42 protein-coding genes, 2 tRNA genes, 2 rRNA genes and 8 pseudogenes (1 of these 54 only partly in view) are annotated in these 52,500 nt (G+C 66.8%); 30 read left to right on the top strand and 24 right to left on the bottom strand.

Translation table 11 applies throughout. The annotated features are described in order from the left end of the window. The 3 genes from F1642_RS07135 to F1642_RS07125 form a co-directional block, all read left to right on the top strand. Positions 1-1,786: ribosomal RNA gene (locus F1642_RS07135) — 23S ribosomal RNA — on the top strand (it extends 1,047 nt beyond the left edge of the window). A gap of 96 nt (positions 1,787-1,882) precedes the next feature. Beyond that, positions 1,883-1,997 (top strand): 5S ribosomal RNA (rrf, locus tag F1642_RS07130). 61 nt (positions 1,998-2,058) lie between these two features. Further along, positions 2,059-2,135, top strand: a tRNA-Met gene (locus F1642_RS07125). 227 nt (positions 2,136-2,362) lie between these two features. Here F1642_RS07125 and F1642_RS07120 read toward each other — a convergent pair. Further along, complete coding sequence (locus F1642_RS07120; protein ID WP_046001189.1) at positions 2,363-2,839, bottom strand: Lrp/AsnC family transcriptional regulator; 477 nt, start codon at positions 2,837-2,839, stop codon at positions 2,363-2,365. Positions 2,840-2,982: 143 nt separating this feature from the next. Here F1642_RS07120 and F1642_RS07115 point away from each other — a divergent pair, with 143 nt between their 5' ends. Continuing rightward, positions 2,983-4,020 carry a zinc-dependent alcohol dehydrogenase family protein gene (locus tag F1642_RS07115; RefSeq protein ID WP_194885883.1) on the top strand — a complete coding sequence of 346 codons (1,038 nt, stop codon included), beginning with the start codon at positions 2,983-2,985 and terminating at the stop codon, positions 4,018-4,020. Between the two features lie 798 nt (positions 4,021-4,818). Here F1642_RS07115 and F1642_RS07110 read toward each other — a convergent pair. Beyond that, entirely contained in the window at positions 4,819-5,508 is a 690-nt protein-coding gene (locus F1642_RS07110; protein WP_194885882.1) for an AIM24 family protein, read from the bottom strand. Between the two features lie 9 nt (positions 5,509-5,517). Next, entirely contained in the window at positions 5,518-6,312 is a 795-nt protein-coding gene (locus F1642_RS07105; RefSeq protein WP_194885881.1) for a DUF4239 domain-containing protein, read from the bottom strand. A gap of 127 nt (positions 6,313-6,439) precedes the next feature. On the opposite strand from F1642_RS07105, the gene F1642_RS07100 reads away from it, so the two are divergent. The 5 genes from F1642_RS07100 to F1642_RS07080 all read left to right on the top strand — a co-directional run bounded on the left by F1642_RS07100 (position 6,440) and on the right by F1642_RS07080 (position 11,088). Further along, the gene (locus F1642_RS07100) at positions 6,440-7,381 is read left to right on the top strand and encodes a TAXI family TRAP transporter solute-binding subunit (RefSeq protein WP_194885880.1); all 942 of its coding nucleotides are present in this window, start codon (positions 6,440-6,442) and stop codon (positions 7,379-7,381) included. Between the two features lie 982 nt (positions 7,382-8,363). Beyond that, positions 8,364-8,987, top strand: a complete 624-nt coding sequence (locus tag F1642_RS07095; RefSeq protein ID WP_194885879.1) for a hypothetical protein — start codon at positions 8,364-8,366, stop codon at positions 8,985-8,987. Beyond that, the gene (locus tag F1642_RS07090) at positions 8,980-9,381 is read left to right on the top strand and encodes a phage holin family protein (protein ID WP_046001191.1); all 402 of its coding nucleotides are present in this window, start codon (positions 8,980-8,982) and stop codon (positions 9,379-9,381) included. The genes F1642_RS07095 and F1642_RS07090 overlap by 8 nt, the downstream gene beginning before the upstream one ends. Continuing rightward, complete coding sequence (locus F1642_RS07085; protein WP_194885878.1) at positions 9,371-10,390, top strand: DUF3618 domain-containing protein; 1,020 nt, start codon at positions 9,371-9,373, stop codon at positions 10,388-10,390. The genes F1642_RS07090 and F1642_RS07085 overlap by 11 nt, the downstream gene beginning before the upstream one ends. A gap of 335 nt (positions 10,391-10,725) precedes the next feature. Continuing rightward, the gene (locus F1642_RS07080; protein ID WP_194885877.1) at positions 10,726-11,088 is read left to right on the top strand and encodes a DUF202 domain-containing protein; all 363 of its coding nucleotides are present in this window, start codon (positions 10,726-10,728) and stop codon (positions 11,086-11,088) included. 273 nt (positions 11,089-11,361) lie between these two features. Here the strand turns inward: F1642_RS07080 and F1642_RS07075 are convergent, their stop codons facing one another. The 8 genes from F1642_RS07075 to F1642_RS07045 form a co-directional block, all read right to left on the bottom strand. After that, positions 11,362-12,513, bottom strand: coding sequence for an MBL fold metallo-hydrolase (locus tag F1642_RS07075; RefSeq protein WP_206692701.1), 1,152 nt, complete (start codon positions 12,511-12,513; stop codon positions 11,362-11,364). 10 nt (positions 12,514-12,523) lie between these two features. Beyond that, on the bottom strand, positions 12,524-13,432 hold the full coding sequence (locus tag F1642_RS07070; protein ID WP_194885876.1) for a patatin-like phospholipase family protein: 909 nt from the start codon (positions 13,430-13,432) through the stop codon (positions 12,524-12,526). A gap of 15 nt (positions 13,433-13,447) precedes the next feature. Continuing rightward, positions 13,448-13,906 (bottom strand): hypothetical protein, encoded by a 459-nt coding sequence (locus F1642_RS07065; protein ID WP_194885875.1) that lies wholly within the window; start codon positions 13,904-13,906, stop codon positions 13,448-13,450. 696 nt (positions 13,907-14,602) lie between these two features. After that, entirely contained in the window at positions 14,603-16,876 is a 2,274-nt protein-coding gene (locus tag F1642_RS07060; protein WP_194885874.1) for a glycosyltransferase family 4 protein, read from the bottom strand. Between the two features lie 20 nt (positions 16,877-16,896). Continuing rightward, positions 16,897-17,994, bottom strand: coding sequence for a zinc-binding alcohol dehydrogenase (locus tag F1642_RS14990; RefSeq protein ID WP_206692700.1), 1,098 nt, complete (start codon positions 17,992-17,994; stop codon positions 16,897-16,899). Beyond that, complete coding sequence (locus F1642_RS07055) at positions 17,984-20,086, bottom strand: glycosyltransferase (protein WP_206692699.1); 2,103 nt, start codon at positions 20,084-20,086, stop codon at positions 17,984-17,986. The genes F1642_RS14990 and F1642_RS07055 overlap by 11 nt, the downstream gene beginning before the upstream one ends. Then, positions 20,079-22,367 carry a UDP-galactopyranose mutase gene (gene glf, locus F1642_RS07050; RefSeq protein ID WP_206692698.1) on the bottom strand — a complete coding sequence of 763 codons (2,289 nt, stop codon included), beginning with the start codon at positions 22,365-22,367 and terminating at the stop codon, positions 20,079-20,081. Before glf ends, F1642_RS07055 begins: the two co-directional genes overlap by 8 nt. Beyond that, positions 22,364-23,515, bottom strand: a complete 1,152-nt coding sequence (locus tag F1642_RS07045) for a glycosyltransferase (protein ID WP_194885873.1) — start codon at positions 23,513-23,515, stop codon at positions 22,364-22,366. Before F1642_RS07045 ends, glf begins: the two co-directional genes overlap by 4 nt. 328 nt (positions 23,516-23,843) lie before the next feature. On the opposite strand from F1642_RS07045, the gene F1642_RS07040 reads away from it, so the two are divergent. Further along, entirely contained in the window at positions 23,844-24,395 is a 552-nt protein-coding gene (locus F1642_RS07040; protein ID WP_194885872.1) for a hypothetical protein, read from the top strand. A 272-nt stretch (positions 24,396-24,667) separates the two neighbouring features. Here the strand turns inward: F1642_RS07040 and F1642_RS07035 are convergent, their stop codons facing one another. Both F1642_RS07035 and F1642_RS07030 read right to left on the bottom strand, forming a co-directional pair. Next, positions 24,668-25,336, bottom strand: coding sequence for a DUF1236 domain-containing protein (locus F1642_RS07035; protein WP_194885871.1), 669 nt, complete (start codon positions 25,334-25,336; stop codon positions 24,668-24,670). A gap of 107 nt (positions 25,337-25,443) precedes the next feature. Continuing rightward, positions 25,444-25,803 carry a hypothetical protein gene (locus tag F1642_RS07030; protein WP_255522234.1) on the bottom strand — a complete coding sequence of 120 codons (360 nt, stop codon included), beginning with the start codon at positions 25,801-25,803 and terminating at the stop codon, positions 25,444-25,446. Positions 25,804-26,024: 221 nt separating this feature from the next. On the opposite strand from F1642_RS07030, the gene F1642_RS07025 reads away from it, so the two are divergent. Then, positions 26,025-26,465, top strand: a complete 441-nt coding sequence (locus F1642_RS07025; RefSeq protein ID WP_194885870.1) for a pyridoxamine 5'-phosphate oxidase family protein — start codon at positions 26,025-26,027, stop codon at positions 26,463-26,465. A 109-nt stretch (positions 26,466-26,574) separates the two neighbouring features. Beyond that, positions 26,575-27,372 (top strand): sulfotransferase, encoded by a 798-nt coding sequence (locus F1642_RS07020; RefSeq protein ID WP_194885869.1) that lies wholly within the window; start codon positions 26,575-26,577, stop codon positions 27,370-27,372. A 68-nt stretch (positions 27,373-27,440) separates the two neighbouring features. Here the strand turns inward: F1642_RS07020 and F1642_RS07015 are convergent, their stop codons facing one another. Further along, positions 27,441-27,614 (bottom strand): hypothetical protein, encoded by a 174-nt coding sequence (locus F1642_RS07015; protein WP_162198033.1) that lies wholly within the window; start codon positions 27,612-27,614, stop codon positions 27,441-27,443. Here F1642_RS07015 and F1642_RS07010 point away from each other — a divergent pair. The 5 genes from F1642_RS07010 to F1642_RS06990 all read left to right on the top strand — a co-directional run bounded on the left by F1642_RS07010 (position 27,613) and on the right by F1642_RS06990 (position 30,904). After that, positions 27,613-28,629 (top strand): glycosyltransferase family 2 protein, encoded by a 1,017-nt coding sequence (locus tag F1642_RS07010; protein ID WP_194885868.1) that lies wholly within the window; start codon positions 27,613-27,615, stop codon positions 28,627-28,629. The genes F1642_RS07015 and F1642_RS07010 overlap by 2 nt on opposite strands. Next, on the top strand, positions 28,626-29,666 hold the full coding sequence (locus tag F1642_RS07005) for an acyl-CoA dehydrogenase family protein (RefSeq protein ID WP_194885867.1): 1,041 nt from the start codon (positions 28,626-28,628) through the stop codon (positions 29,664-29,666). Before F1642_RS07010 ends, F1642_RS07005 begins: the two co-directional genes overlap by 4 nt. A gap of 69 nt (positions 29,667-29,735) precedes the next feature. Next, on the top strand, positions 29,736-29,993 hold the full coding sequence (locus F1642_RS16440) for a PIG-L family deacetylase (RefSeq protein ID WP_194886239.1): 258 nt from the start codon (positions 29,736-29,738) through the stop codon (positions 29,991-29,993). Further along, on the top strand, positions 29,902-30,354 hold the full coding sequence (locus F1642_RS06995; protein WP_194885866.1) for a PIG-L deacetylase family protein: 453 nt from the start codon (positions 29,902-29,904) through the stop codon (positions 30,352-30,354). Before F1642_RS16440 ends, F1642_RS06995 begins: the two co-directional genes overlap by 92 nt. After that, the gene (locus F1642_RS06990; protein ID WP_052715314.1) at positions 30,344-30,904 is read left to right on the top strand and encodes an SAM-dependent methyltransferase; all 561 of its coding nucleotides are present in this window, start codon (positions 30,344-30,346) and stop codon (positions 30,902-30,904) included. Before F1642_RS06995 ends, F1642_RS06990 begins: the two co-directional genes overlap by 11 nt. Positions 30,905-30,910: 6 nt before the next feature. On the opposite strand, the gene F1642_RS06985 is transcribed toward F1642_RS06990, so the two are convergent. The 4 genes and pseudogenes from F1642_RS06985 to F1642_RS06970 all read right to left on the bottom strand — a co-directional run bounded on the left by F1642_RS06985 (position 30,911) and on the right by F1642_RS06970 (position 34,437). After that, complete coding sequence (locus tag F1642_RS06985; protein ID WP_194885865.1) at positions 30,911-32,098, bottom strand: MFS transporter; 1,188 nt, start codon at positions 32,096-32,098, stop codon at positions 30,911-30,913. Positions 32,099-32,183: 85 nt separating this feature from the next. Then, entirely contained in the window at positions 32,184-33,416 is a 1,233-nt protein-coding gene (locus tag F1642_RS06980) for a GAF domain-containing sensor histidine kinase (protein WP_194885864.1), read from the bottom strand. An 89-nt stretch (positions 33,417-33,505) separates the two neighbouring features. Beyond that, positions 33,506-34,056, bottom strand: a pseudogene (locus tag F1642_RS06975) (DNA-3-methyladenine glycosylase). A gap of 171 nt (positions 34,057-34,227) precedes the next feature. Then, entirely contained in the window at positions 34,228-34,437 is a 210-nt protein-coding gene (locus F1642_RS06970) for a hypothetical protein (protein ID WP_194885863.1), read from the bottom strand. A 357-nt stretch (positions 34,438-34,794) separates the two neighbouring features. Between F1642_RS06970 and F1642_RS06965 the strand changes: the two genes are divergently transcribed. The 4 genes from F1642_RS06965 to F1642_RS06950 all read left to right on the top strand — a co-directional run bounded on the left by F1642_RS06965 (position 34,795) and on the right by F1642_RS06950 (position 38,611). After that, entirely contained in the window at positions 34,795-35,400 is a 606-nt protein-coding gene (locus F1642_RS06965; RefSeq protein ID WP_255522232.1) for an HAD family hydrolase, read from the top strand. Further along, positions 35,397-35,519 (top strand): hypothetical protein, encoded by a 123-nt coding sequence (locus tag F1642_RS15675; RefSeq protein WP_255522231.1) that lies wholly within the window; start codon positions 35,397-35,399, stop codon positions 35,517-35,519. Before F1642_RS06965 ends, F1642_RS15675 begins: the two co-directional genes overlap by 4 nt. Positions 35,520-35,861: 342 nt before the next feature. Then, positions 35,862-38,009, top strand: a complete 2,148-nt coding sequence (locus F1642_RS06955) for a bifunctional TVP38/TMEM64 family protein/FAD-dependent oxidoreductase (RefSeq protein ID WP_194885861.1) — start codon at positions 35,862-35,864, stop codon at positions 38,007-38,009. Continuing rightward, positions 38,006-38,611 carry a CDP-alcohol phosphatidyltransferase family protein gene (locus F1642_RS06950; protein ID WP_194885860.1) on the top strand — a complete coding sequence of 202 codons (606 nt, stop codon included), beginning with the start codon at positions 38,006-38,008 and terminating at the stop codon, positions 38,609-38,611. The genes F1642_RS06955 and F1642_RS06950 overlap by 4 nt, the downstream gene beginning before the upstream one ends. A 568-nt stretch (positions 38,612-39,179) precedes the next feature. Here the strand turns inward: F1642_RS06950 and F1642_RS16435 are convergent. Together F1642_RS16435 and F1642_RS06940 are read right to left on the bottom strand one after the other, a co-directional pair. After that, complete coding sequence (locus tag F1642_RS16435; protein ID WP_194885859.1) at positions 39,180-40,664, bottom strand: alpha/beta hydrolase-fold protein; 1,485 nt, start codon at positions 40,662-40,664, stop codon at positions 39,180-39,182. Between the two features lie 651 nt (positions 40,665-41,315). Further along, entirely contained in the window at positions 41,316-43,502 is a 2,187-nt protein-coding gene (locus F1642_RS06940; protein WP_194885858.1) for a glycosyltransferase family 2 protein, read from the bottom strand. Between the two features lie 274 nt (positions 43,503-43,776). On the opposite strand from F1642_RS06940, the pseudogene F1642_RS16430 reads away from it, so the two are divergent. From F1642_RS16430 to F1642_RS15645, 4 genes and pseudogenes are all read left to right on the top strand, one after another. Further along, positions 43,777-43,989 (top strand): annotated as a pseudogene (locus F1642_RS16430) (Na/Pi cotransporter family protein); the annotation flags it as partial. Between the two features lie 94 nt (positions 43,990-44,083). Further along, positions 44,084-44,626, top strand: coding sequence for a hypothetical protein (locus F1642_RS15655; protein WP_370582825.1), 543 nt, complete (start codon positions 44,084-44,086; stop codon positions 44,624-44,626). Next, positions 44,566-44,928 (top strand): annotated as a pseudogene (locus tag F1642_RS16425) (hypothetical protein); the annotation flags it as partial. The gene F1642_RS15655 and the pseudogene F1642_RS16425, both read left to right, overlap by 61 nt. A 118-nt stretch (positions 44,929-45,046) precedes the next feature. Further along, positions 45,047-45,247, top strand: a complete 201-nt coding sequence (locus F1642_RS15645; protein ID WP_255522227.1) for a hypothetical protein — start codon at positions 45,047-45,049, stop codon at positions 45,245-45,247. Positions 45,248-45,405: 158 nt separating this feature from the next. Here the strand turns inward: F1642_RS15645 and nagA are convergent. The 4 genes and pseudogenes from nagA to F1642_RS06925 all read right to left on the bottom strand — a co-directional run bounded on the left by nagA (position 45,406) and on the right by F1642_RS06925 (position 47,569). Then, a pseudogene (gene nagA, locus F1642_RS14985) lies at positions 45,406-46,532 on the bottom strand (N-acetylglucosamine-6-phosphate deacetylase). Beyond that, complete coding sequence (locus F1642_RS15640; RefSeq protein WP_255522226.1) at positions 46,529-46,777, bottom strand: hypothetical protein; 249 nt, start codon at positions 46,775-46,777, stop codon at positions 46,529-46,531. The pseudogene nagA and the gene F1642_RS15640 overlap by 4 nt, the downstream one beginning before the upstream one ends. Before the next feature lie 140 nt (positions 46,778-46,917). Next, positions 46,918-47,292, bottom strand: a pseudogene (locus tag F1642_RS15635) (BadF/BadG/BcrA/BcrD ATPase family protein); the annotation flags it as partial. Between the two features lie 192 nt (positions 47,293-47,484). Beyond that, positions 47,485-47,569 (bottom strand) — tRNA-Leu (locus tag F1642_RS06925). A gap of 197 nt (positions 47,570-47,766) precedes the next feature. Here F1642_RS06925 and F1642_RS06920 point away from each other — a divergent pair. From F1642_RS06920 to F1642_RS06900, 5 genes and pseudogenes are all read left to right on the top strand, one after another. Then, positions 47,767-48,751 (top strand): annotated as a pseudogene (locus F1642_RS06920) (complex I NDUFA9 subunit family protein). Then, positions 48,751-49,555, top strand: a pseudogene (locus tag F1642_RS06915) (undecaprenyl-diphosphate phosphatase). Before F1642_RS06920 ends, F1642_RS06915 begins: the two co-directional pseudogenes overlap by 1 nt. A 150-nt stretch (positions 49,556-49,705) precedes the next feature. Next, a complete protein-coding gene (locus tag F1642_RS06910; RefSeq protein ID WP_045982537.1) occupies positions 49,706-51,190 on the top strand; it encodes an NAD(P)-dependent oxidoreductase in 1,485 nt (494 codons plus the stop codon). A 10-nt stretch (positions 51,191-51,200) separates the two neighbouring features. Further along, the gene (locus F1642_RS06905) at positions 51,201-51,995 is read left to right on the top strand and encodes a hypothetical protein (protein ID WP_194885857.1); all 795 of its coding nucleotides are present in this window, start codon (positions 51,201-51,203) and stop codon (positions 51,993-51,995) included. Between the two features lie 2 nt (positions 51,996-51,997). Next, positions 51,998-52,500 (top strand): annotated as a pseudogene (locus F1642_RS06900) (glutamate synthase large subunit); the annotation flags it as partial.

Here is a 52,500-nt window from a genome sequence, read left to right as displayed (position 1 = left end):
GAAAGCATGTGAGACTTCCAAAACAACCAGGAGGTTGGCTTAGAAGCAGCCATCCTTTAAAGATAGCGTAACAGCTCACTGGTCTAATCAAGAGGTCTTGCGGCGAAGATGTAACGGGGCTCAAGCCACGAGCCGAAGCTTTGGATGCACTTTAGAGTGCGTGGTAGCGGAGCGTTCTGTGATATAGAACGCTGCCTCTTTTGCCCAGCAATGGGTAACGGAGGCAATGTTCTGACTGTGAAGCCGGGCCGTGAGGCAACCGGTGGAGTGATCAGAAGTGAGAATGTTGACATGAGTAGCGACAAACAGGGTGAGAGACCCTGTCGCCGAAAGTCCAAGGGTTCCTGCTTAAAGCTAATCTGAGCAGGGTAAGCCGGCCCCTAAGGCGAGGCCGAAAGGCGTAGTCGATGGGAACCAGGTTAATATTCCTGGGCCAGGAGATGGTGACGGATCCCGAGGGTAGTTCGATCTTAACGGATTGATCGGGCTGCTTAGGGGTCCCTGGAAATAGCCCTCCACAAGACCGTACCCTAAACCGACACAGGTGGACTGGTAGAGAATACCAAGGCGCTTGAGAGAACCACATTTAAGGAACTCGGCAAAATACCTCCGTAAGTTCGCGAGAAGGAGGCCCGGTTTTTGCGCAAGCAGAGGCCGGGGGCACAAACCAGGGGGTGGCGACTGTTTACTAAAAACACAGGGCTCTGCGAAGTCGTAAGACGACGTATAGGGTCTGACGCCTGCCCGGTGCCGGAAGGTTAAAAGGAGAGGTGCAAGCCTTGAATTGAAGCCCCGGTAAACGGCGGCCGTAACTATAACGGTCCTAAGGTAGCGAAATTCCTTGTCGGGTAAGTTCCGACCTGCACGAATGGCGTAACGACTTCCCCGCTGTCTCAAATGTGGACTCAGCGAAATTGAATTGTCTGTGAAGATGCAGACTTCCCGCGGTTAGACGGAAAGACCCCATGCACCTTTACTACAACTTCGCACTGGCATCAGGATTGCGATGTGCAGGATAGGCGGTAGGCTTTGAAGCGGGGACGCTAGTCCTCGTGGAGCCATCCTTGAGATACCGCCCTTCGCACTCTTGATGTCTAACCGCGGCCCGTTATCCGGGTCCGGGACCCTGCGTGGTGGGTAGTTTGACTGGGGCGGTCGCCTCCCAAACAGTAACGGAGGCGCGCGAAGGTTGGCTCAGACCGGTCGGAAATCGGTCGTTGAGTGCAATGGCAGAAGCCAGCCTGACTGCAAGACTGACAAGTCGAGCAGAGACGAAAGTCGGCCATAGTGATCCGGTGGTCCCGAGTGGAAGGGCCATCGCTCAACGGATAAAAGGTACGCTGGGGATAACAGGCTGATGATGCCCAAGAGTCCATATCGACGGCATCGTTTGGCACCTCGATGTCGGCTCATCTCATCCTGGGGCTGGAGCAGGTCCCAAGGGTACGGCTGTTCGCCGTTTAAAGAGGTACGTGAGCTGGGTTTAGAACGTCGTGAGACAGTTCGGTCCCTATCTGCCGTGGGTGTTGGAGACTTGAGAGGAGCTGCCCCTAGTACGAGAGGACCGGGGTGGACGTTCCACTGGTGGACCAGTTGTCGTGCCAACGGCAGTGCTGGGTAGCTATGAACGGACAGGATAAACGCTGAAGGCATCTAAGCGTGAAGCCCCCCTCAAAACAAGGTCTCCCTTGAGAGCCGTGGAAGACCACCACGTCGATAGGCCGGAGATGTAAGTGCAGCAATGCATTCAGTTGACCGGTACTAATGGCTCGATAGGCTTGATTTGATCCGGAAGAAGCAGGATTATCCTCCTTCCTCCAAAGCATCCTTGGACAATATCAGACCCCTCAAAAGGGTCCGACGCTGAGCGTTTCTTTCCTGGTCTGGTGGCCCTAGCGCGAGCAAAACACCCGATCCCATCCCGAACTCGGCCGTTAAGTGCCGCTGCGCCGATGGTACTGCGTCTTAAGACGTGGGAGAGTAGGTCACCGCCAGACCTGGTAAGAAACGCAATATCTCTCTGATACGATAATACAAACCCGATCAGGACAACCTTGGCGCGGGGTAGAGCAGCCCGGTAGCTCGTCAGGCTCATAACCTGAAGGTCACAGGTTCAAATCCTGTCCCCGCAACCACCGTCAAAGACTCACCACCAGCCCCGGCCAAACGCCGGGGCTTTCGCATGTCCGGGCGACTGATGCCGGCCTGGCCTTCCGCAAGGCCAAGAATCGCCGCAAGCTTACCTAAAAGTGGAAAACCGTGGGTCATAATTTCCTTTGCGGTAATGTAGCGTCTGCCCGACTTGAAGGAGCATTCGGGGCTATACGCCTTGGTGCTCGACGCATCACGCTTGGAGAAGGCGTCAGCTGTCGCTTCGCATGATTGGTAGCCGGCTTGAGGATTTCATCTCTCGCAACGACAGGTTCGACCGGATGCTGGTGACGCCGGGAAGCCGTCGAAGCGTGGTCTCGACGAAGGTGCTGTAGTCATCCAGATCTCGCGCGACGGCGATGAGCAGAAAATCGTCGGCGCCGGTCGTGTTGTGGCAGGACAGGATATTGGGCGAGGTTTCGATGATGCGCTGAAACGTAGCGGTCGCTGTCGCATCGTGTTCGGAACAGCGCAGTTGGACGAATGCCATCACGCCCAGTCCGATCTTCCGGCGGTTCAACCGGGCCTGATAGCCCTCGATGATGCCGCTTTCCTCCAGCCGCTTCAGACGCCGCCAGCATGGCGTTTCGCTCATCGACAGCGTCTCGGCCAGTTTGGCATTTGTCATGCGGCCGTCGTCTTGAAGCAACGTAAGCATTTGCATACTGACGGCGTCAATCTTGGTCATGGAGCAGAGTATCCGTGGGTTGGCACATCAAAAGGGCAGAGTCTGCCTCAATGATGGCAAATGATAAGAAGATTGGCAAAGCGCTTTCCCGCCATGTGGCTAGGATGACAGCCGATGGTTCACCACCTGAAGGAGCTGACCCCATGAAAGCCGTGATGTTTGAGACGTTCGGGGAAATGCCCACGCTCGTCACCCTTCCGGACCCGACCCCAGCCGCGCATGGCGTCGTTCTCAAGGTGGAGGCGACGGGCGTCTGCCGCAGCGATTGGCACGGCTGGAAGGGGCATGATCCCGACATCAAGCTTCCGCATGTTCCGGGCCACGAATTGGCAGGGGTGGTGGTGGCCGTCGGCAAGGACGTCACCAAGTGGGCAGTGGGGGACAAGGTCACCGTCCCGTTCATCTGCAGCTGTGGCAGCTGCTCGGAGTGCCATGCCGGACATCAGCAGGTCTGCCTGCACCAGGAGCAGCCGGGCTTCACCCATTGGGGTTCGTTTGCTGAATATATTGCCATCCACAGAGCCGACCTGAACCTGGTTGCCCTGCCGGACGGCATGGATTTCGCCACCGCTGCCAGCTTGGGTTGCCGGTTCGCCACGTCCTTTCGTGCTGTCGTCGATCAGGGGCGGGTCAGTGCGCGGCAATGGGTGGCCGTTCACGGATGTGGCGGGGTGGGTCTGTCCGCGGTGATGATCGCCGCAGCGGCCGGGGCCAACGTCATCGGCGTGGACCTTGATCCGGCAAAGCTGGATCTGGCCCGTGCGCTTGGTGCGGCTTTCGTGATCGACGGCAGGCAGGAGAATGTCCCCGAAGCGATCCGGGAGATCACTCGGGGTGGCGCGAACGTGTCGATCGATGCGCTTGGGCATACGGTGACGATGACCAATTCCATTCTCTGTCTGCGGCCGCGCGGCAAGCATATCCAAGTGGGCCTGATGCTGGGCGATCACGCGGCACCGGCCGTGCCCATGCCCAGGATCGTCGGTCAAGAGATCGAGATCCTGGGCTCGCATGGGATGCAGGCTCATCGCTACGGCGCGATGCTGGACATGGTGGCCAGTGGCAAGCTTGATCCCGCGCGGCTGGTGGGGGACCGGATCAGCCTTGCCGAAGCCCCCGCGGCCTTGGTGAACATGGACAGGTTTCAGTCCGTCGGCGCCACGATCATCACCCGGTTCTAGGGACATCAGAGAGAAAGGGATCATGGTATTTGGATCCCCATCTCCCTGCTCTCAAGGTCCGGTCAGGTCGTGAATAGAAGGTCTGGTGCGCGTGGTCTTGGCAGCGAGGTGGGTATCGTCTTATTACGGGAAACCGCCGGCTGCAGGTTCGCCACAGGAATAAGCGTTTAGTGTATGACTGCCATCACTACGGCACAAACAATAGTCGCGCGCCATTTTTTGTCCGGTCAATAGCGGGCAAATGAGGTCAGCCGTTCTTTATGGCATTGAAAGGCCCGGTTTCGTACGGCAGGCCTGCTCCGCTCTGATTTGATCAAACGGCGTCAGGGATTGGCTGGTTTAGCCCATCACGATCGTTGCAAGCCTGGCCACCGTGGTCGCGACACACCTCCGGAAACGACGGGGGCGGCTCAGTGGGTGCAATGAGATGAGATCAGGATTTAAGCCCCCAGCGCTCCACGATGAACGGGTGGGCGGCACATCATGGAACCAGGGAAACGAAATCAGGTAGAAGACATTCAGATATGCGCCACGCATGATCATCAATCTTTTGATCGACTAATCGACCCAGTCGATGACCTTCATCATGGTGGATTTCGTTTGAACAGCCGACTGCCGAAGGCCAGCGACGCCACAAAGCGATACTGGTCGCGGTTATTGCGGGGAAAAGCCGCTTAAGAATGTGCAAATCACGGAAATGACCGTGAAAGGGTTACGTATCGTTTGGTCACCGTGCATGCGGGACTGCGGCAGACTGCAGGGCACTGCATCTCGACCGATGCGCATGACGTGGGCGCATTAACGCATCATTCCAACAATGCTCCATCGATGCTTTCCCCGGTCATTCTGCGATACAGATGTTCGTTCCAGTAAGGCGTCCAGCAAACCAGAACCTTTCCGGTGCCGCTGAAAAACACGCAGGCGTTTCTGCCCGGAGATCAGGTTGCGCGGAAATGACGCCGGATTTCGTGATGAAAACCGCAGGCCCTCGGTCCTGCCAAGCACAAGTCGACCCTGAACACGCAAGTCGCTCTCCTGAACCTCGATCGTCTCGACAGGGCCGGGGGCGTTGATCGCGACCTGGCCCGCATTGTGCAGCGTCGTCTTCCAGACCAGGCCGCCATCACCCGCCCACAGGCTGGGCCAGAAGCGTTCACGGCGCATGCCCAGGGAAACACCGCCTTCGGATGCCCAATAGACGCCGGGCTCCAGAACCCATGTCTCGCCGTCCTGAACCGTCAGAAGGTGATATCCAGACAAGGACGGCTGCAGCACGATCGACCCGCTGCCCTTGTAATAAGGCCTGATCCGGGCTTCGCTGGTGAACATCGACCGAAAGACATCCGCCAGTGCCGGCAGCCGCGGTGTCAGGGCGATGTCGCCGCGCATGGTCGACAGGGCCCCGCGGCGGGCGCGGATGGTCTCTTGGTCGATCTCGATGCGAACCTGCCGCATTCCCTCGACCTCCCGGATGGAAAACTGCGCCATGTCGCCTCCTCAGGGCTCGTCCCAGATCATGACCCTTTGCCACAGGCGCTCCAGCGGGTCGGGCTGGATCGCCGCCTCGCCGCGCAGCGGATCGTCAAGGGCGACGATGACGAACAGGATGACGCCCAGAAAGAACGCCGTGATGGTGCCCAGCACGAACTGACGCACAGGGCGCATCCGCAGCAGGACGATCAGCAGGATATTGATCGCCGCGCCCACCAGGACGGCATACCACAGGACATTGGGAATTTCCGTGTAGACACCGTTCAGGCGCAGCTGCCGGGCGCGGGTGAACTCCTGGAACGCCGACAGCATCTGCGCATGCAGGATTTCCTGCCCGGCCGAGGTCGGCTCGAACCCCGACAGCTTCTGGCGCATCGCATTCACGCGATTGCCACCGCCATCCAGATAGGAGCCCTGCGCATGGGCGGGCCAGTCCTTGTACAGAGTGAACAGGACATAGTCGCGCATCATCGCCTTGGTCTCGGATCGCACGGGTTCCGGGTAACCGTTGATGTCGGAATACAGCGCGCCCAGCACCGTCGCCTCGTTCAGCACCGCCTCGTTCACGCGCTCGTTGTTCTGATAGGCCGATACGGTCAGCAGGCCCAGCAGCAGCCCATAGAACAGGTTGAAGCCGGCCGTGCCGTGGGTGATCGCCTCGTTCAGGTCGGGGCCGGAACCGATTAGCAGGCGCAGGATCGGCTTGAGGACGAGCATCCCGACAAAGATCGACAGGACGGCGGCAAGCGAGAAATAGAGGGCAAGGTCGCGCAGCGGAATGTCGTACAGGAAATCCGGCATCGCTTCCCTCGCATAGTCCCCCTTTCCATAGTGACTGCGACTTCGCGTTTCTGCGAGAAGATTTTACGCGCTTGCCGATGAATCGCCGTCATGCGCTAATGGCGACAGCAAGGTGCGGAGGTCGTCGATGTTCCGTTGGATGGCAGTGGCCTTTCTGTCCGTGTCGACAGCGGCGCAGGCACAGGATCCACGGCTGTACACCATCGGCTCCGGGGACGTTAACGGAAGCTATTACGCCGCCGCCACCGCCCTGTGTCAGGAGACAAACCGGGCTGAGGCAGCACTGCGCTGCAGCCCCGAAGCCACCCCCGGTTCGATCTACAACATGGAGGCACTGCGGAACCGCCAGCTTGATTTCGCCATCGTGCAGTCCGACGTGCAGAACATGGCCCTGACCGGCGAAGGCCCGTTCTTGGGTAAACCGGCCTTCTCTGACCTTCGCAGCGTCATGTCGCTCTATCCGGAAACGCTGACGGTCCTGTCGCGCCCCGACGCCCATATCCTCAGCCTGGGGGGGCTTGTCGGCAAGCGGGTCGATATCGGTCTGCCCGCATCGGGCAGGCAGGCGACGGCCATGCGCCTGCTGACGGCCCTGGGTCTGGATCGGACGGATTTCAGGGCGCTGCTTGAACTCTCCACCGGCACCGGGCTGGATGAATTATGCGCCGGCAGGATCGACGCGACCGTGCTGATCCTGGGTCATCCCAGTTCGGTCGTCGATCGTGCCATCAACGAGTGCGATGCGCGGCTGGTCAACATTTCCGGACCCGAAGTGCGCGCGTTCATCGAGGCGAACGACGATTATGTCTACTCGTCCATTCCGCGCAGCGTCTATGGAAAAAAGGGCAGGATCCTGTCGATCGGAGTCTTGGCGACGCTGGTGACACGCACGGACATGCCGGATGACATCGTTGCCGCAATCATCAAGAATACCATCGCAAACCTTCCCTCGATCGGGGTCTCAGCGGCCGTGCTGGAGAAGCTGTCCGTTCGCGACATGCAGGAGTCGGGCTTGGCCGCCCCCTTGCATCCGGCGGCCGCAGCAATGTTTGCGGAAATAGGCAAATAGCGTTTATCGCCTCTCAACGTATAAATAATTGATTTAATCAAGGGTTGCCGCGACTTCTTGTCCCTTTGAAATTTTCTATTGTTCTGCCTTGCTTATGAAGGCGCGAATTTCAGATTCACGGCCTTGGTTCCAAGGCCATGTTTCACGGAGGCAGTTGCTATTGCGGTTGCACTTCCAGTGTTAATTGTAGACGCTATGCTGACCGCTTTGCTGTATGATTTTCCAAGCGATTATCGGTACAAATAGCGTAGATTCTGTCGGCTATGTCATATCGGAGAAGACTAAGAGCAAATTCAACGGTGGCGTTGGCTCTGGATCAAAGGATTGGTGCCTCTCCCGCGGCCTGTTATGGCTGTGAAGTTTGCCGATGCTCGCAAGGGCGTCGTAAGCTAGGAGAGGTTTCCGATGACGTTTAAAGGTGATGCCGCCTGTTCTCTATGAGGGCAAAACATTAGGACTACTGCTGACGAAGTCGCGGGGTGCAACGGTTGGTCAGCGTTCTGCGATCATAATAAATGCTGATGAAAACATGGCGTACTATATGCGCGGCAGTCGAAATCTGTGCACTGCCATATCTGATACGGATATGATCACGTGTGCTGCGGGGTGTTTCGATATCACTGAATGGACGGCCTGCCTCTTTTTTGCAATCTTCGGTTGATTTGTATAGAGGTCTATCCCTCCTTAATAGATAATCCGAGTCATTATTCCCACGGTCAAGAGACCGAAACCATATAATCGTAGAACGGTCCGTTTCGACATGGCGCTTTCAGCGAAATAAAAAATCAGCCTAATAACTTAAAAAATTCAAGACAATGTAGTAAAAAGATAATTTCCCTATTTTGGCATTGTTGCCGCGTGAAAAATCTTCAAGTTGATTAACGTTACTGGAACATCATCTCCGTCGCTTGGTTGGGGCCCCGATAAACCTGTCGGCGGGTCGCTGTGATGCTCGTCTTCAGCCAGACAAGGGAGATCTCAGATGACCATCAACGATCCGAACCTCAGGGAGACTGATACGTCCGAACAGGGCAGCATCAGGGCCGAGGCCTCCGAACAAGCGTCGCGGTTGGCCGAAACGGTCAAGGACGAGGTCGCGCGCCGCGAGCAAAACCTGCGTTCCGGCGTTGCGCACCGTGCCGAGAGCGTGGCCGAAGGTCTGCGCAAGGCCAGATCCGAGATCGATCCGGATTCGACTGTCGCACAGATGTTCGACCGTGCCGCCGACAGCGTCAGCGGACTGGCGGAGAGCCTGAATTCGACGGACCCCGGACAGATGCTGGGTGATGTGCGTCGCTTTGCGCGTCGCCAGCCGGGCGCCTTTCTGGGTCTGTCGGCGTTGGCAGGCTTTGCCGCGGTCCGCTTTCTGCGGGCAGGGTCCGCCAGTTCGTCGGACATGACCAGGTCCGGTAGGTATGGCATGACCGGCACGACCCGGCCGACCAGCTCCGGTGATCGCGCAGCGGTCGCCCAAACGGGTGCTGCAAGCCCAGATCATCACACGGGCATGGGGGCCAAGCCTGTGTCTGGCACCGGCACCGGCGCAGCGTCATCCGGCAACCCTGGCCTCTCGGGCAGCCGCACGATCGGAGGTTCGTATGACTGATCCTGTCCGCTCCCAGAACCCTGCCACGCTTGCCACCGATGCACTGCGGCTGTCGGGGGATCTTGTCCGCAAGGAAATCGCCCTTGCCAAGGCAGAGATGCGCCGGAATCTCAGCCATGCCGGTGCCGGGCTGGGGATGATCGTGGCTGCCGCCGTCATCGGCATCGTCACGCTGAACGTGCTGACGGCGGCCTTGGTGGCCGCCTTGGCGGAAACCGATCTTGGCCCGATCTGGAGCGCGGTCATCGTCGGGGTTGTGCTTGCGATCCTGGCCTATGGCCTTTTGCGCAAGGGCATGGCCGACCTGAAACCCGAGAACCTGATGCCGACGCGCACGGTCGAGAACGTCCAGCGCGACGCGAACACGGTCAAGGAGTCCTATCATGACGCATGATGCAGACAACCCGGATCATATCGAACGCGAGATCGAGAAGGACCGTGACGCGCTGCGCCGCACGCTGAACGACCTGCAGGACGAACTGTCCCTGGACGGCCTGTCGCGCCGCCTGACAGGCTCCGTTCGTCGGAACGGCGCGGAATGGGCGGAATCGGCCAGCGCAGCCGCCCGTGCCAACCCTGTTGCCTTGGGCCTGACCGGTATCGGGCTGGCATGGATGATCTTCGGTCGCGGGCATGACCCGGTCCATGGCCTTGGCCAATCTTCCGGACGGCGCGACGACCAGACGGCATCGACGCGGGCTTACGGCACCCCGCCCCCGCGCGGCGTGGCATCGACCACGGATTGGAGTTCGGACCGTCGCCCGATGACGACCGGATCGTCATTCGACCAAAGCACCGGATCCGACAAGGAGCATAGCATGATGGACAGAACCAGAGAGACCGCCGGCCACCTGCGGGACCGCGTCAGTGACGGCTCGACGGCATTGCGCAATCGCGCGCGCCATTTTCGCGACCGTCTTGGAGAGGGCACCGAGGGGATGAGCGAAGAGGCCCGTCGCCGGATCGAGACGGCACGCCGCAAGGCACTGGATGCCAGCGACGCGGCCAGCCGCCAGATGGCGCGGGCGAACAGGCAGGTCGCCCGCAGCCATGACAACGAGCCCTTGCTGTTCGGTGCGCTGGCACTGATCGGCGGCGCGGCCTTGGGTGCCCTGTTGCCCGGCACGCGACAGGAGGGCGAGCTGATGGGCGACTATCGTGATCAGCTGTTCGACGAGGCGGAGGCGATCTATGCGGAGGAGAAGAGCCGCATTGGAAACGCCGTATCAGCGGGCTTGGACGAGGCGAAATCAGCCGCCTCCAGCGTCGTGGCCGCCGCACAGGACGAGTTGACGGACGCGGAAGAAGGCAAGGCATCCTCCGGATCCGGCCATTCCCAATCCTCCACGGCCCCCCGGACAGCCAGCTCTCCGACAGGTATGCCGGGGTCGGCAAAAGTCTAAGCGTCTAAAGCATCTTTGGCAGCCTCGCATCAGCGGGGCTGTCGTTTTCGCGAAGCTCTGTTCCGACCCGAGCTTGTCGTGATCGTCGGCGTTGTCTTTGCCGAAGAAGAAGTGCGGCACCGGATACCAGGTTGCAGTGTTCCAAAGGCGCCATCTGGCGGACGTGATGGCGACACGTGCTTTCAAGACACGCTCTCTTCTGAGCAGGGCAGGCGCTGGCCAGTCAGCCCACTGCAAAGGCATCGCCCAGAAGGACGGGAAGGCCATGGCTCCCTCCTCAAGTGCAAACGGCCTCAACGGCTCTTCGACAGCATCGAAAACGACAGCAGCATATCATGGCAAGCAAGGACCAGCCCGCCGAAGACCGCACGGATCTTGCCGAAGATCGCACCATTCTGGCGGTGGAACGCACGTTCTCTGGCTGGATCAGGACTGGTTTGGCGACTGCTGCGGTCGCGATCGGGATGCAGGTTGTCTTCGGCCCGTTTCAGCCCACCTGGGTTCCGAAAGCCGTGGCGACGGTGTTTCTTCTCGCGGCACAGATGATGCTTCTGTTCGCTTGGTGGGCCAACCGCACATCCCGGCGCAGACTGTCCGTGCATGCGGCTCGGGCCCAACCCGCAATCCGGATCGCATTCCTCATTCTGCTGCTGTCGATCGGCATTTGGGGATCGGGTGCCGTGCTGTGGTTGCTGTGACGGAGGGCGGCTTGAGCTACAGGGGTACCCTGCTTGGGCAACAGCGAATTTCGGGGGCTTTCACTTAAGCTTCGGTCGCGCTGGCATTGGGAGGGATCTTCGGACATGTGATCCCTACCGGTCAAGGGTGCGACACGGACGTGCCGTCGTCGTGCCGCCAAGAGTACCGCTCCGCGTCGACATCTGTTGTGGATCAAAAACTCGCGCCTGCCCGTACATTCGGCCAGAATCCAATCAGCGATCATTGCTATCAACAAACGGCACTCCACCATCTTACGATGGTTGGCGAAGATAGCGGCTGTCGTTCGGCAGTGCACGCTGACGGAATGTCGTCGCCAGCGCATGCAGCCGTTCTGACAGCGCATCTCCCTGCAGTGCCGGGCCATGACCTGTCACCATGATCCGGGGCTCCAGGTCCGCCAGCCGCCGGACCGACAGATCGGCCGCCGCCCAATCTGGTGTGAAATAGGCAGGGGGGCCCTGCAGGTGGGCCTGCGGCATCAGGGCACCCCGGAGAGACTCCTGGCGCGTGGTGATGACGGCATCGCCCGCCAGCAAGGCCCGCGTGCCGGCGTTCCAGAACGAGACATGACCCGGCGTGTGGCCGGGCGTATGGATCCACCGCCAATCCTCCAGACCCGGAATGCGGCCATCCTCCGGCAGGGCCCGAAGATGGTGCGACACGTCGATCGGATGCCGGGAGAACAGCCAGGACAGTTCCACCATCATACCGCCGCCGACCTCGGGGGCTGCAGGGGAATAGGCTTGGCGGCCGGTCAGAAAGGGATGCTCGGCCGGGTGGGCATAGATGGGCGCGTCCCATGTCTCTGCCAGATGATGCAAGGCGCCCACATGATCGAAATGCCCATGCGTCAGCAGGATCGCGGCGGGGCGGGATGCGCCATAGCGCCGTCGTGCCGCCTGCAGGATGGCCGCGGCCGAACCCGGCACGCCCGCATCGACCAGATACCAGTCCCGGTCGCCGGCACCGGCAGCACCGATGAACGCGACATTGACGATGCCGCAGCGCAAACAGGCCAGATCGTCGCCAAGATCAATCGTCCAAGCCTCCGCAGGGACGGCAATGCCGGTCGGTCCGGGGGGCGAGGACGCCGCCGCCACCGCCAGCGAGAACGCCCCATAGCCGCGCAGCATCGTGCGCACCGTCTGGTCGTCCACGTCGCGTGCCAAGGCAAGGCAGGCCGCACCCTGCGCGGCATCCAATAACCGGTGCTGGTCCATGCGGATCGGCCGCCCGGGCGAGCGACCGCGATAGGATGTCGCTAGCGAATACGCGGCCACCCCCAATCCGATGGCGGTCAACGGCGCCCGAAGGCCGGCGTTTCGTTTCATGGCCGCTGGCCCCAGGACCAGCAGGGCCGCGGACACGGCATCAAGCGCGGCGTGCAGTCGGGGTGGGATCATGATGGGCCTCTCATGTCGGGGGTTCAGCGATGATGCTCTCAAGCGCCTGGGCCATCAGCGTATGTCCCAGCTTGGATCGGCGGCGCAGCGACGCCTGGCTGTAATCGAAGGACTTTCCGGAAAAGTCGTCCTCGGGGTCCGACAGGATGACATGATGAAAGCGACGTCCGGTCAGGTCGCACGCCGCGATCGCGCGGCGCGACTGGCACCCGAAGGCAAGCTCCTGTGCCCGGTCGGCGATGCCGTCCATCGTCTGGCGCAGCGGCCCCGCTGCGCTGTACAGATCGCAGGCCAGGATCAGGGCGTCGTCATCTCGATCCAGCAGCGTGCGCAGGGGCAGGTTCTCGGCCAGGCCCGCATCCATGAAATGCCGCCCGTTCAGGGTGACAGGGGGGAACAGGACCGGCAACGCGCTGCTGGCCATAAGATGATCCACCGTCAGCGGTTCCACCGTATTGCGGAACGCCGCCACGGTGCCGGTTTCGGCATCCGTCGCGGTCACGGTGACCTCGATGCCGCCCGCGTTCAGCAGATCGAAATCCACGTATTCCTCGATCAGCCGACGGGTCGCCCTGCGATGGAAGACTGCCCTGTCGGGCGGCACGCCGGGGAGGATCTCGGCCAACCCGGGGACCGATGGGCTGAACAGCGCAGGGTTTCCGAACAGCAGCGTGCCCGTGACCAACCGGCGGCGCCCGCTTCCGGACAAGGCAGACTGAGCGATGTCGTTGAGAAAGCGGTCCAGGCTTTCGACCCGCCGGTCTGGCGGATTGCCCGCGATGACCGCCGCGACGATCGCCCCGATCGAGGCGCCCGAGATGCGTGTGACGTTCAGCGCTGCGTCCTGAATGGCCTTCCATGCGCCCGCATGAAAGGCCCCCAATGCGTTTCCGCCGGACAGGCACAACCAGGTCTGCATTCCGTCATTCCCCATTTAATGTCCATTCAAAGGCGTGCCGATGGTCGGCGTGGCGCCCATGGGCACGCTCCAAAGCAGCTGTTCGGTGATGTCGGGGGCAGGGGCTCTACGCACGGTCAGGGGCGGCTCATGGTCGGAGATCTGGCTGGCCGGTAAGCTGAGATCGAACGTCGGGCTTGCCTGCCTTGCGCGCAGGGGTTTTGCGGCGGCGGCATGGTTGGCGATATCATCGACGCTTGGCACTCTGTCAGCAGTCACGGCGGCAGTGTGATGCTGGCAGAGGTACCGGATGACGCAGCTGCTTGCCGTGCCGGCTGGCATACGCCTGTTTGTCATATGAACGTTCCACCCGAGAAGGTCGCTTGCCGGCAGGATCGGCGGCGTGGCGTCAATGACAGGTGGAGCGAGCCTGAGCCTTGACGGGGTCGGGACGGCGTCGGCGGATATGACTGCAAAGACGCGTGGGTGGTTCATCGGATCCTCCTTGTCGGTGGAGGTCCGCCAACCGGCAGCCGCAGCAAATGTTCCTAGCCATGACGACGTCAACGTTTCGGGCAAAGCGCTGGTTCGAAGGCGTCGTGCCACCAGCGACGACCGATCCATTCCCGACCGTATTTGGAAACTCGGACGCAGTATGTTGCTTTCTCGAGTGCTTGTAACCTCAGGAGTGGCGCCTGGCTTATCGGTGAGGAGACCTGACAGGACGTGCAAGCTTGGGAACCGCCTGACGCGCTGACATGTTCAATGAAACGATACAGGAGAGCGGAACATGACCGGTTTCGACCCCACCAATTGACCTTCCCGACGACCTTCGCCGTGGCTTGGAGACCGCGGCAGCCGAAGCGGGAGATTCGCCCACGAACATCATCGTCAAAGCATTGGAAGCTTTTGGCATCGAACGGCTGACTGATGATCAGCAGCTGAAACGCATGACCGGATCGCAATAAACGTAGTCAACAAGGTGTCAGAGGCTGCGATCCAGTCAGCCCCTTACCTGCAAACAGATGCGTGAAATATCGGTTCTACCGGTAAACCTTGCCGAACCAATTCAGACTGGTTGATAGGTCAACGCCACTTCTAGCGATGATTCACTTGGGATACCAAGCTAACGCATTTCGCTGAAACTGGATAACCAGCGCTGCGGCGGGTCTGTGCTCATATCCCTCGACATTACCAATGTGACACGCCTCGCAACATGCGTGCCAAGGGGACGTGGACGTCGCGTGTGCCGCTGCTGGGGTCTGCGCCCAGCAGGCCGTTCGGGCACATGCGGTCGTCGTCCCATCCGGGGTGGTCGGCAATGGGGTAGAGGCATACCCCCTCCACCCGGACACCGCGATGGCGGGCGTGATGGGTCTGGGTCATGACATGATCGAACCACGCGGCGCGGCGCGCGCCTTCGGTCCCGGTCTCGGCCAGCATCACGGGGCGGTCATAGCGCGCCGCGACCTCGACGAGCAGATCTGACAGGGGGCTGTGCAGCGCATGGTCGACGTCGATGGGCGGGCCGCCATGGATCCATTGGTTGTTCCAGTAATAGTTGACGCCGACCACGTCCAGCGCGGCCTCGGACCCGCCGATCTGCGGCCAGATGCGGCCCGCGATCAGATCGAAGGCCTGGAACTGGGCGTCGTGCCAGCCATGCGCCTCGAACAGCGGGCGGCCGGTCCAATCGGCATGCTGGACCGCGATCAGCGGCTCGGCGGTGACGAAGCGCGCCCGCGGGTCGATGGCCAGCAGCTCCGCACGGGCGGCCAGATAGCAGCGGGCCAGCTGGACCTTCAGCTCGAACCCGCGGCCCCCGGCGAACGGGTTCAGATAGCCCGCATCCCCGCCGGCCCAGGACAGGAAGCTGATCTCGTTCACCGGGCACCAGAAGGGGACGGCATCCGTCACCTGGCGATGGTGCCGACCGGCGGCGCGGGCCAGCCGGGCAAAGCGGTCGACGAAGGCCGGGGACCAAACGTCCAGATCGTCCGGCCAGCCGTAATGCATCATGTCCCAGATCACCTGCGTGCCGGTGTCGCGCGCCGCTTGAAGCATCGGGGTCCAGGATCCCAGGTCCAGCGCGCCGCCCGCGTCGATCGACGGCCAGCGCAGGGCGTCGCGGCAGGTGCGGATGCACAGGCCTTGCAGCTGCAGGTAATCCTGGGCGGCATGGGTGTCGTGACCGATGGCCGCGATGACATCCAGCCGCCGCCCGTCGCGCCGCCGATGGGTCGAGGATTCCCATCCCCCCTGGATCACGCTGGCGAACAGCGTGGGCGCCTTCGCCGGGGCCTGTTCGGCCAGAACGGTGTCGATCAGCGCCTGCCATTGCGGCACCACGACCGCGGCGGAATAGGTTGCGCGCACATGGGCCTGCAGCACCGATCCCAAGCCGTGCCGCAGGGCCGGATCGTCGATCAGCCGACGCATGGCGGCGGCCACCGCCCCGGGATCCTCGTGCGGCACGAACAGGCCGCTGACACCGTCGCGGATCTGCTGCAGGGCGCCGTTGTCGGGGGTGGCGATGACGGGCAGGCCCGCGGCCCCGGCCTCGGCGATGACATGGGGCATGCCCTCGCCCCGGCTGAGCCAGCAGAAGACATCCATCGCCGCCAGCAGGTCGGGGACGTCCGCCCGGTCGCCGGTAAAGATCACGCGGTCGCCAAGGGGTGCCGCCAGCGCCTGCAGCTGCAGCGCGTATTCCGGCATGAAGGCGTCCGGCCCGCCGATGACGACGAACCGCGCCTGCGGATGGCTGGCGGCGACGCGCATCGCGGCGGCCAGGAAATCCTCGACCCGCTTCTTGCGGTCCAGGCGGCCGACCCATCCGATCAGCACCTGGTCGTCGGCGATGCCAAGCGCCGCGCGGATGGGTGCCCGGCGCGCCGGATCGAACTCGGTCAGATCGACCATCGACGGGATCTCGACCGCATGGTCGGGCCGGTCGGGCATGCGTCCCGCCGCCGCCGCGCGGATGCTGTCGCAGACGCCCACATAGCGCGTGGTAAGGTGCTTGGGCCCGGCCAGCGCCTCGCTGACCAGCCCGCCATGTTCGATCAGCGGCGGGCGCAGGGCCAGACGCTCCATCGCGGGATAGATGTCGGCGACGTTCTGACAGCTGACCACCACGTCGGCCCCGCAGATCTTGCGGCGCAGATAGTCGATGGTGTCGTCGAACCCAAGCGCATAGGGCGTCGTGTCGACATGGATGCCAAGCGCGCGCAGCTGGTCGGTCGTCTGGTCGGGCATCCCCTCCTTGCGAAAGCAGGGGATGACGTCGATCCGGTACCGGTCGCGCGGCAGCGTGCGGGCCAGCAGGCGCAGTTCCGTCTCCTCTCCGCCGACGACCAGCCAGGCCAGGACGAACAGGATGCGGATCTTGCCGGCGTCAGGGTGCGGGACGGGCAGGCCCTGGGGCGGCTGAACGCCCCAGGGCTGGTTCAGATCGTCGTTCATCGGATCGCTCCTTGGCGGGATCAGGTCGCAAAGACGACCTGGAGGAAATCGAACCGCTCGGCCACCAGGCGTTCCAGGAACCGCGGCGCCTCGTCGAAGGGCACGACATGGGTGATCAGGTGCTGGCGGACGGCGGGGCCCATGCGCTCCAGCAGGCGGACGGTTTCCGCGGCCAGCCGCCGCTGGTTCCAGTCGGCGGCCAGACGGCGCGGCATGCGGTTGATCTGGGCGCAGATCAGGCGCAGGCCGTTGTGGTGGAACTCCTCGCCCAGGCGCAGGTCCGGCAGGCCGCCCTGATAGAAGGCCAGGTCGATCACCGTGCCCTGCGGGCGCAGGGCGGCCAGCGCGCGGTGCAGGCTGTCGGAATGGGCCCGGGTCTGGAACACCACCTCGGCGCCGCGGCCGCCGTGACGGTCGTGCCACGCGGACTTGGCATGGGCCACGGCCGCGTCCTCGTCCATCGGTGTCATGCCCAGCTTGCGGATGATGTCTTGGCGGAAGGGGGAGGGATCGACGACCACCACCTCGGATGCGCCGGCGGCCTGCGCGAACAGCGCGCAGAACAGGCCCACCGTGCCGCCACCCCAGATCAGCGCGGGACGCCCGTCCAGGCTGGCGCCCAGATGCGGGACGGCGGCGCCGAAGGCCTCGGCATCGGCATGCAGGATGCCGTTTGCGGCGATCGGTCCCATCTGGCCCACGAAGATGCCCAGCATCGGGTCCATCCCGTCGGGCAGCGCCGTCAGCAGGTCGTGGGACGGATCGGCGGTATGTCCGGTCTTGTGACCGAAGGCGGTGCCGACCACCTGACCGTTCCGCCAGCCCGGCGCGCGCGCGTCGATTACGCGGGCGCTTTCCATATAGCCCAGGAAGTTGACCGGGAACCGGGCCGACGGCTCGCCGGGCACGAAGCGGCCCGCGACATCGTCCCACCGGCTGTGCAGATAGGGGTTGGTCCCCTTCAGGAAGGTCAGCTCGGTCCCCGCCGACAGCCCGGTATAAAGCAGGTCCAGCCGAACCTGCCCGTCCCCCGCCGGCCCTTCGTCATAGCCGAAGAAGCCCGGACGGCCCTGGTCCAGGATGGCCAGCGACCGGATGTGGCGATGTTCATGCGGCATCGTCGGCGCCCGCCGCAGCGGCAGGACAAAAGGTGGGCTGCGGGTCGGCCCGCAGCCCCTCCATCCGCACAAGGGTTCCGGTTTCGGCCGACCGGCCCACGGCCAGCGCGACCTGATGGGTCAGCAGCGCCTCGGCATAGTCGCAGCGGATGCGGTTCTCGCGGCCCATGACGGCCTCGACGAAATCGCGGTCCTCGCGCCAGACCGGATCGCCGCTGGCCCGCCGGACGGGTCGGCCCTGGCCCACGTCGACCATCAGGTCGTGATCGGTGATCTCGATCGCCATGGCGTCGCTGAAGACATGCAGGCCAACGCGGTGGTTCCACCGCATCAGGCAGGTCGACGACAGGTTGGCCACCGCCCCCGACGCAAAGCGCAGCGTGGCCGCGGTGGCGGTGGGCACGGTCAGGCCGGGAAAGTCGTCGCGGTCGCGCCGCGCGGACAGGCCGAACACCTCGGTCACGTCGCCGGCCAGGAAACGCGCCGCGTCGATGATGTGGGTCGCCTGTTCGACGACCTGGCCCCCCGATCCGTCGGCCCGCCACCACCATTCCGGCGGCGGCGTCTGGTCGATCCAGAATCCCTGCATCAGATGCGCGGGATTGGTCGCCAGATGGGCGCGCGCCTCGTCCATCGTGTCCAGATAGCGCCAGTGATAGCCGACGGCGGTGATCAGCCCGGCCTGCTCGACCTCTGCCGCGATCCGCTGGGCCAGATCGACGTCCAGGGTGATCGGCTTTTCGACGAAGAACGGCAGTCCCCGCGCGATGCAGGCCCGTTCGGGCGCCCCATGCGCAAAGGGCGGCACGCAGATGTAGACGGCGTCCAGATCATGCGCGGCCAGCATCGCATCGTGATCGTGATGGGCCGTGGCCCCCATGCGGTCTGCGGCCTCCTGCGCGCGGGCGGGGTCGGTGTCGCAGATGGCCACGACCTGGACGTCGGGCATGGTCTGCAGCACGCCGAAATGGCGATGCGCGATGCCGCCCGCCCCGATGAAGCCCAGTCTGATACGGTCCATAGGCGGTTTTTCCTTCTTTGCGCGGGCGGCGCGATAGGCGGCCAGGGTGTCGCCGGCCATGCGGGCGGCGGTGAAATGCGCGGTGAAACGGTCCTGCTGTGCCCGGGCCACGCGTGCGCGCGCCTGCGGATCGCGCAGCGCCGCGGCCAGGTGGTCGGCAAGGGCGCGGCTGTTGCCCGGCGGGTGCAGCCAGGGGTGGTCGGGGCCAAGCGCCTCGACGGTGCCGCCGATCCGGCTGGCCGCGACGGGCAGGCCCACGGCCATCGCCTCCAGCGCGACCAGCGGCAGCCCCTCGAACCGCGAGGGCAGGGCCAGGATGCCGGCCTGCGCCATCAGCGCGGGCACGTCGTCGCGTTGCCCGGCCAAGGTCACGTGGTCCTGCAGGCCCAATCGGCGGATCGCGCGGTCCAGCAGCAGATGGCCCGGACCGTCGCCGACGATCACGACCCGCGCATCGCCGCCGCCCCGCCGCAGCCGGGCCAGCGCCCCCAACAGGACGCGCTGCGCCTTTTGCGGGGTCAGGCGACCGACGCAGAGGATCATCCGGTCGTCGCGGTCCGCCTGTGGCGCAGGGCGGTGGTGGATGCCGTTGGGCACCGCGCGGACGGATGTTCCCGAGCCAAGCGCCCTGCGCCACCCGTCCGCGGCCTGGCGCGACACGGCGATCACGCCATGCACCCCGGCCAGCGCGGCGCGGTATTCGGCGATCTGATCGGGGTCCGTCAGCAGCCAGGGCAGATGTTCGGTCCGCAGCACGGTCGCGCCGGCGGCATGGGCCGCGCGGGTCAGGGCGTGCCCCTCCCACCCGATGCCGGCGTGCACATGGACCGTTCCGCGGCCTTGCCCCGCCCAGTCCGCAACCGCCCGGGCCATCACCCCGGTGTCCGTCACCGCGGCCATGCCGCCCGCCGCTGTGACCTGCGCAGCCAGGGCGCGGCCCGCCGGATGGTCGGGCCACAGCGTCTCCGGGCGCAGCCCCCGCTCCGCCAGCGCGGCGGCCAAGGCGACCATATGCGCGCCCACGCCCGACGGTTCGGCGCTGTCGGTGACCAGCAGCAACCGGTCAGGCATGCACGGGGACCGCCATCATGCGCCGGTGCAGCGCCAGGGCCTGGGCCACCACCTGGTCCATGTTGTAGTAGCGGTAGCTGCCAAGACGCCCGGCAAAGATCACGTTCGGTTCCGCATCGGCCAGCGCCCGATAGCGGCGGAACAGCGCCTGGTTCTCCGGGCAGGGGATGGGATAATAGGGATCGCCCCTGTCCGACGGATATTCGCGGGTGATCGCCGTCATCGGGTGGTCCTGCCCGGTCAGGTGCTTGTATTCGGTGATCCGCGTGAAGGGCACGTCCGGGTCGGGATAGTTCACGACACCCACCGGCTGGAACTGGCGCTGGGGCAGGGTCTCGTGCGCGAAGGTCAGGCTGCGATAGGGCAGTGCGCCGAAGCGGTGGCCGAAATAGGCGTCGATCGGCCCGGTATAGACGGTCAGCGCGCCGCGATCGGCCGGGTCGATGTCATGGAAATCGGTGCCCGTGCGCACGTCGATCCCCGGATGGTCCAGCATGCGCGCGAACATCGCGGTATAGCCGTCGCGCGGCATCGCCTGGAACCGGTCGGTGAAATAGCGGTCGTCGGTATCGGTGCGCGTCGGCACCCGCGCCGTGACCGAGGGGTCCAGCTGGGACGGATCCAGCCCCCATTGCTTGCGGGTGTAACCCTCGAAGAACAGCCGGTACAGATCGTCCCCCACGGCCGAGACGACGACATCACGCGCGGTGCGGATCGGGTCCACGGGCCGGGCGCGCGCCGCCAGGAAGGCGGCGGTGTCCGCGTCGCCGGTCAGCCCGGCATCATAGAGCATGTTCAGCGTCGTGCGGTTGATCGGCATCGGCACCCGGCGATCGCCCAGATCGGCCAGCACGCGGTGCGCATAGGGCCGCCATTCGGTGAAGCGCGACAGGAAATCGACGACCTCGGTGGCGTTGGTGTGAAAGATGTGCGGGCCATAGCGGTGGATCAGCAGGCCGTCGGCATTCTGTTCGTCAAAGGCGTTGCCGCCGATATGGTCGCGCCGGTCGACGACCAGCACCCGCTTGCCCGACTGTTCGGCCAGCTGGCGCGCCATGACCGCGCCGGCAAACCCCGCGCCGCAGACGGTCACGTCGGGACGGGGCCGCGCGCGGCGGGGGCGGGGCACGGCAGGCCGCCGGCGTCGGTCGACCGCCCGGTCCAGCAGCGCCGCCATGCGGGCCTGCGTCAGGTCCCAGCTTTGGCGGGCCAGCACCGCGTCGGCCTCGGTGCAGATGTCGGCCGTGGCATCCGCCAGCGCATCGGCGCAGGCCGCGACAAAGGCCGCCGGGCCGTCGGCGATGCGGACCGCGTGCAGATGGCCGTACTGGCGCACCACGTCGCGCACCGGGGTGGACACGACCGGGCATCCGGCGGCCAGATATTCCGGCGTCTTGGTCGGAGAGATGTAGCGCGTCGCCTCGTTCATCGCGAAGGGCATCAGCGCCACGTCCCACCCCGCCAGATAGGCGGGCAGCTGGTCATAGCTCTTCTGGCCCAGCCAATGCAGGTTGGGCGCCTGGGGAAGGCTGGCGGGGTCGATCTTGACCACCGGACCGATCATAACCACCGACCAGTCGGGCCGCGCCGCGGCCAGTCCCGCAATCAGGTCCAGATCGACGCGTTCGTCGATCACCCCGTACCAGCCAAGCCGCGGACCGGGCAGGCCGGCCTGATCGTCAGGTTCGGCAGGTCTCGTCCGTGCGGTCGCGAAATGGCCCGTCTCGACCGAGGAGGGGAAGGCGTGGATGTTGGCGTGATCGTTTCGCCGCGCCTCCCACAGGGACCAGCCGCCGGTGGTCACCAGATCCGCCGAGGCCATCAGCGCGGCCTCCAACCCGGCCAGCGCGGGCGGCGCAAAGCGGAACGAGGCCAGCTCGTCCATGCAGTCATAAACCACGGCTGCGGCATCGACATGCTGCACGACGGGCCACATCATCGGCGTGTACAGCCACAGGACCGGGCGCACGATCCCGTTCAGCGCCAGCATTTGGTCGAACAGATCCACCAGGCCCGCGGCCTGATCCTGGGGCGACCAGCGGTCGGGAATGCGGGGGCGCACGGCCTGGACGGTCGTGCCGTGAAAGGCGTGGAACTCCAGATAGGGCAGGTGATGCGTGGTGGGGATCGCCTCCTCCCAGAACAGCACGCGGTAATCGCGGGCAAAGCGGTCCATCAGGTGCTGGGGCCTCTGGGTCACGAAATCCCACCGCAGATGCGACAGGCAGATCAGGGCGGGCTTGTCGGTCGTCGCGGGGTGCGACAGGTCGCGGGGCGTCATGACGGCTCCTTCCGGCGACCGCTGCGGATCGCGTCGATGTCTTGGCCAAGGCAGGCGATGCTGGCGCGCCAGCCCCATCGGGCGATCGCGTTGGGGCGGGGATCGGCGGGCGGCGATGCCAGCAGCCCGTCCAGCGCGGCGGCAAAGGGCGCGCCGGGGGATGCGATGGTCCCGGCCGATGCAGGCACGTGGTCCAGCCCGCAGACCAGGTCCGCATTGGCCAGCACCGGCAGGCCGGCCAGCTGATATTCGGTCAGGATCGCAGGGGCGCCGTCATGCTGACCGCAGACCACGCCGACGCGGGCGCGGTTGATCAGCCGGTTGACGGCATCATGATCCACCCCCGGTGGGCCCACGATCTCGACGTCCAGGTCGCGGCGGTCGGCGTCGGCGCGCAGGTCGTCGTCGCCGTATCCGACCACCAGCAGGGCCGTGGTGCCGGGGCGGCGCTCCATCGCGTCGAACAGGATGTCGTGGCGCTTGTACGGCTGCGCGCAGGCGACATAGACCACGTCGCGATCCTTGGCCGCACCGGTCGGATGAAAGGTCACGTCGGACGCAAAGTTCGGGCCGATGGGCAGAACGCGCGTGCGGGCGCCGGGGATGCGCGCCCTTATTTCGGCCGATTGCCAAGGGGCGCCGGTCAGGAACAGGTCGAACCGCGCCACCAGGTCGTCGGGGATCCGCAGTGCCGGGGCGTCGATGGAATTGTAGATGGTGACCGCACCGCATGCCGCATCCATAATGTCATGCCCGACCCCCAGCCCCCAGACGCACAGGATGTCGGGCGCGCCGGTCTGCTGCAGATGGCGCACCGCCTCGGCCGATCCGTACGGGGCGTCATGCGCGTCGGCGCGAAAGACGCGCCGCGTCAGGCCGGGGCGGTCCGGATCGGCCCGGCCCGCGGCAAGGCCCTGGCTGGCATCGGATTCGCCGCAGCGCCCGGCAAAGCTCCAGATCTCGGCTGTATCGACGATGCCCGCCGCGATGGCTGCCAAGGGCAGGCGTTCCAGATAGCCGCCGGTGACGGTGACCTGTCCCGTCGGGGGCGGCGGCAGGATGGTGTCGATCTGCGCCGGATGCGTCACCGGGACCGGCGGACCATGGCTGCAATGATCCGAGATGACGACAAGACGACGAGAATGCATGGGGCCGCCGCTGAAAGAGAACGCCGTAGGACATCGCGATGTTCACGACATGTTTCAGCTAAGGTCAGGGTTGACGACCACGCAACTTGATTAATGTCAGCGTTGCTGGGGCAGGTTTTGCACTCTGTGTCATGCGCCGTTCGGGCGAACCCGTTGCCTTTCATCGGCTTGGCCGGTCGCGGCGTTCGGTGCCGACTGCCCGGCTGGAAGGGTGCCGATTAGCAAACGTTATAGGTTATCTGCTGGAACATCGGGCGCAGGCAGGAGCTTCGTTACGTCTTCTGAGGAGGAGACGCTGCATCATGGGAGACGAGACATGAAGTATTCGATGACCTGGATGGCCGGCTGCGCGATCTGCGCATTTGCCGGCATGGCGCAGGCGGATTGCGCCGCCGATCTGGCACGCTTTACCGATACCGCCGCGATGACCGGCGACAACACCGGTGCTGCGTCAGGCGGGACCGAGGGCATTGCCAAGGACGGATCGCTGGCGCCGCTGGAGCAACCGGCGGGCGATGACACCCAAGCGGATGCCCCCGATGCGTCGGCCGATGCGTCGTCCGATATGCCCGCAGCCGACATGCCCGCAGCCGACATGCCTGCAGCCAATGGGGCCGACAGCGCGTCGGGCGAGGGCATCGCCAAGGACGGCTCGCTTGCGCCGCTGGAGGGAACGGAGGCAGAGCCCGGAACGGCCGTCGCCATGTCCGGCAGCGACGTCCAGGCGCAGCAGGAAGGCGAACCGACCGCCGCGGAAGAGGCCGAGGGAGACGAGGCCATGCCCGATCGCGACAGCCTGATCGCCGATGCGGAACGCGCCCTTGCCGAAGGGGACGAGGCTGCCTGTCAGGAAGCGGTCGACCAGCTGGAGGCGATGTGACGACACGCTGCGCCCGGCATCAGGGCGCAGCGGTGACTGTGGAACAGCGGACGGTGGGGATGGGCGTTAGCCGATTTCAGATTGCGACCTGTAAGGTTCCGCGAAATCGGGCTGACGTGGTCGATCTGTCGTGGACAGGCTGAAACGCGAAATTGCCCTTGCCGGTAGACCCAATGACTGGGTGAATGGGCCGCGACCGTCAGCCCTACGCTTTCAGAACACTCTGTCCGGCGGGCACGAGCCAAAGGCCACGCCCGCCGTCTCCGCGAAGGTCAGCGATAAATATACATGATCTGACGATCCTGAGGGTTCACCAGCACCGTCTGGCCGTTGATTTGCGCATAGCGATAATCCGGCTGATCCGGGATCTCGTAGATCATCACGTTTTCCGGAACGCCCGCGCCGATCACGACCTCGCCGTCCAGATAGACGGGATCCACCGTGTTCGACGTGACATAGGTGGTCACTTCGGTCGTGGGCTCCTCGGCTGCGGCAGCACCGGTCGCGCCGCCGATGGCAAGACCGGCCACCGCCCCGACCGGGCCGCCGATCAGCGCACCCATCGCGGCGCCGCCCAGACCGCCCACAGCGGCGTCCTGCCCGGTGGTCGGGTCCTCGACGGGGGCCTCGATGATGGTCACACCGACCGTCTCGCGGTTGGGATAGAGCGACACGACCTCGTCGCCCGCCTTGACGTTCAGATAGTCGCCATAGGCCCAGCCTTCCAGACCGTCATCACTGACCTGGCACCAGTTCGCGCTGTCGATGCAGCCCAGGACCGACACCTCGTCCCCCGCGCCGATGGCGCCGATCACGCCGTGCTGGACGCCCGGGCCGGACCGGACGTTCAAATCCGTGGCAACGGTGGCCGTCGTCTGCGCCGAGGCGGCCCCCGCAACCGTCAGGGCCGCAACCAAGGTCGGAACAAGATACGCTTTCATGGTAATCTCCTGCCTCTCGGGCATGCTGCCCGATGATGCGGTGCAAACTTGCCGCACGGATCGGCGGTTCCGAACCGGTCCGTTCACAAATGCATAAAGTGCAATCTTCAGTTGAAAAGCGCGCGGGCCAGGTTGATCACGGCCAGAATCTGACGCGTCTCGGCATCGACCCGGTACAACTGATCGTCGCTGCGGTAATAGCGCCAACCCTCCCGGCGTTCGACATCGTAACGGTTCAGGTCGCGGACCAGGACATAGTCCTCGACGCGCAGCCTGTCGCCGACGCCGCGGCCATAGCGGATGTCATCGCGCTTTGCCTGACCGGGTGGAATGCAGGACGGCGATTTCTTGGCAAGGCCCGGCGGGCACCCCTGATGGGCATGGTTGCGGTCGTTGTCGTGATGGCGCCCGCGGCCCGGATCGGCCGCGACGGGTGCGGCCAAGGCAAGCGTCAGCGCGGTCGCCAAGGCAATCCCTGGAAAGGTTGGGGTCATCGTCGTGCTCCTGATGCTGGCTCCGACAACGGAGCAAAGGACAACCTCCGACCGGCGCGTGGGTTGCCGCACCCTGCCGGTCATGTGAATGCCGATGATCGCGCGAAGGATCACCGCGATGCAGGGGGCATGGATCGAATGACCACGGCCGCGCGTTCATGTGCCAGAAGCCGATACGGCAGTCAGGAGTTCACATGTCCGACAGAACCATAGGCGATCTGGCAAAGGCGATGGGCAAGATCGACTTTGCGATGCTGACCACCCGGACCGAGGGTGGCCAGCTTGCCACCCGTCCCATGAGCAACAATTCCGATGTCGAATGGGATGGCGACAGCTACTACTTTACCTATGACGACACGCGTACTGTGTCCGACATCGAACGCGACCCCCATGTCGCCCTGTCGTTCCAGGGGCGCGCAGGCATTCTTGGCGCGCCGCCGCTGTTCGTGGCCGTCGAGGGCGAGGCCGGCATCATCCGCGACAAGGCCACGTTCGCCGACCATTGGACTAGCGATCTGGAACGGTGGTTTCCGGATGGCATCGATACGCCGGGCATGGCGCTGATCAAGATCGCCGCCGTGCGCATCCATTACTGGGACGGCGAGGAAGAGGGCGAGGTCGCCCCCCGGGCCTGACCCATCGCGATCCCGAAAGACCCGCGGGCCGGCATGCCGTCCGCGGGTCTTTCAACGACCTCGGCCTGAAGACGATCAAGCGATATTTCGACAGGGGAACGGCATCCTGATGCAGCATCATCGCTATCTGTTCATCGGTGGCCTGCACCGGTCCGGGACATCGCTTCTGACGCGGCTGGTGGCGGCGCATGATGCGGTGGCTGCAATCAGCGATGCGCCGGTGCCCGAGAACGAGGGATGCTATCTGCAGGGCGCCATCCCCCATACCGCGCAGCACGGCCGGCCGATGCATTTCGCTACCGATCCGCGTCAGCACCTGACCGAGGGCCACCCGCTGGACCGGTTGGAGACCCGCCTGCGCCTGGAACACGACTGGAACCCATGGTTCGACGGCGATCGTCCGTGGCGGGTCGAGAAGTCGCCGGTGAACCTGACGCGGACACGGTTGTACCAGCAGTTGTTCCCGCTGTCGCAATTCGTGCTGATCATCCGCCACCCCGAGGCCGTGGCGGCGGCGGTCGCGAAATGGGTCGATGGGCCAGCCCATCAGCTGATTGACCACTGGCTGGACGCGCACTCTCAGATGCAGCAGGACCTGTCCCACCTGCACGCGGCCATGGTCATCCGGTACGAGGATCTGGTGGCATCGCCCGCGGCGGTGGTGAGCAGCGTTCACGCCTTCATGTCGCTTTCCCCGTCCCGGATGGACGCGACGGTCCGGGACGGCAATCTGGACTACGGATCGGCGCCGCGGATGACCCCGTCGCAGGCAGAGCGTGCCGCGGCATGGGGCTACGGACCGGGGCTTGAGGTAAGACCTGTCGGTCCTCGCCTGTCCCACCCGTTGCGGTCGGTCAGGACAGCGGCAGAAGACGCCTGGACAAGGGGAAAGGCCATCACCGGCTGATGGAACGCAGGCGGGACACTGCGCCTGAAGAAAGTCGCCGTCCTGTACTTGTCCATAGCCTGCTGAAATCACGCCGATTTCAGGGAACCGATGCCATGAAGCCTGATCTTTATCAGGCGCAGGTTCAGGAACTGCCCTGTCATGCGTCCGTTTTGCAGGCGGATGCGCAGGACAATCCGGTCATGCATCCGTCGCCGGTCGACCGCCCCGGCCGGACCTTCCTGCACGATACGGATGCTCATGACCCCTTGGCACGATACCCGTCCCGCACTGCGCCACGTTGCCATCGCCATCCCCGTGCGCGATGAGGCCAAGCGGTTGCACCGGCTGCTGGAGGCGCTGGCCGGGACCGCCCAAGCCTGTGATCTGCCCGTTACTGCCCTGGTGCTGGCCAACAACTGCACGGATGCCAGCGAACGGATCGCCCGGTCCTTTCGCAGCCCTGCGCTGCAGGTGTCGGTGCATTCCGTCATCTTTCCGGTATCGACCGCCAGTGCCGGGCGCGCCCGGCGGGTGGCGATGGACCTGGCCGCCAGGACCGGTGGGCTGCTGATGACGACGGATGCCGACGCGATCCCGGCGCAGGGCTGGATCCGGGCTGCGCTGGACGCGATGGGTGACGGGGCCGATCTGGTCTGCGGATCGATCAGCGCCGATGTCCCGCATGTTCTGGCCACCCCTTCGGGCGCGCGCATCACCCGGGCCGAGGAGGCCTACAGCGCGCTGCTGCGCAGGGTCCGCCACCGGCTGGACCAGGTGGCGGGGCGCCAGGCCGCGCAGTCGCAGACCCCGCATTACATGGAATCCGGCGCGTCGATGGCGATCCGCGCGGATCGGTACCGGGCCATCGGCGGCCTGCCGGCGCTGGATTTCGGAGAGGATCGCGCCCTCGTCTTTCGAGCCGAGGCACATGGGCTGGCCGTCCGCTATTCCTGCGACATGACGGCGCGCGTGTCCGGGCGACTGCAGGGGCGCGCCGATGGCGGCATGGCTGCCTGCCTGCGCCATCGGATGCAGGATGCCGATCCGCTGGCCGATCAGGCCATGATCCTGCCCGACGCGCTGCGCGCGATGTGGGCCGAGGCGATGTCAGGGTCCATCCGCGCCTATCCCGACCGCAGCGTTCCGGCCGGCCCGACGCTGCGCGCCTCGGACCTGGAGGCGCGGCTGGCGGATCTGGCGGCGCTGGTCGACGGGACCGTCGATCCGGACTTTGCCCGCTGGTCCGACCGGCACGCCGCGATGGTGGTCGGATGACCGACGCCATCGACCGTGCCGAACGGATGATCGCCGATGCCCTGCCGGACGGTGCCGACGGCCCGTCGGGCCCTGCCTTGGCCGCGGCGTTGCGCGACAGCGGGCTGTTGGCGGAATGCCTGACCTTGGCCCATCACCCGCGTGATCCGCTGCGGCTGCTTGACGCGCTGCAGCGGGTGGGCGGCGCGAACCTGTCCGCCGGGCGGCTGTTCGAGGGGCATGTGAACGCCGTCAAGCTGCTGATGCTGCACGGCGGCCCGACCGCGCCCGTGGCGCAGGGGGCGCTCTACGGCATCTGGGGTGCCGACGGTCCCGACCCCGCACGGATCGAGGGTTCGGTCATCCGCGGGCAGAAGCTGTTCGCCAGCGGTGCGGACGTGCTGGACCACATGATCGTCACCGTGCGGTCGGATGCCGGGCTGCACCTGCTGATGTTCGCGCGCGATCAGCTGGACGGGCGGCTGTTTCCCGACGAATGGGACATGTCGGGAATGAAGGCCACCGCATCGGGTCGCTGCGACCTGGACGGGCTGGCCGTGGCGGAGGCCGTGACCCTGGGCGCGCCCGACGCCTATCTGACCGAGCCGCATTTCCACGGCGGCGTCTGGCGCTATGCCGCGGTTCAGCTGGGGGCGATGCGCAGGCTGACGGCCCTGACCGCCGATCAGCTGCGCGCCCGCGGCCAGCAGGATGCCCCCCTTCAGGCGATGCGCCTGCACCGCATGATCACGGCCTGCGAGACGGCCCGACTGTGGCTGGCCCAGGCCGTCTGCCGGATCGAGCGTCCGGGCGCGACGGCAGCCGATGCCCAGACCGCGATCCTGGCCCGCCTGCGCACGACAGACGAGGCCGTGACCTTGCTGGCCAACATGGACCAAGCGCTGGGGGCCGCGTCATTCGCCACGGCGCATCCGGCCGACCGCATCCGGCGGGATCTGGGCCTGTACCTGCGGCAGGCGGGCCCGGATGCCCTGGCCCTGTCATCGGTGGACCGGATCCTGGCCGACCCCGACCTGCACCGGCGATGGATCGGATGAGCGGCTTTCTGGACCATGCGGCATCCGCCCGGTCGCTGACGCCCGGTTCGCTGGTGCAGGGGCCGCCCGCTGGTCATCCTGGCCCCGCATCCCGATGACGAGACGCTGGGCTGCGGCGCGCTGCTGTTCGATGCGGCCGCGCGGGGCACCCCGTGTCACGTCATCTGCGTGACCGACGGCACGCGCTCGCATCCCGGATCGCGGCGCTGGCCCGCCCCGGTGCTGGCCGCGACGCGTGCGGCGGAACTGCGCGCCGCCTGCGCGATCCTGGCGCCCGCGGCGCGGGGTCACCTGCCTTGGCTATCCCGATTGTGCCGCCCCCGATGACGCGCAGGCGGCGGAACGGGTGTCGGCGCTGATCGCGCCCGACGCGCTGGTGCTTGCGACCTGGGTGCACGACCCGCATGTCGATCATCAGCAGGTCGCGCGTCTTGCCATGCGCCTTGCCGCCATGCGGGCGGATCTCGCGCTGGCCTTATATCCGGTCTGGGGGCGGTTCACCGACCGCGCGGCGGAGGTCCGGCTGATCGCGGCTTCGGATGCGGCGGTGGCGGCCAAGCGGCGCGCGCTGTCCTGTCACAGGTCGCAGATGACCGGGCTGATCGACGACGACCCGACGGGGTTCGTCATGACCGACACCCATCAGGCCCATTTCCTGACCCATCCGGAGATCGTCATTGCCCCATAGGGAAACGCTGGACCATCTGGCCCGCCTCTATGCCGCCAGTGACGATCCCTGGGATCATCGCACCAGCCCCTATGAGGCCGGCAAGTACGCCGCCACGCTTGACGCCATCGGGCACGGCCCGTTCAAGGCCGCGCTGGAGATCGGGTGCGGCAATGGCACGCTGGCGCGGCGGCTGGCCGACCGGTGCGACCGCCTGACGGTGATGGACTGCATCCCCGCCGCGATCCGGTCGGCGCGGCAGGTGCTGGACCCCCTGCCGCAGGTCACCGTCCTGCAGGGCTGCGCGCCCCAGGACCTGCCGGACCTGCGCCCCGATCTGGTCCTGCTGTCCGAGGTGCTGTATTTCCTGACCCCCAAGGAGATCACCGGTCTTGGCGGCTGGCTGCGCGCCCGGGCGACGGGCCCGGTGATCGCCGTCAACTGGACCGGCCCGACCGACGAGGCGCTGGACGGACCACGGGCCGTGGCCATTCTGCAGAATGTCCTGGGACCATCGGACAGCACGGTGCATGACGGCTTTCGCATCGACCGCTTTGCCCTGCCGGCCTGATCGGGATCACCGCCGGGGTCGCGTGGCGATCAGGAAGCCCAGGACACCCGCGACGGGCCCGGGGATCAGCAGCCAGACGGCCGTGGGGCCGATGCGCTGGAACAGCGCCGTCGTCAGCGCGATCGATGCGACCGTGATGGCAAAGCCGATGGCGTTCTGGATGGCCAGCGAGGCCCCCACCGCATCCTGCGGACAGGCGCGCGCGGAGAGGGCCGAGAATTGCGGCGAATCCGCCACGACGGTGGCGCCCCAGACCACCAGCAGGACCAGAAGCCAGCCCGGCGGCAGCACCGGCCACAGCGTGACCACGCAAAGGGCGCTGGCCCCGGACAGGATCAGCGCCGCAAGGGCTATCGGCGCGCTGCCCAGGACGCGGGCAAGGCTGCCGCCCGCCAGGCACCCCGCGGCCCCGGCACCGATGATCAGGAAGGACAGGCCCGACACGCCAAGACCCGGATAGGCGTCCGCCAGACCGGTCGCGGCCACCAGCAGGGGGGTGATGGTCCAGAAGGCATAAAGCTCCCACATATGGCCGAAATAGCCGAAGGCGGCGGCACGGAACCGGGGAATGGCAAAGGCCCGCAGGGCGCCGGAGCTGCCGCGATGGGCGGGGCGCGCCAGATGCGGGCCGTCGCCCAGGGCGCGGATCATCGCGGCGCCGATGACGGCCAGACCCGACGAGGTCGCGACCACCCATTGCCACGGCACCGCCCCCGCGGTCGAACGCAGCAGATGCGGCAGCGCGGTGCCAAGCGTCAGCATCGCCACCAGCAGGGCCAGCGACTGTCCCGCGCGGTCGGGCGCCCAGCTGACGATCATCTTCATGCCGATGGGATAGATGCCGGCCAGCGACAGCCCCACCAGGAACCGGAACCCCGCGCCGGTCGCGACATCCTGGGCCAGCCATGCAAAACCCAGGTTGAACGCCGCCCCCGCCAGGGCCGAGACGACAAAGATCGCACTGGCGGCGAACCGGTCCGCCAGGCCGCCTAGCGCCATGACCAGCGTGCCGACAATGAAGCCCGCCTGCACGGCATTGGTCAGCAGACCGATATCGGCCGCGGTCGCGCCCCAGGCCTGCATCAGCCCCTCTGCCGCGCTGTTGGCGCTGAACCATAGCGATGTCCCGAACAGCTGCGCGATCGCGATCACCGCGATGGGGGGCAGCCGGTGGCGTCCTTGGGGTCTGGTCATCGATCGTCCCGACTGGCGATTGCGTCAGGGGGCAGGATGGCCGATCGGGGCGACGGGGGGCAACCGTTTCGGATGGCGCGCGCGGTCAGGCGGGCAGGACCGGAAAGGTCAGGCTGAAGGTCGTCGTGCCGTCCCCGCAGGCGACGGCGATCGTGCCGCCATGCGCCTGCGCGATGGACGACGCGATGTGCAGGCCCAGGCCCAGCCCGGAACTTTCGGCAGTCCGGCCCCGCTGGAACGGCTGAAAGATGGCGCGTTGGGCGGCCTCTGGGATCGGCTCGCCCTCGTTCTGGACCTCGATCACGACGGCGCCGTCGGTGCGGCGGCCACGGACGGTCACCGGGGTGTCGGCGTCGCCATGGTTGATGGCGTTCGACACCAGGTTCGACACCGCCTGCGCGATGCGCGACGGATCGCAGCAGACCGGCCCGCCGAAATCCAGTTCGGTCGTGACCCGGTGCTGGGGCGCGGCCAGACGGATCTCGGCCACGACCTGGGCGATGGCGTCGCCCAGAGGGGCGTCGGGCGTGGCCGCGACAGTGATCCCGTCGCCAAGCCGCGCCTTGGCATGCAGCATCATGTTCTCGACCAGTTCTCCCATCCGGTGCAGGGAGGACTGCATCAGCCCGATCAGGCCGCGTCCGCGTTCGGTCAGCGGCTCCTTGCCCAGCATGCGGATGCCCGACCGCAGGGCGGTGACGGGGTTGCGCAGGTCATGGCCCAGGATGGCGGTGAACTCCTCCTGGATGCGGACCAGCTTGCGTTCCTGTTCGATCATGCGTTCCTGGGCGTCCAGCCGTTCGGCGGTGTCCAGCGTGCCGCCGATGATGGTGGCGAACATCTTCAGCATCGCGACGGTGCGGGCGTTGTTCACGTCCTTGGTTTCGGTGTCGATGGCGCACAGCGTGCCGAAGAAGCTGCCGTCGCCGCGAAAGATCGGCACCGAGGCATAGCTGACGATTCCGAAGGCCGCGGCGATGGGATGGTCGCGATAGACCGGGTCGGACGACGCCTCGTTGAAGATGATCATCTCGGAGGTCTTGCGGACCGTCTGGCAAAAGGTCGACCCGATCTCGATCTCGTCGCCCGCGGCGATCCCGAATTTCAGGTCGTCGACGGTGCGGCAGGCGACCCACCGGTCGGCGGTGACGCGCGCCACCCCGGCAAAGCGCATCCGCGTGGCCAGCATCACCGTCTCCAGGATCGTCCCGACCAGCTCGTTCTCGGACAGGCGCTGGATGTCGGACTGGAAATCATGCTGTCCGGCCTGATAGGCCGCGTGGTCCTGCCTGGGGTGGTCGCTGCTGTGCAAATCCATCGATGATCCCCGGCATTGGACGGCTTGTCGGCCCGCATCTGTATTGTAGGGCGGCGGGAATGCACAGTGTCTTTTCCGCAGCCCCGCCGTCAGCGATCCGGGCGCGCCCGCGGGAATGGCCGGCTGAGCCCCGCCGCCCCGGCAAGGCCGAACCGCCATGGCAGGTCCTGCGCCCGGCTGATCCCGATCCGCGGCCCGACCAGCAGATCGGGCACCGCCGCCGCCAGGACGATGCCGAAATCGGGACCGTCGAAGGCGGCGCCGTCGTCGTCGGGCCGGATGTCCAGCGCCTGCGTCAACCGCCCCGGCCCGCTGCACAGCGGGGGGCGGGGCGGCGGGCGCGCATCAGGTCCAGGCCGGTGTCGGGGTCCAGCGCGCGGATCAGCACGGCCGCGCCGGGGGTCGCCACGACGTTCAGGCACAGGTGGATGCCGTAGGATCGATAGACATAGGCGTGGCCCGCCGGCCCGAACATCGAGGCGTTGCGCGGCGTCGGCCCCCGATGGCTGTGCGAGGCGGGATCGTCTGGGGCATAGGCCTCGGTCTCGATGATGGTGCCGCCGGCGCCGCGGACGGTCAGCCGCGCACCGATCAGCCGACGGGCCAGGGCCACGGCGTCCAGTCCCGCGATCTGCTGCATGAACGACGACATGGCATCCTTTCCGATCCCGTTGCGGAGGGGGCCTTGTGGCATGAACGTGCCGGGATTGCCAAACCTTGGCGCGGACGGGTGGTCGGGGGAGGGAGATCGCACCTGATCCGGAATGGAGACCCGACTGGCGTGTCACTGGACGGTTACAGGGGGCAGCGGTCAGACCCGCATCCTCTGCACCATGCCGCCGATCCCGGTACGCAACTCAATGCCCAAATTGAACGCCCGGATGTCCAATGCAGGCGCGACATCGACCACATTCGGGCCGACCGTCCGTCCGTCCTGGACCTCACGCGGCGGCAGGTTGGCAAAGGCGAGGCGGCCCCACAGGCCGATGACCGGGACCGCCATGGCGGACGGTTTCAGCACCTTTCTGGTGCTGAGGCGAATGCATGGCCGATGCTTTAGCGACCCAGGCCCGGCGTGGCACGAACAGACAATGATGGTGATAGACCCGGCCATGGACGGTCCGATGGCGATCCGCACCGCCTTCCATGTGGCATCCAGTACCGCACCATAGGTTGACTGGTTCTCGGTCAGGGCCAGGCGCAGTGGATCATGCGGGTGACAATGAAAAAACGTGGGTTACGGCGCGCCATTCGCCACCGGAAAGGCTGCATCGGCTGCCGCCTGCGATGGTGGTCAGCAGGGGCGCCCAACCTGCATTGGCCAGAACTTCGCCAGAGAGCAATCGCAAGGAACGATAATCGCGACTGTTGGTTCTGCATGATTGTCAACCGATCAGGATCGCCCCCATGTCCCCCGCGCCCCATCCTGGTCTTTGACGTCAACGAGACATTGCTGGACCTGGACCACCTGTGTCCGCTGTTCGACGACATCTTCGGCGACGGGGCCGTCATGCGCGACTGGTTCGCGCAGCTGATCCTCTATTCCCAGACCCTGACAATCACCGGACTGCGCAGCGATTTCGCCACCTTGGCCGTCGCGGTGCTGCGCATGATCGGGGAGATTCGAGGCGTGGCGATCACCGAGGGGCATGAGGATGCGCTGCGCCGGACGATGGGCACGCTGCCCGCCCATCCCGATGCCGAGACGGCGCTGGTCCATCTGCGGGACAGGGGGTTCCGTCTGGTGACACTGACCAACTCGCCGCCCTCTGCGGGAGGGACCGCGCTGGACCGCTCGGGCCTGGCGCAGTATTTCGAGGCCAGCTTCAGCGTCCAGCCGACCAACCGATTCAAGCCCGCGCCCCAGACTATCAACTGGTGGCCGAGGCACTGGCGGTACCGCTGTCCGATCTTTGCCTGGTGGCCTGCCATGTCTGGGACACGATCGGGATGCAGGCGCTGGGCGGCAAAGGCGCGCTGGTGACCCATGGCGTGAACGCGGCGCTGGTGCTGCCGGGCGTGCCGCAGCCTGACGTGACGGCCCCCGATCTTGCCGGACTGGCGCAGACCATCGCCGCGCGTTGGGGCCGGGCAGGGGCGTGATCGGTCATGCCAAGGGGCATTGGAGACCGGTTTCCGCAGGGCGTTACCGTTCCGTAGATGCATCGAATTGCGCCGTCGTTGACCAGCCTTGTCTTCAGGTGTGGACATGACAGGCCAAAAGACCCATCCGGCTCCGACGGCTCCGACGGCTCCGACGGCTCCGACGGCTCCGACGGCTCCGACGGCTCCGACGGCTCCGACGGCTCCGACGGCTCCGACGGGGATGACGGGGCCGCGTGTACACGGGGACGTGACCGGGCGGGCAGCGGCGGTCCGGTAAGACTTCGGGCATCCTGACGACCTGTCGGATAGGTGCCCCGAGGCCGTGATGAAGGACATGCCGTGACCAGACCCGTTCTGCTGATCCTTGTCGCGACGCTTGTGCTAGCCGGGTCGTGGCTGCTGGGCGGTCAGGACGTAACGCTGCAGTCGCTGCGCGGGCATCTGGCCGCCGTGGCCGAGTATCAGCAGCAGCGGCCGGTGCTGGTCGCGGCGCTGTTCGCCGCCGCCTATGTCGCGATCACCGCGCTGTCCCTGCCAATCGCAGTGTGGCTGACGCTGGCCGGGGGCGCGCTGTTCGGGTTCTGGGCGGGGTTGGCGATCGTCTCGTTCGCGTCGGCCATCGGGGCGACGCTGGCCTTTCTGGCGGCGCGGTACCTGCTGCGGGACTGGGTGCGGGCGCAGCTGGGCGCGCGGGCCAAGGGGATCGAGACAGGGCTGGCGCGGGACGGGGCGTTCTATCTGTTTTCGCTGCGGCTGATCCCGGTGATGCCGTTCTTTGCCACGAACCTGCTGATGGGCCTGACGCCGATCCGGACCCGGACGTTCTATTGGGTCAGCCAGCTTGGCATGCTGGCGGGCACCGCGGTCTATGTGAACGCGGGCACGCAGCTGGCCGCACTGGACAGCCTGTCCGAGATCGTGTCGCCGCCCCTGTTGGCGTCCTTCGCGGCGCTGGCCGTGTTTCCGTGGATCGCCCGCGCCATCGTGGGCATCCTTCGCCGCCGTCGCGTCTATGCCGGATGGACCCGACCCCGGCGGTTCGACCGCAATCTGGTGGTGATCGGCGCGGGTTCGGCCGGGTTAGTCTCGGCCTACATCGCCGCGGCGACCAAGGCCAAGGTGACCCTGATCGAGGCCGGCGCGATGGGCGGCGACTGCCTGAACCATGGCTGCGTTCCGTCCAAGGCGCTGATCCGCAGCGCGACCCTGGCGCATCAGATGCGCCATGCCGCGCGCTTCGGGCTGGCCGACACACCGCCCGCGGTCCCGTTTCGCGCGGTCATGGACCGCATCCGCCGGGTCATCGCCGACATCGCGCCCCATGACAGCGTCGACCGCTATGCCGGGCTGGGGGTCGATGTGCTGCAGGGCCACGCCCGCCTGATCGACCCCTGGACGGTCGCGGTCACCGACCCGCAAGGTGCCGAGCGGCGGCTGACCACGCGGGCGATCATCATCGCGACCGGTGCGCGGCCCGTCATGCCGCCGCTGCCGGGGCTGGACCTGGTCGACCCGCTGACCTCGGAGACGCTGTGGTCGCGGCTGGCGGATCATGACCACGCGCCGCGGCGGCTGGTCGTGCTGGGCGGCGGGCCGATCGGCTGCGAGCTGGCGCAGGCCTTTGCGCGGCTGGGGTCCGACGTCACCCAGATCGAGATGGCCCCCCGCCTGTTGATGCGCGAGGACCCCGAGGTGTCGGCCCTGGTCGCGGACGCCCTGCGCGCCGACGGGGTGACGGTGCTGACCGGGCACCGCGCGATCCGCTGCGGCATCGACGGGGGCAGGTGGATCGAGGTCGAACGGGACGGCGCGGCTCGCCGCATCGGCTTTGACCAGATCATCGTGGCCGTGGGCCGCAGCGCGCGACTGGAGGGGTTCGGACTGGACCGTCTGGGGATCGAGACCGACCGCACCATCGTCACGAACGCCTTCCTGCAGACCCGCTTTCCCCACATCCTGGCGGCGGGCGACGTGGCCGGACCGTTCCAGTTCACCCATGCCGCATCCCACCAGGCCTGGTTCGCCAGCGTCAACGCGCTGTTCGGCACCCTCAGGCGGTTCAGGGTCGATGACCGCGTGATCCCCTGGGCCACCTTCACCGATCCGCAGATCGCCCGCGTCGGCCTGTCCGAGACCGAGGCCCGCGACCGGGGCATCGCGGTCGAGGTCACCCGCTATGACCTGGCCGACCTGGACCGCGCCATCACCGATGGGGCGGCGCGCGGCTTCGTCAAGGTGCTGACCCCGCCGGGGCGCGACCGCATCCTGGGCGTGACCATCGCGGGCGATCACGCCGGTGACCTGATCGCGGAATTCGTCCTGGCCATGAAGCACGGCCTGGGCCTGAACAAAATTCTGGGCACGATCCACATCTATCCGACCTGGGCCGAGGCCAACAAGGCGGTTGCCGGCACCTGGCGGCGCGCCCATGTGAACCCGCGCCTGCTGGCGCTGGTCGAACGCTATCATCGATGGAGGCGCGGATGATCGACGCCCGACTGCAACCGCTGAAGCGCGCGGCCCTGCGGCACCCGGCGCAGATGCTGGCCGCCCGCGGCGTCAAGGCGGACACCATAAGCATCGCGGGCTTTGCCGTGGGTCTGCTGGCGGTGGCCGCGCTGGCCCTGGGGTGGTGGACCGCGGCGCTGGTGCTGATCGCGGCGAACCGGATCATGGACGGGCTGGACGGCGCGGTCGCACGCATCCAGGGTCCGACCGACCGCGGGGCCTTTCTGGATATCGCGCTGGACTTCGTCTTCTATGCGCTGGTGCCGGTGGGGTTCGCCCTGCACGACCCTGCGGCCAACGCGCTGCCCGCGGCGGTGCTGATCGCGGCCTTCGTGGGGACCGGATCGTCCTTTCTGGCCTTTGCCGCCATCGCCGCCCGGCGCGGCGACCGGGCGGCGGCCTTTCCGACCAAGGGCATCTACTACCTTGGCGGCCTGACCGAGGGGTTCGAGACGATCGTCCTGTTCCTGGCGATGTGCCTGTTCCCCGCGTCCTTTCCGCTGCTGGCCTGGATCTTTGCCGCGGCCTGCGGCGTCACCACGATCCTGCGGTGGCACCAGGGCTGGACCGCGTTCCGGTAAAGCTTGGGGCTGACCGGTCCGGCGCAGGTCCGAGGCTGTCACCGACAGCCGGCAGGCGGGGCGCAAGGCAAGCCTCATGTGCGACGTTGGTCAGCAGATCGACCGCTCTAACCGCCAAGGTGAAACATAGGGTCAGTTTCGAACCGCGTGGTCGAACCCCTTCTTGGAGGGCCTGCCGCGGCCACGGCTGTGCCGATCCGACAGGGGCAGGTGCTTTCGATCCCGGGCTGCGGTGAAGACCGACCCCGTGGCGCGTGACGGTGTCGATCATGGCCCCGGGCTTTCCCTCTCCAGGGGATGTCAGGCCGAACCAGGGCCATGTCATTGATGTGCCGCCCAAGATAAGCAGATCAGCATGCCACAGGGCAAATCATCGTCGCGGCTGCCTCCCTTCTGCCAGACGCGTGCCATGCAACCGCCAGACAGCACGGCGGGTGCTTTGAGATCCACTGCTTGCCGCATCCGCCCATCTATCGCCCGCAGACCGGCATTCGCGACAGAAGGATCCGATCAGGGTCCGGCGGCCGGTTCATCACCGCCTTCACGGGATCACGGCGCAGGTCTCTGATCAGGGTGCCAGGCGCGCGATCGCGCGGTCAAGGCGCGCGGCGCGGGCGGGATCGCCGCCGCGTTCGGCCCGCGCGCGGACGCCTGCCAGATAGTCGGGCAGGTGCCTGCAGGCGCGATAGTGCTGCATCATCCTCGGCAGGGTCGCCCGGCCGGTCGCGATGTCGCGCATCACGTCGCTGAGCACGCGGCCGTTGCGCAGCATCAGCGCCGTCTTGTGATCGGCATGGCGCAGTGGAACCCGCGTTACGTTCGGACCGTCAAAGCGCTGCACGTGGCGGCGGTCATGGTCGATCGCAGGGTCATAGAACAGCCAGACCTGGGACGCCCTGCGCGATTCGGCGGCGGCATCGGCGAACGGTCCGGTCCAGTCCGCCCGCTTGCCGGTCGGATAGCGCTGGTCCCATCCCGCCAGACGCGGCGACAGCGTCGACTGGGGCGAAAACGCGGCCACCCGGCATCCCGGCGCCAGCGAGGCGAAGGCCGCCGCCCCATAGCCCCCCATCGACGTCCCGAACAGCGTCACCTGGTCGAACTGTTCGAAAAAGCCGCTGTCGCGCAGCGACATCAGATAGCGGTGCAGCGCGGCGTCGCGGAACCATCCGGGCACATAGGACAGGATGCCCATATGCGACCAGCCCTCCTTGCGGATGAACTTGTAACCCCAGGGTTCGCGGGTCACCGGGTGTTCGCGCACCGACGCCAGATTGTCGAAGGACACCAGGAGATGTTCGCGCGACCGCGCCACATAGGTGCAGGCATAATTGGGCATCGAATGATAGAATCCGTGCGCCTGTCCCGACAGCCGCAAGTCGCTGAGCCACGCGGGCGCCGCGATCTGGGGCGCGCCGTCGGGGGTGGCGGTGCCGGGCTGTTGGGGCGCGGCGTCGTGGCCCTGGGTGTCGTCATCGGTGTCGTCCCAGTCCTCCTCCGGCGGGGCATCCTCCTCGGCGGGTCGGGACAGGCGTTCAGCCCAGGCCGAATCCATCTCGGACAGGGCGGGGGGCGTCGCGGCGACGCCAAAGGGCACGGACCAGTCGAAGGCCAGGCCCTGGATCGGGCGCCCCTCGACGAAGGCGGTGATGATCCTGGCCGCCTGGGGGTCCTGATGCGCCAGCAGGCGGTCCAGCCGCCCCGCGAATTCGGTCACCACCGCCGCATGGCGCGCCGCGACCTTCGGATGGCTGGCCAGGAACTCGGCGCGCCGCGCGCGGTGGGCCTGAACGAACGCCTGGTCAGGACCGGTATCGGCCATCGTGAAGTTCAGGCGCTGATACTGCTGGATGGTCATCCGCAGGTGGTCGGGCGTGACGAAGGGCAGCGTTTTGCCCGCCCCGGTGCGGCGCAGCAGGAACGTCTCGCGGTCCTGGGCCATGAAGGCGATGACATGCGCCAGGCCCAGCCCCGGCTGGTCGGGCATCGTCATCCAGCCCTTTTGCAGATAGCGGTCGGCCACGTCCTCGGCCGCGCCGTTCAACCAGGTCACGGGCTCCTTGCCGCGGGCGAACTTGGGTTTCAGCGTGGGGCGCGCGGGCTTCAGCCCGCGGGCCAGCTGCGGCCGAAAGATCGTGCGCAGGGGCGTGGCCACCGTCATCCGCCCTGCCGCCCCGCCGGTGCCGCGGCGAAAAGCGCTCGACCAGCGGCAGATCGGCATAGCGGTTCTGCCCCGACCCGCCCGCGACCTGGACGGTCAGCGACAGGAGGTCGGGGAACCGTCCCAGCCCCTGGGCCAGGTCGGCAAGGGTGCCGGCCCCGGTGTCGATCATGACGAAATCGTCCGGTTCCAGCCACAGCAGGTGATCGTGGCGATCGCGCAGCGCCGTCTCCAGCGCCAGGTCCAGCGCGCGGATCTGGCGGGCCTTGTCATGGGCGATGCCGGGACGGGTCGTGGGCACGAAGTCGATCAGGCCTGCCGCGGCCAGGGCCTGGGCCAGCGCCGTGGCCTGCGCGTTGGCGCCGTCGCCGTGGACGGTGATGCTGCGAAAGCCCGCGTGACGGTGATGCAGCACCCAGTCCAGCAGGACCGGCGCGCTGTCGTTCATCAGCATGTGCAACGCGATGTCCGGGCCGGCCGGGACGGGTTGAGGCTGCGGGGCGGTCTTGCGGGGCATGCGGGCGCTTTCGGTTGCGGCGTGGGTCAGGACGGGTGCGGCACGGGGGCGGCGGCGCGCGTCTCCAGCGCCTTGGCCATGCCGGGCCGGCCGTTGCGGGCCGCGATGTCGGACAGCCGCCGCAGCCAGGCGGTCCGGCCCCGCGCCTGCAGGCGCTGGCCAAGCGTGTCCAGATACCATGGCTGAAGGCGCGACTGGCGATAAAGGGCGTGGAACGCCGCCGCATCCATCGTGCGCGTCGCAAGGCCGCGGACCACCGTGGACAGCATGTCGGTCTGGCGCAGCCGCAGCGCGGTCTTGTGGCCTGCCCGCGGAGTCCGCAGCCGCACGATGTTGTCCCCGGTGAACCGGTCCGCATGGGCGGCGTCCGCGGGTTCCGTCGGGTCATAGACCAGAAAGACCGTCCGCGCGGAGGCGGTCTGGGCCGCGGCATCGGCGAAATCGCCGCTCCAGTCCGCGGCACGGCCGCTGGGAAAGCGCGCCTCCCACGGGACCAGGTGCGGGGACAGCGTCGACTGCGGGGAAAAGGCGATCACCTGCGCCCCCGGCGCGACCGAGGAGAACGCGCAGGCCGCATAGGCCCCCATCGAGGTTCCCGCAAAGGTCACCGTCTGATAGCGCGCGAACAGCCCGTTGTCGCGCAGCTGGCGCAGATAGGCGAACAGCGTCGGATTGCGGAACCAGTTGGCGCGGAACGCGAAGATGCCCAGCTGCGACCAGCCGGACTTGCGCGCGAATTCGTATCCCCAGGCCTCGCGGTCGATCTGGTCCTGGCCCACCTGGGACAGGTTGTCGAAGCTGACGAACAGATGCGCCCGTTCGCGTTCGACGTGCAGCGCCGCGAACTCCTCCTCCGAATGGTAGAAGCCCCGGCGGTAGGGCGAGCGCCGCAGGTCGACCAGCCATTGCGGCGGCACCTCGGGGGCGGGTGGATCGGCGGGGGCGGCGGGTTCGGGCGTCTCGGGGATGGTGGCCCAGGGGGTCATCGACAGCAGCGGCATGGTCGGCACCGGCGGCCCATCGGGCAGCGGTGCCAGCAGGATGGCCGATGCGATCACCGGGCGCGCGGGCAGCTTGGCCGGGGGCGGCGGGGGCGGGGCGGCCGCGATCGACGCCTGCCGCGCACGGCGGGCGGCCAGTTCGGCCTGGCGGCGTTCGGTCTCGGCCCGCAGGACCGCGGGGTCGAACAGGCGGGCGTGCTGGTCCGGCGCCTCGGCCAGCAGCTGTGCGAAGAGGACGTCGATCTGGCGGCGGAACCGCCTCACCGCCTCGGCATGCAGCGCGCCAAGGGCGGGCATCAGCCCGACCAGCTCGGCCCGCGCCTGCGCCACGCGGTCGGCCCATGCGGTGATGCCGGTCTCCTCGACCACATTCAGATTGTGCTGGTCATAGTAGTCGAAGTTGATCCGGTCGGCATCCGCGCTGTTGGCGGTGCCGCGCCAGCGCTTCATCAGGAAGACCTCGCTGGCGCGGATCATGTAGTGGTTGACGTGGCACAGATCGTACCCCGCCATCTTCGGAGAGGTGGTCCACCGCTGCCGCAGAAGGTCGCGGGTCACGTCCTCTCCCGAGCCGTTCACGATCAACAGCGGATGCGCGGGAAGGCCGTAGAAGTTCTTGAAGACCGGTCGATGGACGCCCAGGTGCTGCACCGGCAGCGGTCTAAAGATGGTCTTGATGGCGAACTGGCTGTGCGTGAACGGAATGTCCGTGGGCGAGGCCATGGTGAACTGGCGGATCTGCAGCTCGTCCCGAAACGGGATCACGCCGCCGTTGCCGAAGATGCGCCACTGCGCGGCGACCGCGTCGGTGCGGTCGGGCAGGGCCGCGAACAGCGCGTCCAAGGTGCCGTCTCCGGTGTTGACGTGAAAGAACTCGTCCCCGTCCAGCACCGCGATCCAGTCGCTGCCCGTCACTTCGGGCAGGGCCATGGCGCGGGCATAGGCGCGGCGCTGCGGGTCGTCGGGCAGGCCGGCGATCAGGTCGCTGTTGTCGAAGTGGATGACGATCCCCGCCTGGTCCAGCAGCTGCAGCATCTGGTGCGTGCCGTCGGTGCAGTCGTTGGAATAGATGACGAAGCGGTTGAACCCGATCAGCCGGTGATAGCACAGCCATTCCAGCAGGAACGGCCCCTCGTTCTTGACGGTCGTGACGATGGTCCGCGTCGCGTTCGATTTCCAGCGGAACGAAAGATCGGGGGACAGGCTGTTCATGGCCGCACGGGTTTCCTGTGTCGTGACCCCGTCCATATCAGAGCGGCGCGGCTTCCTCAAAGGGATATGCCACCCTGCGGTTGTCGGCGCGCGCCCGGCCTGCCCCATGGCGTGCCCGCCTGCCGCGCGGCATGGCATCGGCCCAAATCCTGTGCGCTTTGTGCAACAGCGGCGCCCGCTGCGTCGTTATCCCCTTCACAGGATGCAAGGGGCGGCTTCAAGTCGGATCCGTGATGGCCCGCGCGGGCAGCCCGGAAAGGGATGGTAGAGGCACATGGCATCGATTCTGGGGTTCCTGCAGCTGGCAGGCGCGGTGGCGCTGTTGCTGTTCGGTCTGGGACTGGTGCGCGACGGCATGGTCGAGGCGTTCGGCCTGCGGATGAAGCTGATCCTGGGCGCGGGCACGCGCACGGGGCTGCGGGCCTTCGCATCGGGGCTTGTCGCCACCTTGGGTCTGCAATCGTCGACGGCCACCGCCCTGCTGACCGCGTCCTTCGTCCAGCGAGAGATGATCGCCACCCGCCGCGCGCAGATCGTTTCTGCTGGGCGCGAATGTCGGCACGGCGATGACGGCGGTGATCGTGTCGACCGACATCACCGCGGTCGCGCCGGTCTTGGTGCTGCTGGGCTATGGCCTGCGCCGCCGGGGCACGACGGTGACGTCGGGGGTGGGCACGGCGCTGATCGGCGTAGGGCTGATGCTGGTGTCGCTGACGTTGCTGGACCAGGCGACCGCGCCGCTGCGCGCCTCGCCGCAAATGGCCGCCTTCCTGCCGATGCTGGATCAGGCCTGGCCCGTGGCCTTGGCCTTTGCGGCGGGAATCGCACTTTTGTGTTCGTCATCGCTGGCGGCGGTGCTGCTGATCGGGTCGCTGGTTCTGCCGCCCGACCTGACGGTGGTCATGGTGCTGGGCGCGAACCTGGGCGGCGCGATGGCGCCGGTGCTGGCGGGGGCCACGCTGGACATCGCCGCGCGGCGGGTGCTGCTGGGCAACCTGACGGTGCGCGCCATCGGCTTGCCTGATCGCGCTGCCGCTGGCGGGGCTGGCGGCGGGCGCGCTGAATGCCATGCCCCTGGCCGTGGGGCCCCTGGCGGTCAGCGCCCACCTGGCGTTTCAACCTAGCGCTGGCGGCGCTGATCTGGCCCTTCAACGGGCTGGTCTGCCGTCTGGTGGCGGTGCTGATGCCGCAGGACGCGCATGCGGCCTCGACCGCGCCGCGCTGGCTGGATGCGCAGGTTCTGGACGCGCCGCCCCTGGCCCTGACCGGCGCCCGGCGCGAGGTTCTGGACATCGGCGACAGCGTCGAGCGGATGCTGGCCCAGACCCGCGCGGCGTTCCGCAAGCACGATCCCGCCCCCCTGGCCGAGGTCCGCGCGATTGAGGATCAGGTCGACCGGCGACAGCAGCAGGTCAAGAACTATCTGTCGCGCCTGACCGGCGACGCGACCGAGGCCGAGCGTCGGCAGGCCATCGACATCCTGGATTACGTCATCAAACCTGGAACATATCGGCGACATCATCGACCGGGGCCTGTCCCCCGAGGTGGCCAAGAAGATCGGCCTGGGCCTGCGCTTTTCGGGCGAGGGGTTCCGCGAACTGGACGCGCTGTTCCTGCTGACGCAGGAGAACCTGCGCATGGCGCAGACGGTGTTCATGACGCGCGACCGCGACATGGCCCGCCGCCTGATGGAGCAGAAGGTCACCATCCGCAACTGGAACGCCAGTCCGCGCAGCGTCACCTGATCCGCCTGCGCGAAGGCCAGACCGAAAGCCGCGAAACCTCGTCCCTGCATCTGGACCTGCTGCGCGATCTCAAGCGGATCAATGCCCATGCGGTCTCGGTCGCTCATCCGATCCTGCAGGACGAAGGGCTGCTGATCGAAAGCCGGTTTGCGCGGCAGCTAGGCCCGGGGCGCGCGCCAGCCCGCGCCGTCGCGGATGCCGGTCAGGTGCAGGTCCGCGTCCAGAAGGATCAGGTCCGCGGCGCGGCCCGGCGCTATGCGCCCGGCCTTGGCGCCGATCAGGTCGGCCGGGACCGACGTCGCCATCGCCAGCGCCTGCGCCGGGTCCGCGCCCGCCGCCACCGCGACACGCACCGCGCGGTCCAGCCGCAGGTCCGCGCCGGCCAGCGTGCCGTCCGCCAGCGTCAGCCGCCCGTCGCGTCGCAGGATGCGACGGCCCTGCAACGGAAATTCGGTCAGCGTGGTGCCCGCGACCGCCATGCAGTCGCTGACCAGGAACAACCCTCCAGGCCGTGGCGCGGCAGCGCGATGCGCAGCGCCGCCGGGTCGACATGGGTGCCGTCCGCGATGATCCCGGCCTGCGCATCGCCCGACAGGACCGTGCCGACCAGGCCGGGCTGGCGGTGGCCAAGCGGGCTCATGGCGTTGAACAGATGCGTGGCGCAGCGCGCCCCTGCCGCAAAGGCCGCCTGTGCCTGATCCAGCGTGCAGTCGCTGTGGCCAAGGCTGACGATGATCCCCGCCGCGGTCAGGGCGGCGATCTGGGCGGGGGTGGCGGCCTCGGGGGCCAGGGTCACCATCAGCGCGGGCAGGTCCGCGCGGGCGGCGATCAGGACCGCCATATCGGCATCGGTCATCGGGCGGATCAGGGCTGCGTCATGCGCCCCGGCGCGGCGCGGGTCCAGATGCGGCCCCTCCAGATGCAGGCCCAGAAAGCCCGGCGTGTCGACGCGGCCGGCGGCGATCCCGGCGGCCAGCACGCGGGCAGTGACCTCGGGTCCGTCGGTGATCAGCGTCGGCAGGATGCCCCCGCAGCCCAGGTCGCGATGCACCGCGCAGATGCGCGCCAGGGCTGCGGCGTCGGTTCCTGCGCCGACCATCAGCCCGGCGCCGCCGTTCACCTGAAGGTCGACGAAACCGGGGGCCAGGATGCCGGGCATCGGAACCACGCCTGCCGGGCGCGGCACGATGGCCTCGATCACCCCGTCGCGCAGGATCACCGCCATGTCGTCCAGCAGCTGCGCGCCGTCGAACAGGGTGGTGGCGGCCAGGGTCTGCAGGGTCATGGCGCCCAGGCCCGTGCCATGTCCAGCGCACCGTCCACGCCGGTGCCGCGGGCGGGAACGACGGGCCAGTCCGCCGCCAGCGCCGCGGCATAGAAGGGGCCCAGCCCGCCGGTGCAGACCACCGGCAGGCGGTCGCCATCCTGCAGCACGCGCACCGCGTCGCCGATCTGGGCCACCGCCTGGTCCAGAATCGCGCGGGCCGCGGGATCGTCCGAGGCGACCAGGCGCGGGGGCCAGTTCCGCAAAGCGCGCGGGGCGCGGCGCCGGTGCCGAAGGCGATGATCCCCTCGAACCCGCCGAATTCGTCGCGCAGCGCGGACAGCAGGGGCGTGTCCGGGACCAGCCCGTCGCCCGCCCGCATCGCCCGCGCCAGCAGGGTGCGGCCCAGGACGGCACCGCTGCCCTCGTCCCCCATCAGAAAGCCGCGCCCCCCGATCTGGCGCAGCTGGCCGCCGCGCTGGACCGCCAGCACCGACCCGGTGCCGACCGCGACCAGGATGCCGTCATCTGCGCCAAGCGCGCCACGCGCGGCAGTGACGGCATCGTTCACCACCAGGCTGCGCGCGAAGGGCAGGCGCGCCTGCATCGCGCGGGCCGCGTCCTGCATGCCGCCCCCGGCCAGGCCCAGCACCGCGGTCAGGTCCGCAGGCGAGGCCCCGGCCTGAGCCATCGCCGCCGTCGCCGCGGCCAGCACGCTTGTCACCGCGCCGAATGGATCGGAATTGATGTTTGCCGGCCCGCCCTGACCGCGGCCCAGCACGCGGCCCGCTGCATCGGCAATGGCTGCCCGGCAGCCCGTGCCGCCCCGTCGATCCCCAGATACAAGCTCATCACGTCCCCATGTTTCGCCAGAGGGAACGCGACCAGCGCGGAAATGAAAAGCCCCAAGGTCGGATCGTCCCGCCGGACAAGCAAAACCCCGAAAACACGAGGTTTTCGGGGGTTTTGTTTTTGGTGCCCAGGAGAGGACTCGAACCTCCACACCTTGCGGCACACGGACCTGAACCGTGCGCGTCTACCAATTCCGCCACCTGGGCAGGTGGTATGAGCGGCTGATTAAAGCGAGTGCGGGGGGGCGTCAATGGGGTCGTGAAAGTTTTTTCGACAGTTTTTGCCAAGACCTGCCAAGGCGGTGCGCGAAAGCTGCCCGCGACCCTGCGCAGCCTTGCCCGGAACGCGCGTCGGGGGTAAGGATCACGCGACATTCGGCCTATCAGAGGGAGGCGAGACGCCCATGGCGAAACTGGTCACGATCTTTGGCGGATCGGGCTTTGTCGGCCGGCAGGTGGCCCGGCTGATGGCCAAGGAGGGCTGGCGCGTCCGCATAGCCGTCCGCCGCCCCGACGAGGCGCTGTTCACCCGCACCTATGGCGCGGTCGGGCAGGTCGTCCCCGTCATGTGCAACATCCGCGACGAAAACTCTGTCCGGGCTGCCCTGACCGGGGCGGATGCCGCGATCAACTGCGTCAACATCCTGAACGCGCAGGGCAAGAGCACTTTCAAGACCGTGTTCGAGACCGGCGCCGACAACATCGCCCGCCTGTCGGCGGAGATGGGCGTCGCGCGGCTGGTCCATATCTCGGGCCTGGGGATCGATCCCGAATCGGACAGCACGTACATCGCGTCGAAATCGCGGGGCGAGGCCGCGGTGCTGGCCGCGCGTCCCGATGCGGTCGTGCTGCGCCCGTCGGTGATCTTCGGTGCCGACGACAATTTCTACAACCGCTTTGCGGGCATGTCGCGGATGGGGCCGGTGATGCCCATCGTGGGCGGCAACACCCGGATGCAGCCGGTTTTCGTGGGCGACGTCGCCCGCGCGGCGGTGATGGGCGCCACTGGCACCGCCGCCCCCGGCATCTATGAGCTGGGCGGCCCCGAGATCCTGACCACCCGCCAGATCGTGGGGCAGGTGCTGTCCGCCGTCCACCGCCGCCGCGCGGTGGTGAACCTGCCGTTCCCGATCGCGCGACTGGCATCGGCCGCGATGGGCGTGGCGCAGGCGGTCACCGGCGGCCTGTTCACCAGCCCGCTGAGCCGCGACCAGCTGGGCCCTGCTGCGCAAGGACAACGTCGTCACGCCCGGCGCCCGCGGTTTCGCGGATCTGGGCATCGTGCCCACGGCGGCCGGGTCCGTTCTGGACGACTATCTGGTGCGCTTCCGCCCGTCGGGCCAGTACGATTCGATCAAGCGGTCCGCCAAGAACCTGCGCGAGCACTGATGGACCACAACACGATCGTCGCCGCCGCCCTCGGGGTTCTCGAGGGCCTGACCGAGTTCATTCCGGTGTCGTCGACGGGCCACCTGCTGCTGGCCGGTCATTTCCTGGGCTTCGATTCGCCCGCCCGGTCCTTCGAGGTGCTGATCCAGCTGGGCGCCCTGCTGGCGATCCTGGGCCTTTACGCCGCCCGGCTGGTGCAGGTGGTGCGCGACGCGCCCCACGATCCGGTCGCCCGGCGGTTCATCGGCGCGGTCCTGCTGGCCTTCGCCCCGGCGGCGGTGATCGGCGCGATGGCGCACGGCTTCATCAAGACGGTGCTGTTCGAGACGCCGATGCTGGTCGCGGTCATGCTGATCCTGGGCGGCTTCGTCCTGCTGTGGGTCGACCGCCGCGCCGCCACCCCCCGCTATACCCGGGCCGAGGACATTCCTTTGTCGATGGCCTTCCGCATCGGCCTGTTCCAGTGCCTTGCCATGATCCCCGGCGTGTCGCGGTCGGGGGCCACCATCGTCGGTGCGCTGCTGATGGGCGCGGACAAGCGGTCGGCCGCCGAATTCTCGTTCTTCTTGGCAATGCCCACGATGCTGGGCGCCTTCAGCCTGGACCTGTGGCAGAATCGCGCGGTGCTGGATGCGGGCGCGATCAACGACATCGCCGTGGGCTTCATCACCGCCTTTCTGGCCGCCGTCGTGGTGGTGCGCTGGCTGCTTGGTTACGTGTCCCCAGCACGGATACGGGCTGTTCGCATGGTGGCGCATCATTGTCGGAAGCCTTGCATTGCTGGCGCTTGTACTGGTTATGTAAGCAATGCTGACCTAATATGGCAGGTATGCGGACAAAAACTTGGCCCGCGCACCGAAAAAGTGGCGATTAGGTCAGCACTGCTGACTTTTCATCGCAAAAGCCTTGGTTTATTGCGGTTGCGGAAGTCCTTTCAGGGAAGGTAGCGCAGCCATGGCCACGCAGAAGATGCTGACATTCGTCTCGACCCCGCGCGAGATGCCCGAAAAACGCGCCGCTGCCGACCGCAGCGAGGATTTCCACGAGATCTATCGCGAATTCGCCGCAGCCAAGGCTGCCGAACAGTCCAGCCGCTGCAGCCAGTGCGGCGTGCCCTATTGCCAGTCGCACTGCCCGCTGCACAACAACATCCCCGACTGGCTGCGTCTGACCGCCGAGGGTCGCCTGGAGGAGGCCTATCGCGTCAGCCAGGCCACCAACACCTTCCCCGAGATCTGCGGCCGCATCTGTCCCCAGGACCGCCTGTGCGAGGGCAACTGCGTGATCGAGCAGTCGGGCCACGGCACCGTCACCATCGGCGCGGTCGAGAAGTACATCACCGACACCGCCTGGGACAACGGCTGGGTCCAGCCCTTCAAGCCCGCGCAGGAGCGTGCCGAATCGGTCGGCATCATCGGGGCCGGGCCGGGCGGCCTGGCCGCGGCGGACATGCTGCGCAAGCAGGGGTTCCAGGTCACGATCTATGACCGCTATGACCGCGCGGGCGGGCTGATGACCTATGGCATCCCCGGCTTCAAGCTGGAGAAGGACGTGGTGATGCGCCGCAACCAGCTGCTGGCGGACAGCGGCGTCGAGTTCGTGCTGAACTGCAACGTGGGCGAGGACATCAGCTTTGACGCGATCCGCGGCAAGCACGACGCGGTGCTGATCGCCACGGGCGTCTACAAGACCCGCGACCTGGACCTGGACAACGCCGATCACGGCGGGATCGTCCGCGCGATCGACTATTTGACCGCCTCGAACAAGGTCGAGTTCGGCGACGACGTTCCCGATTTCGACGACGGAGAGCTGAACGCCAAGGGCAAGCGCGTCGTCGTCATCGGCGGCGGCGACACGGCCATGGATTGCGTGCGCACGGCCATCCGCCAGGGCGCGCAGTCGGTCAAGTGCCTGTACCGGCGCGACCGCGCCAACATGCCGGGGAGCCAGCGCGAAGTGCAGAACGCCGAGGAGGAGGGCGTCGAGTTCGTCTGGCTGTCGGCCCCCGGCGCCTTTGCGGGCCACGTGACCGGCATCGCCGCCGAGGCGCAGGAGCGTGACGTCGACGGCCTGCCGCAGATCGCCTCGGTGCGCATCCAGAAGATGCGCCTGGGTCAGCCCGACGTCACCGGCCGCCAGTCGCCCGAGCTGATCGAGGGCGCCGATTACGACGAACCCGCCGACCTGGTCATCAAGGCCCTGGGATTCGAACCCGAGGACCTGCCCAAGCTGTGGGGCGTGGACGGGCTGGAGGTCACGCGGTGGGGCACCATCAAGGCGAACTTCCAGACGCACCAGACTTCGATCCCCGGCGTGTTCGCGGTGGGCGACATCGTGCGCGGCGCCAGCCTGGTCGTCTGGGCGATCCGCGACGGGCGCGAGGCCGCGGACGCGATCGCGACCTTCCTGACGGGCGATGCCCGCATCGCCGCCGAATAGGGGCATGGCGATGGCGCACCACCATGACACGGGGCGTGCAGCGTGCGGACGGCGGCACGGGGCCGCGGCGGCGCGGGCCGTCCCCGCTGTCGGGATCATGTCGGGCCTGTTGACGCTTCTGGTGCTGGCGGGCGGGATGCTAGCGGCGGGGCAGGCGGGGGCGGCCAGCTTCACGCCGCCCGCAGGCTGCGCGCTGAACGTCACGGTGCAGAACCGCAGCTGCACCGTCAGCCAGTACTATACCTGCAAGGCCGATCCCGAAGGCTATCAGCACAGCGCCCATTTCGGGCGCGAGGGCCTGTACCACCTGTCCACTATCGACGCCGAGACCCGCTGGATCGAGAGCCAGAGCATGTCGTCCGGCCTGATCGACCGGCTGGTCGAGGAGGCCGACGACCATGCCAGCTTCAGCGAGTTGTTGGCCACGGGGCGCGATGATTTCGACTTCTGGACCCAGACCGATGACGGCCAGCGCCTGCACCACCAGGGCGCCGACACCCTGACCGGAGAGACCGTCACGATCGATGGCCAGGCACTGGAACGGACCCGCTTCCGGCTGACCACCCGCGACGCCGGCGGCGAGGTTCTGATCACCCGCGAGGGCAGCCAGTACATCAGCCGCGAGTTCAACCGCTTCTATGGCGGGACCGAGACCGGCAGCGACTGGACCGGCGCCAAGACCGAGACCGACGACAGCCCCGTGCTGTTCACCTTTCCCGGCGAGGCCGGGTTCGGTTCCACAACCCCACAATTCGACTGCGATCAGTTGCTGACGCAGATCCCGCAGGAAAGGGCCGCATCATGACCATGGACTGGCAAGCACAGGAAGAAGCCCGCCGCGCATGGATGGACCAGAACAGCCTGTACCGCGAGGAGGACGAGCATTCGTCCTGCGGCGTGGGCTTCGTGGTCGATCTGGACGGCAAGGCCAGCCGCCGGGTCGTGCAGAACGGCATCGACGCGCTGAAGGCCATCTGGCATCGCGGCGCGGTGGATGCGGATGGCAAGACCGGCGACGGCGCGGGCATCCACGTCCAGATCCCGGTGCCGTTCTTCTATGACCAGGTGCGCCGCACGGGCCACGAACCCGATCAGAACAAGCTGATCGCAGTCGGCCAGGTATTCCTGCCGCGCACGAACTTTGCCGCCCAGGAGGCCTGCCGGACCATCGTAGAATCCGAGGTCCTGCGGATGGGGCACTATATCTATGGCTGGCGCCATGTGCCGGTGAACACCGCCGTGCTGGGCGAGAAGGCGAATGCCACCCGCCCCGAGATCGAGCAGATCCTGATCCGCTGCGAGAAGGACAT

It is taken from the genome of Paracoccus sp. NBH48 (genome assembly GCF_015390265.1).
Lineage (GTDB): Bacteria > Pseudomonadota > Alphaproteobacteria > Rhodobacterales > Rhodobacteraceae > Paracoccus > Paracoccus marcusii.
Note: the sequence above shows the minus strand (reverse complement) of the source record. Positions and strands in the feature narration are given on the sequence as shown.

Bases quoted from the DNA above. Each gene is read 5' to 3' on its own strand.
- F1642_RS07120 (WP_046001189.1), bottom strand. From the start codon at position 2,839: ATGACCAAGATTGACGCCGTCAGTATGCAAATGCTTACGTTGCTTCAA.
- F1642_RS07115 (WP_194885883.1), top strand. From the start codon at position 2,983: ATGAAAGCCGTGATGTTTGAGACGTTCGGGGAAATGCCCACGCTCGTC.
- F1642_RS07110 (WP_194885882.1), bottom strand. From the start codon at position 5,508: ATGGCGCAGTTTTCCATCCGGGAGGTCGAGGGAATGCGGCAGGTTCGC.
- F1642_RS07105 (WP_194885881.1), bottom strand. From the start codon at position 6,312: ATGCCGGATTTCCTGTACGACATTCCGCTGCGCGACCTTGCCCTCTAT.
- F1642_RS07100 (WP_194885880.1), top strand. From the start codon at position 6,440: ATGTTCCGTTGGATGGCAGTGGCCTTTCTGTCCGTGTCGACAGCGGCG.
- F1642_RS07095 (WP_194885879.1), top strand. From the start codon at position 8,364: ATGACCATCAACGATCCGAACCTCAGGGAGACTGATACGTCCGAACAG.
- F1642_RS07090 (WP_046001191.1), top strand. From the start codon at position 8,980: ATGACTGATCCTGTCCGCTCCCAGAACCCTGCCACGCTTGCCACCGAT.
- F1642_RS07085 (WP_194885878.1), top strand. From the start codon at position 9,371: ATGACGCATGATGCAGACAACCCGGATCATATCGAACGCGAGATCGAG.
- F1642_RS07080 (WP_194885877.1), top strand. From the start codon at position 10,726: ATGGCAAGCAAGGACCAGCCCGCCGAAGACCGCACGGATCTTGCCGAA.
- F1642_RS07075 (WP_206692701.1), bottom strand. From the start codon at position 12,513: ATGATCCCACCCCGACTGCACGCCGCGCTTGATGCCGTGTCCGCGGCC.
- F1642_RS07070 (WP_194885876.1), bottom strand. From the start codon at position 13,432: ATGCAGACCTGGTTGTGCCTGTCCGGCGGAAACGCATTGGGGGCCTTT.
- F1642_RS07065 (WP_194885875.1), bottom strand. From the start codon at position 13,906: ATGAACCACCCACGCGTCTTTGCAGTCATATCCGCCGACGCCGTCCCG.
- F1642_RS07060 (WP_194885874.1), bottom strand. From the start codon at position 16,876: ATGAACGACGATCTGAACCAGCCCTGGGGCGTTCAGCCGCCCCAGGGC.
- F1642_RS14990 (WP_206692700.1), bottom strand. From the start codon at position 17,994: ATGCCGCATGAACATCGCCACATCCGGTCGCTGGCCATCCTGGACCAG.
- F1642_RS07055 (WP_206692699.1), bottom strand. From the start codon at position 20,086: ATGCCTGACCGGTTGCTGCTGGTCACCGACAGCGCCGAACCGTCGGGC.
- glf (WP_206692698.1), bottom strand. From the start codon at position 22,367: ATGACGCCCCGCGACCTGTCGCACCCCGCGACGACCGACAAGCCCGCC.
- F1642_RS07045 (WP_194885873.1), bottom strand. From the start codon at position 23,515: ATGCATTCTCGTCGTCTTGTCGTCATCTCGGATCATTGCAGCCATGGT.
- F1642_RS07040 (WP_194885872.1), top strand. From the start codon at position 23,844: ATGACCTGGATGGCCGGCTGCGCGATCTGCGCATTTGCCGGCATGGCG.
- F1642_RS07035 (WP_194885871.1), bottom strand. From the start codon at position 25,336: ATGAAAGCGTATCTTGTTCCGACCTTGGTTGCGGCCCTGACGGTTGCG.
- F1642_RS07025 (WP_194885870.1), top strand. From the start codon at position 26,025: ATGTCCGACAGAACCATAGGCGATCTGGCAAAGGCGATGGGCAAGATC.
- F1642_RS07020 (WP_194885869.1), top strand. From the start codon at position 26,575: ATGCAGCATCATCGCTATCTGTTCATCGGTGGCCTGCACCGGTCCGGG.
- F1642_RS07010 (WP_194885868.1), top strand. From the start codon at position 27,613: ATGACCCCTTGGCACGATACCCGTCCCGCACTGCGCCACGTTGCCATC.
- F1642_RS07015 (WP_162198033.1), bottom strand. From the start codon at position 27,614: ATGAGCATCCGTATCGTGCAGGAAGGTCCGGCCGGGGCGGTCGACCGG.
- F1642_RS07005 (WP_194885867.1), top strand. From the start codon at position 28,626: ATGACCGACGCCATCGACCGTGCCGAACGGATGATCGCCGATGCCCTG.
- F1642_RS06985 (WP_194885865.1), bottom strand. From the start codon at position 32,098: ATGACCAGACCCCAAGGACGCCACCGGCTGCCCCCCATCGCGGTGATC.
- F1642_RS06980 (WP_194885864.1), bottom strand. From the start codon at position 33,416: ATGGATTTGCACAGCAGCGACCACCCCAGGCAGGACCACGCGGCCTAT.
- F1642_RS06965 (WP_255522232.1), top strand. From the start codon at position 34,795: ATGATTGTCAACCGATCAGGATCGCCCCCATGTCCCCCGCGCCCCATC.
- F1642_RS06950 (WP_194885860.1), top strand. From the start codon at position 38,006: ATGATCGACGCCCGACTGCAACCGCTGAAGCGCGCGGCCCTGCGGCAC.
- F1642_RS06940 (WP_194885858.1), bottom strand. From the start codon at position 43,502: ATGAACAGCCTGTCCCCCGATCTTTCGTTCCGCTGGAAATCGAACGCG.
- F1642_RS06910 (WP_045982537.1), top strand. From the start codon at position 49,706: ATGGCCACGCAGAAGATGCTGACATTCGTCTCGACCCCGCGCGAGATG.
- F1642_RS06905 (WP_194885857.1), top strand. From the start codon at position 51,201: ATGGCGCACCACCATGACACGGGGCGTGCAGCGTGCGGACGGCGGCAC.